This window comes from Janthinobacterium sp. 35 (assembly GCF_002754575.1).
GTDB lineage: Bacteria > Pseudomonadota > Gammaproteobacteria > Burkholderiales > Burkholderiaceae_D > Janthinobacterium > Janthinobacterium tructae.
Window position 1 is genome coordinate 571451 of sequence record NZ_PEFN01000001.1, and the last position, 56901, is coordinate 628351.

The window sequence follows — 56901 nt, forward strand, 5'->3', positions numbered from 1 at the left end:
GTCCTACCTGGGCTTTCCCCTGTTCTACAGCAATGGCGCCATGACGGATCTGCCGCGCTCCTTCAGCCCGGCGGCCAAGTCGAATCGCTTCGACACCAAATCGACCGACCTCTTTGCCACCCTGGAACACGCACTGGCGAACGACTGGAAGCTGAAAATCTCGGCCAACCGCGTGCAGTCGTCGCAAGAAGAGCGCTCCATCTACCTGGACGTGAGTGGCGGCTTTCCCGACCAGGCCACGGGCGACGGCCTGCTGCTCAATGCCGACTACCGCGATTACCAGCTCCAGGTCAACAGCGTGGACGTCAATGTGCGTGGCCCGTTCAGCGCGTTCGGCCGCCAGCACGAACTTGTGCTGGGCATGGACTACAGCGAATTCCAAAGCACGACGGATGGCCGCTTCGGCGGCGGCGTCGCAAGCACGCCCGCCAACCTGTACCGCTGGAACCGTACGGCAACACCGGCGTTTGGCAATGCCGTCGTCACTTACGACAGCACGCGCCGCCAGGCCAGCGCGTATGCCGCCACGCGCCTCAACCTATCCGAGCGCCTGAAATTGATCGCCGGCGCAAAAGTGCTGCGCTACAGCGAGAATTACATCTCGGACGCACCTTCCGTGAATTTTTACAGCGCGTCGCCAGCCTCGGAAAGCCGGGTCTTCACGCCGTATGGCGGCCTGGTGTTCGACATCGACGGCACGCACAGCGCCTACGCCAGCTACTCCACCATCTACCAGCCGCAGGCATCGCAAGACCGCTACGGCAAGCTGCTGGCGCCGCGCGAAGGCAAGACCTTTGAAGCGGGCATCAAGAGCGGCTGGCTCGATGGCCGCCTGAACACGGCTGCCGCGCTGTACCAGATCCGCCAGAGCAACCTGGCCGAATCGGATCCGGGCTACACCGTACCCGGCACGAACACTCCCGCCAACCGCACCATCAAGGGCGCCAAGACCCAGGGCGTGGACCTGGAAGCGACGGGCGCCATCACCCCAAGCTGGAACATCTCGGCATCGTGGTCTTACAGCCAGACGGAAAACAATACCGGCAAGGCGATCCTGACCACCTTCCCACGCCACCTGGTGAAACTGTGGACCACCTGGCGCCTGCCCGGCGAGCTGCATCGCCTGACGCTGGGCGGCGGCGTGAACTGGCAAAGCCGCGTGTATTCCGACATCGACGCGTGGCAGATCAACAGTACCCTGCACTGGGAACAGAAGGCGTACTCGGTGGCCAGCCTGATGGCGCGCTACGACGTCAGCGACAAGCTCTCTGCCACCGTCAACGTGGCCAACCTGTTCGACAAGAAGTACACGGCTTCTGTATCGGACTGGTGGTACTCGGGCATGCATGGCCCGGCGCGCAAGGTGGCGTTGACCGTGCGGTATCAGTTCTGATGCACTGAACGGGGCGGGCCGAATATTTCACATTGCCGCAGGGCCGGTGATACAATTTTCCGCTTCACGGGCACAAACACTGCCCGTGCCACAGAAACACCCAAGGAGAATGTGTGAAGGACCTCGCCCCCGCCCTGCCAGCCGATCCGGCCGACCAACCCGCCAATCCCTCGCGCCGGCGCATTTTCCAGGCCGCTTCCGCAGTCGGCCTGGCCGCCAGCCTGCCGGCGCTGGCCGACGCCGCGCCAGCCAAAAAGAGCATCGCCAAAGGTTCGCTCGACGCGAAACTCAAGGCGCACGTCAAGAACGTGGTCGTGATCTACCTGGAAAACCGCAGCTTCAACAACCTGTTCGCCAACTTCCCCGGCACCAGCGCGCCCCTGTCCGCCGTCACGGCAGAACAGGCGCAGCAGCTGGACCGCGACGGCAAGCCGCTGGCCACCCTGCCGAAGATCTGGGGCGGCCTGGTGCCGAACCAGCAAAATATCGGCGGCACCGATTACCTGATCAAGGAAGAGCAGATTTCCGGCCTGCCGAACGCGCCCTACAAACTGAGCGACGCGGCCGGCAAGCCCCTGCCCGAGAGCATCATCACGCGCGACCTGGTACACCGCTTCTATAACAACCAGATGCAGATCAATGGCGGCAAGAACGACGGCTTTGCCGCCTGGGCCGACAGCGGCGGCCTGGTGATGGGCCATTACGGCGAAACGTCGAAAAACCTGAACCTGTGGCAGATCGCCGAGCAGTACACGCTGTGCGACAACTTCTTCATGGCGGCCTTCGGCGGCTCCTACATGAACCACCAGTTCCTCGTCACGGGGCGCGCCAACGAGTATTTCAATGCATCCGAAACGGCAGCGAAGAAAAAGATCGCCGTGCTGTCGGACGGTCCGCAAGGCGTGCGCCTGGCGATCTCTCCCGAGTGCCCCGCCTCCGCGCTCGATGGCAAACCGAAGTACGTCAACGACGGTGCCCTCACACCGGACGGCTATGCCGTCAACACCATGGCGCCGCCATATCAACCGAGTTACGTCCGCCCCGCCTTCGATGGCGACCCGCTGCATGCCGACCCGGCCGATGCGAACACCCTGCCACCGCAAACCTATGACACCATCGGCGACCTGCTGTCGCGCAAGGGCGTCAGCTGGGCCTGGTATGGCGGCGGCTGGCAAGCGGCGCTCGACCAGAAGGGCGGCGGCAGCAAGCCCAACTTCCAGTTCCACCACCAGCCGCTGAACTACTTCAAGCAGTTCGCGCCTGGCACGGCGGCGCGCGCCGAACACCTGCGCGACGGCGGCACGGGCGACAGCCCGATCTCGAACAAATTCCTCGCCGCCGCCGTGGCGGGCAAGCTGCCGGCCGTGACCTTCTACAAGCCGCAGGGCAATCTGAACCTGCATGCCGGCTACTCGGATATCGAGTCGGGCGACCAGCACGTGGCCAACATCATCCAGCATCTGAAGGAATCGCCGCAGTGGAAAGACATGATCGTGGTGATCACGTTCGATGAAAACGGCGGCTGGTGGGATCACGTGGCGCCGCCAAAAGGCGACCGCTGGGGTCCGGGCACGCGCATTCCCGCCATCGTCGTCTCGCCGTACGCGAAAAAAGGCGCCGTCGACCACAGTTTTTATGACACCACGTCGATCCTGCGCCTGATCACGCGCCTGCACGACTTGCCACTGCTCGAAGGCCTGAAAGTGCGCAACGACGCATTCGCGGCGCGCGGCGCGCTGCCGCCGGGTGACTTGACTGGCGCCTTGAGCTTCCGCTAAGCCCCACACAGTGCGGCACGCCTGTGATACACTGCGTGCCGCACTTTGAACCTGTCCCGGCAGATGAATACATCAGCAGCAGACAGCCCCTCGGAAGCGGGTACTGCGTTGTTCGTCGTAGCCTGGCTCGCCAGGCGTCCTCCTCACGCCTTGTCCGCGCTCCCGATGAGCAATCTGCTGCAGACGCTCCCTACCGGGACAGGTTCTTAAATCCGCAGGTCAGGTATTCCTGACGGATGTTCCAACAATGAGCCCGACTCCAGTAGCCGGGCTTTTGTTTTGTGGATGAAGTTAAAGCGTATAGACATAGGCGGGCAGCACCTTGCCCGCCCCCTGGCTTTCGCAGGCCAGGGACAGAGGTTAGTAAATGAGAGATAAAAAAGACAACGCCACCATCGACTTGCCCGGCTTCGGCCAGCTGCCTGCGCACGAGGCGCCAGAGCCGGCGCCGGAACCGCAGCGCCGCACGCGCGCGCGCAAGGTGGCTTTGAAGCAGGTGCAGCTCGAATTGCTGGAGCCGACGGACGCCACGGGCCTGCCCGTGTGGACGCGCGACGCCGGCCTTGATCTCACCGGCTTGCCCATCTGGGCGCCTGACAACTGATACCCCAACGCTGGCGGCCGTTTGCCGCCGGCTTCCACACCACCGCACAAGGGCGTAAGCCTGTAGACTGTGCCCATCCACCCGCTTTTTACCGGCTCCGCCCTTTATGACCACCACATCCGCTACCACTTCTTTTTCCAGCCTGCCGCTGACGCCCGCCTTTCTGGCCAATCTGGACTCGCTCGGCTACCACGAGATGACCACCATCCAGGCGCAAAGCCTGCCGGCGGTGCTCGATGGCCGCGACCTGATCGCCCAGGCGAAAACGGGCAGCGGCAAGACGGCCGCCTTCGGCATCGGCATCCTGCACAAGCTCAATCCGGCCTGGTTTGCCGTGCAAGGCCTGGTGCTGTGCCCCACGCGCGAACTGGCCGACCAGGTGGCCAATGAGCTGCGCCGCCTGGCCCGCGCAGCCGGCAACATCAAGATCCTGACCCTGACGGGCGGCGCGCCGATGCGCCCGCAAATCGCCTCGCTGGAACACGGCGCCCACATCGTCGTCGGCACGCCGGGCCGCATGCGCGACCACCTGGGCCGCGGCACCATCAACCTGAGCCACGTGCAAACGCTGGTACTCGATGAAGCGGACCGCATGACGGACATGGGCTTTTACGAGGAAATCGCCGGCATCGTCAGCGCCTGCCCCGCACGCCGCCAGACCTTGCTGTTCTCGGCCACGTATCCGGAAGACATCCGCCGCGCCACGGCATCGTTCCTCGTCAATCCGCTGGAAGTGACGGTCGAGGCGCAGCACGACAACGACAAGATCGAGCAGCGCTTCTATGAAATCGGCTTCGACGAGCGCAATGGCGCCGTCGGCAAGCTGCTCAAGCACTTCAAGCCGGAATCGACGCTGGCTTTCTGCAACACCAAGGTGCATTGCCGCGAACTGGCCGAAGAACTGCGCCAGCAAGGCTTTTCCGCGCTGGCCCTGTATGGCGAGCTGGAACAGCGCGAGCGCGATGAAATCCTGGTGCTGTTCGCCAACCGCAGCTGCTCCGTGCTGGTCGCCACCGACGTGGCCGCGCGCGGCCTCGATATCTCCGACCTGGGCGCCGTGATCAACGTCGACGTCTCGAAGGACACGGAAGTGCACATCCACCGCATCGGCCGCACGGGCCGCGGCAGCAAGAAGGGCCTGGCCCTGTCGCTGTGTGCGCCGAACGAGAAGAAATGGGTCAAGCTGATCGAGCAGTACCAGAACAGCGCCGCCGAATGGCACGACCTGAAGGAACTGGCGGAAGATGACGGCATGGAGGCGCTGCCGGCGCCGATGGTCACCCTGTGCATCATGGGCGGCAAGAAGGACAAGCTGCGCCCGGGCGACTTGCTGGGTGCGCTGACGGGCGACGCGGGCCTGACCAAGGAGCAAGTGGGCAAGATCAACGTGTTCGAGTTCATGACCTACGTGGCGCTCGACCGCAAGGTGGCAGAAGCGGCCTTCAAGCGCCTCAACGCCGGCAATACCTTGGGCCGCGACTTCGGCAACATCAAGGGCCGCAGCTTCAAGATGCGCTTTATCGAGGCGTAAGCTGCTGCAATGCACGCAGGGCCGCCATGGTCCTGCGTGCCGGGTAATCGTCCCACACGGGATATTGCCCGCGGTAGTAGCAGCTCCAGTAACTGATGCTGCGCCGCTCCAGAGTGGCCACATACGCGGGGTTTTCCCGCAGATAGCGCGCCAGTGCATCGGCATTCCAGGCCGGCAGCGCCGCGCCAATTATCTCAATAATCTCCAGCACGTATTCGCCGCACAGGTGCACGACGAACGGCACCGTCCACGCCCGCTCTTGCAGCAACAGCTGTCTTGCACACGCTTCGCGCAGATGGCCGTCATGGTGGCGTGTGCCCAGGCACAGGGCGACCACGCCCGCGTCGCCGGGCAGCAGGGTACAAGCGAGCAGCTGCTCGCGGTCATAGTACGTGCGCGTCGGGATCAGCAAGGCCTCGCCATTCTGGTACACGGCAAATGGCGGGTGTGCCCGGCTGCTCCCCAGCACGGGCAGCAGCTGCGCCACAGTGCCGGCCAAGGCGGCCGGAAAAGCGTCCGCTTCAGCCATCGCGCCCTTCCCTGCAAACCTTGCGCACACCCAGCGCAGGCTTGTCCATCTTTTCAAAGATCACATTCGAATACCATGCGGCGGGATCGCCTTCGGTGGGCTTGCCCAGCGAAATATAGTAGCCGCCCTGCGTGAACAGGGCCGTGGTTTCCTTGCCCGGCGTGATCCCCTGCAGGAAGGCCGGCCATGCCGCCTTGTCGACCTGGCTAAAACGCGCGGCCAGCAGCGCCAGCAAGCGCGCGTGCGAGGCGGGCGCATACGGGAACAGATACAGGTATTCGACCAGCTCACCGCCATCGGCCAGGCGCGTGACGGCGGATGTCGCCGCATCGACTTCACTGCCAAAACGACAGAGCACCCCGCCGCTGTAGGCGAAATCGATGATGGTCGCCGGCACGCACGCCTGCCGTTCGCGGTCGATGCCGACGGGCGGCAGCGCGCGCACTTGCGCCAGCAGCGCCTCGCCTGATGTGGCCAGCGCGGGAAAGCCCGGACACTCGCTGGCCGCCTGCACGGCAGAAAAGGCCAGGCAACAACTCAATAGCAGCACACGACGCTTCACGGCCTCTCCATTTTCATCAGGCGGCCATTATGCAGGACATCTTCACAAAGGCCGCGCCTGTTGCCCTTGCGGCGTATCGTCGATGTCATAGCCGGCCGCGCGCGCCAGTGCGCGCAAGCGGTCCGCCTCGCCCCACTGCCGCTGCGCACGGGCGATGGCCCGTTCCGCCATCCATGCCTGCACGGGCTGCGGCACTTCCACCTGCGCCGGCTGCCAGGCCAGCAGATCGAGTCCCAGTGCCGTATCGAAACGGGCCATGGTGGCCTTTTTCACGGCGTCGGGCAGGTCGCCTTTCAGCAGTTCCCAGGCCACGGCCAGCGCGCGCGGAAAGTTCAGGTCATCGTTGAGCTGTTCCGTGAAGCGGTCCAGCCACGCGGGATCGGCCTCGCCGTCCGCATCCCCAAGACCATGCACGGCCACGCGCAGGCGCGCCAGACCGCTGGCGGCGGCGCGCAAGGCGTCGTCCGTGAAATTGAGGCTGCTGCGGTAATGGGCGCCCAGGCACAGGTAGCGGTAAGCGAGCGGATCGACGCCCTGCTCCACCAGGCTTTGCAGGCGCAAAAAATCACCCGAGGATTTCGACATCTTCGCATCCTGCGTCTTGAGGAAAGCGCCGTGCAGCCAGAAGTTGGCCAGGCGCGTGCCGTGGCGTGCCTGCGTTTGCGCGATCTCGTTGCTGTGGTGGACGGCCACGTGGTCTTCGCCGCCGCAATGGATGTCGAAATACGTGCCCAGGTGCTTTTCCGCCATGGCCGAGCATTCGATGTGCCAGCCGGGAAAACCCAGGCCCCAGGGGCTGTCCCACTCCATCTGCCGCTGGCCCGGCACGCCGCTGAACTTCCACAGCGCGAAGTCGCAGATGTCGCGCTTCTCGCCCAGCTCCACCCGCTTGCCCGCTTGCAGGCCGTCGCGCTTCAGGCGCGCCAGCTTGCCATAATCGTCCTGGCGCGTGGTGTCGAAATAGATGCCGTCGTCGGTGCGGTAGGTATAACCCTTCGCTTCCAGGTCGAGGATGAAGGCGATCTGTTCCGCGATGTGGTCCGTGGCGCGGCACCAGACGGTGGGCGGCAGGATATTCAACTGGCGCAGATCGTCTTCAAACGCGCGGGTAAATTCAGCGGCGATGTCCCAGGCCGACTTGCCGCTGCGGGCGCTGCGCACTTCGATCTTGTCGTCGCCGCTGTCCGCGTCCGACGTCAAATGGCCCACGTCAGTGATGTTCATCACGTGGCGCACCTGCAAACCGTTGAACGCGAGCGCGCGGCGCAAGCCGTCGACGAACAGATAGGTGCGAAGGTTGCCGATGTGCGCATAATCGTAGACGGTGGGCCCGCAGGCATACAGGCCAGCCTGGCCCGCGGCGATGGGTTCAAACGGCCGCAGGCTGCGGCTATACGTATCGTACAAATGGAGTGTCATGCGGGACTTTCATTAGCGCTGCGGAAAAAGAAAATGGCCACAGGTTTTTCAACACTGTGGCCATCGAATGAGGAGTAAAACGTTTAACGGCGCCGGGCCGCATCCTCACGAAGCCAGGTACACGGACACAGCGCAGCGGCGGCGCCGGATGCAAAGCCGGATACAAAAACTGGAGGGAGGATGAAAGTGCTCATGGAACAAATATCGCATGTACGCGGGCGGGCCGTCAAGCCCTCCCGCGTCGCCCGCTTATTTTTTCGCCTGCTCGATATGCGGCAGCAGCACCGTCAGGATGCCCAGCAGCGGCAGGTAGGAACAGATTTTATACACATAGGCGATGCCCGCCACGTCGGCCAGATGGCCCATGGCGGCGGCGGCGATGCCGGAGACGCCGAACATCAGGCCAAAGAAGATGCCCGCGATCATGCCCACCTTGCCCGGCACCAATTCCTGCGCAAAGACGACGATGGCGGAAAAGGCGGAAGAAATGACGAAACCGATGATCACGGTCAAGACGGCCGTCCAGAACAGGTCGACGTACGGCAGCAGCAGCGTAAATGGCGCAGCGCCCAGGATGGAAATCCAGATCACGCGCTTGCGGCCGATGCGGTCGCCGATGGGGCCGCCCATGAAGGTGCCGGCCGCCACGGCGGCAAGGAACAGGAACAGGTACAGCTGGGCATCGCCGAGCGACAGGTGGAATTTGTCGATCAGGTAAAACGTGTAATAGCTCGACAGGCTGGCCATGTAGATGTACTTCGAAAACACCAGCAGGGCCAGCACGCCCAGCGCTTGCAACACCTTGTTGCGCGACAAGTTAGGCCCTTGGCCGCCCGCCTTCGGCTTGAAGCTGGCCAGGTGGCCGCCATACCAGTGGCTGACCTTGTACAGCACGCCGATGGCCAGCACGGCCAGCAGGCTGAACCAGGCGACATTGCCGTGGCCGCGGTTCACGATGACGGCCGCCGCCAGCAGCGGCCCCAGGGCGGAGCCGACATTGCCACCCACCTGGAACAGCGATTGTGCAAAGCCATAGCGCCCGCCCGACGCCATGCGCGCCACGCGCGACGCTTCCGGGTGGAAGGTCGAGGAACCGACGCCGATCAGGCCCGATGCGATCAACAGGGTCGGGAAGGTCGAGACGATGGACAGCATCAGCACGCCGGCCAGGGTAAAACACATGCCGATGGGCAGCAGGAATGGCAGCGGACGGCGGTCCGTGTACAAGCCGATCCAGGGCTGCAGCAACGATGCCGTGCACTGGAACGTCAGGGTGATGAGGCCGACCTGGGTAAAACTGAGTGAAAACTCGGCTTTCAGCATCGGGTAAATCGACGGCAATAATGCCTGGATCAGGTCATTGAGCAAATGCACGAAGGCGACGGCGCCCAGGATGTGCATGGCCAGACCGGATGGTTGTTCGGAACGATGAAGCGAGGGAGCCGCCGGCACGGACTTGGCCAATGCCGGGGCAGGTGTGGTTGTGTGCATGTATCTTCCGCAATAATCGGGCACGGCGGGCGGCCCGGCAAAGAAGCCAGTATAGTATGGTCGCTGAACTGACAACTTCCAATAATCGTCGCCCAAGTGACAACCAAGAGACAAGCCAACGCCCCACATGTACAGCCCTCCAACCGCCCAGACCCACCCCGATGGCGTGCCGTTCAGCCGCAGCACCAGCTCACACGATTACCAGCACGTGCCGCGCCCCGTGACGGCCATGTCCCGGCAATATGCGCTGGGCGACTATACGGCGCCGCACAGCCATGTGCGGGCGCAACTGCTGTATGCGACGGAAGGCGTGATGCGCGTCTCCACCGGGCACGGCGTGTGGATATTGCCGCCCCGGCGCGCCCTGCTGATCCCCGTGGGCGTCGTGCATGAAGTCCACATCTTGAGCGAACTGAGCATGCGCACCGTGTACATCGATGCGCAGGTGGCGGCACGGTATGGCCCCGATTGCAAGGTGCTGGAAGTGAGCCGGCTGCTGCGCGAGCTGATCCTGGCCTTGCTGGCCGAACCGATCGAGTATGCGCTGGCGGGGCGCGGCGACTGGCTGGCGCACCTGATCCTGTCGGAACTGGCGGCGGCCGATACGGTGCCCCTCGCCATCCCCTGGCCGCGCGACCGCCGCCTGGTGGCCGTCTGCTCGGCCATCATGAGCGCACCGGGCAGCCGGCGCAGCATCGAGGACTGGGCGCAGGATGCGGGCGCCAGCGCGCGCACCCTGATCCGTCTATTTCCCAAGGAAACAGGCTTGCACTACCGCCAGTGGCTGCAACAAGTCCACCTGGCCGAGGCATTCTGCCGCCTGGACCGGGGCGAAGGCGTGGCGGCCATCGCCTATGCGCTGGGCTACGCCAGCCCCAGCGCCTTCAGCGCCATGTTCCGCCGCATCCTGGGCCGCACGCCGCAGCATTACCTGAGCGAGTGGCGCGCTGCCGATTAAACGAAAAAAGCAAGCCGTGGGCTGCTTTCGTCAAGTGGTTTGTCGGCAATTGTCGGCTTACGCCCTGCGGGCTAAGCAGACCTACTCTTTTTCGCCAGCAATCAAGCGGTAGCCTCGTAGGTCGGCTTAGCGTGGCGTAGCCGCGCGTAAGCCGACAAGCTACGCTGTTCGCATCGTCGGCCTACGCCCTGCGGGCTAAGCCGACCTACTCTTTTTCACCAGCAATCAAGCGGTAGCCTCGTAGGTCGGCTTAGCGTGGCGCAGCCGCGCGTAAGCCGACAAGCTACGCTATCGGCATTGTCGGCTTACGCCCTGCGGGCCAAGCCGACCTACTCTTTTTCACCAGCAATCAAGCGGTAGCCTCGTAGGTCGGCTTAACGTGGCAAGGCCGCGCGTAAGCCGACAAGCTACGCTATCGGCATTGTCGGCTTACGCCCTGCGGGCCAAGCCGACCTACTCTTTTTCGCCAGCAATCAAGCGGTAGGCCAGCGCGCCTAGCAAGGCGCCGATGATAGGTGCCAACCAGAACAGCCACAACTGGCTGGTGGCCCAGTCGCCCACGTACAAGGCCACGCCCGTGCTGCGGGCCGGGTTGACGGAGGTATTGGTGACGGGAATGCTGATCAGGTGGATCAGGGTCAGCGCCAGGCCGATCGGCAGTGGGGCAAAACCTGCCGGCGCGCGCTTGTCGGTGGCGCCCAGGATGACGATCAGGAAGAACATCGTCAGCACGATTTCAATCACCAGCGCCGACAGCATCGAATAGCCGCCTGGCGAATGGGCGCCATAGCCGTTCGAGGCAAAGCCCTTGCTGACATCGAAACCGGCCTGCCCGCTGGCGATCACATACAGCACGCCGCCGGCCACGATGGCGCCCAGCACTTGCGCGATGATGTACGGCAACAGTTGTTTGGCGGGAAAGCGGCCACCGGCCCACAGGCCGATCGAGACGGCGGGATTCAAATGGCAACCCGAGATGTGGCCGATGGCGTAAGCCATGGTCAGCACCGTCAGGCCAAACGCCAGCGCCACGCCGGCAAAACCGATGCCAAAGCCGGGAAAGGCAGCCGCCAGCACGGCGCTGCCGCAACCGCCCAGCACCAGCCAGAACGTGCCGAGGAACTCGGCTCCATATTGTTTCATGATGTATTCCTTTAAAGAGACGAGAAAACGTGCCAGGGATGACCAATCGGACCGCTCACCACCTTTGCCCGCGCCCAGGGGGCGACGACAAAGCACAGCACCAGCAACACCGCACGCTGCAGAGCACGAATAATGACATGATGTCATTATCAATGCAACATTATTTCATATAATAATGCTAATGGTTATCTTGCCACTTAAAGGTTTTTTTGATAATTATTAAGGCGCCGGGCGGCGCATGTATTTTTGCGGTGCCTCCAGCGGCGCAAAACCAAAGCCCGCATACAGGCCATGCGCGTCATCGGTTCCCAGCATCCAGGCAACATCGCGCAAGCGTGCATCACCGAGCACGGCGGCCACCATCTGCTTGCCATATCCGCGTCCCTGGTATTGCGGCAGCACAAAGACATCGCGCAGGTAGGCAAAATCCGTGTAATCGGTGATGACTCTGGCGAACGCCACTTGCTGGCCATCGACATAGCCGCCAAAACACAGCGCGTTGGCGATGCCCTTGCGCACGGTTTCAATCGCCACGCCGCGCTTCCAGTACGACTGCTCGCTCAGGTAGCGGTGGATCATGGGCACGTCCAGTTCGTCGCGCTCGCTGGAAATGCGCAGTGGCGCGTGCATCAGTTCTTGAACAGCAGGTCGGCTTCGGCAATGCTGGGTTCGCCGAAATACACGGTGCGCAAGCCGCCCTTGGCATCGCTGCCCATGTACACGCCCGTCATGCTGCGCTCGGCCGGGTCGTACAGGATGGTGTAGTGGTGGCCGCAATTGTGCGGTTCGCAAACGCTGCTGAGCAGTCGCGCCTTGCCGTCGATCTCGACCGGTTTGAGCGGACTGGCCACGCCATCGGGCACCCAGCGCTGCCGCTTCAGGCCGGCTTTTTTCAAGCCCACATTGAAGGCCTTGCGAAACGCGTAGTCCGCCTTGTAGACGTCGGGAAAGTACGGGCAGGTATGGCCACCGTCGCAGCTTTGCGCTTGCTCAATGAGCGACAGCCTGGGCGTGCGCGCTTGCGCCGGCATGGCGGCCAGCGCCACGCCGGCGGCCAGGAACAGGGGGGACAGCAAACGTGCGGACATGACTTCTCCTAAAGGCATCGGATAATGCGGGCAGCATAGCAGAATGCCATGCTGGCACACCCGCATCAGGGAGAGCAGCGGATGCCGACGACCCCGTTGACCTTGCCTTCCGGCCAACCCGTTTCGCGCCAGCGGTACACGCCGGGCGCGACGATAATCAGCTGCCACTCCACCAGCTTGCCAGCGGCATTGAGGCGGGTTTCATTGTCATAGCGCAAAGTCAGGCTGTGCTCCGTTTCCGCCACCACGGTTGCGGCAAAGCGGTTGGTTTCACCGAGCTTGCTTTTCCAGGTGCGGTCGCTGAAGATCGCCAGCCGCTGATGATCATCAGACAGCTGCATGCGCGTAAAGTGCCGCGCTTCTTCGCAAACACTGCTCGTATTCGCGCTGTCGGACCAGCTGCCAGACAGTTGCGCGGCATCAAAAGGAGTCGGGGTGGCGGCGACGGCCGCACTGAGCAGCAAGGTTGCGAGCATAGTTTATCGAAAGAAAGCGGAAAGAATCATCATCATGGTCAACGCAGCGCCTGCGTGATGCTGGAAGGTAATGCCGGCGTACGCCGGTGCAACGTCGCCTGCTCATAAGCATAGGCCATCGCGATGAGCGGCAGGTCGCCGTGGGCAGATCCGATGAAGGACAAACCGACGGGCAAGCCCTCCACCACGCCGGCAGGCACCGTAATCTGCGGCAAGGCGCACTGCGGCTGCGATACGCCATGACACGTGGGCCCCACCAGCGCATCGAGTTCATGCGAGCACAGCAACGCTGCGATGCCGCCAGGCCCGGGCGCAGGCGGCGTCTCGATCAGTTCCGCGCCCTGTTCGCGCAGCACCAGCAGTGCCTGCTCGATCACGGCATCGGTGCCGGCGCACTGGCCGAACAGGTGGCGCGCCACGCCGATGCGGCGCCCATGCAAGCCGGCGGCGTCAAGCACCATGCCATCGGCCAGGCGCTCGCCCGTCAGGGCAGCGAGCAGCCAGGCCGCCTCGCGCACGCTGGGCGCCATCGGTCCCGCCGTGGCTGGCTCGCCGCCCTGCCCGGCGGCTGCCCTGCCCGTGGGTTTGATGGCGACCAGGCCGCAGTTTGAAGCAGGCGCGACGATGGAGCCGTCCGCCGCGCTGTCCACGGCCAGGATGGTCAGGCCGGCCCAGCTGGCACTGGCATGCGGCACGCTGACGGCGGCCCAATGGCGCAAATTGCTTTTGCCGATGATGACGGCGCCGGCCGCGCGCAAGCGCGCCGCGACAAAGGAATCGCAGCTGGCCTGCGTGGCCAGCGGCGCCTGCGTGCGCGTCTTCATGCGGTCGCCGGTGGCGATATTGTCGCGCAAGACGATGGGGATGCCATGCAAGGGACCGCGCACCTTGTGCCCCTGCCGCTCGCGGTCCATTTCCAGGGCAATTTTCAGCGCATCGGGATTGATTTCAATGCCGGCATAGGCACGCGCGCCGATGCTGCACAGGGAGCGGATGCGCGCCAGGTACTGCGACGTCAGCGCATGCGAACTGAGCTTGCCTGCCTGCATCATCTGCTGTTGCGGCAAGACGCCCGCATCGAGCAGGTGGGCCATGGGGCTGGCGGGCACCGTGGCACGGGCCAATACGGGACGCGACGCGCCACCGCGTAACATCTGACTGCGCTGCATGGTATCTCCAGGAAACTTCAATGTTTCTGCCGCAATAATGTTCTAGCTATAGCATAGCAGTCCCTGCAACACAATTGTTGTCAAAGGCAATTATTTTTTAAGCAAAAAAAACGCTGCCCGAAGGCAGCGTTTCTTGATGATTTGGCACTGGGGCAAATCAGTTGCGTACGACACGCTTGTATTCGTTGGTACGGGTGTCGATTTCGATGACATCGTCCTGTGCCACGAACAGCGGCACTTGCACGATGTGGCGATGCGCTTCGATGGCGTTTTCGATCTTGGCTTCTTTCAGGACGTTGCCCGAAGTGTTACCCTTGACTGCAGGCTCCGAGTACACCACTTGACGGGCGATGGTCGTAGGCAGTTCAACGGAGATAGCCTTGCCGTCGTAGAAAATGGCTTCGCATTCCATGCCATCCTTCAGGTAATGCAGTGCATCGCCCAGGTTTTCTTCTTCGATTTCATACTGGTTGTACTCGGTGTCCATGAAGACGAACAGCGGGTCGGCGAAGTACGAATACGTCACTGGCTTTTTATCCAGAACAACAACGTCAAACTTGTCGTCGCCGCGGAACACGTTTTCCATCGGGGTGTTCGTCAGAAGATTTTTCATCTTCCATTTGTAGGTGAAGCCCGTGCGGCTCGAACCGTTGACATCAGAACGCAACACGATCATTGGCTTGCTGTCGACCATGATGATATTGCCAACACGAATTTCTTTTGCGGGTTTCATAGGAATGTACGTAAAAAGTGGGTTGCATGAAGACCATTTGCCGCTTGTGCGCCATCAGCGCCGCAAGCTTGCGTTTGATCGGTTAAAAATACGTTAGAAATAACCGGGCATTTTACCTTAATTTTTGGCAAGCGCCTATCTCGTCGCGCCGGCGAACGCCAGCAAGTTACTTGCCAGATCGCCATTGGACTGCATCTGCCGCTGCCAGGCCTGCGCGCGCGCCCTGATGCGCGGCAGGTCGGCCTGCAAGGCGGGCCACAGCAGCGTCCACGGCAAGGCGTCCGCGCTGGCGCCATTCCAGGCCAGCGCCGCCTGCGCCAGACTGTCGATGACACCATCGGCATCGGCCGCATAGCGCTGCAGGAAGGCGCGCAATTTCACGTGATGCAAGTTTTCATCCTGCAAATAGATATGCCAGAGAAACGGCTGGCCAGCCCATTGCGCGCGCACGAAGGAATCCTCGCCGCGCACGAGATTGACGTCGCAAGCCCACAGCAAGCGGTCGTAATCGTCTTGCGGCACGAAAGGCAGCACGCGCACAGTGAGCGCGCCACGCGTGCGCGCCGCACCAGCCGTCGCCGCATCGTCGCCGATAAACGCCTGAACGGCATCGAACGCGACGCCTTCCGGCACCAGGCACGTCACGGGCTCGCTGCCCGCCTGCCACACGCCAAACAGCTCGGCGACGGGCGCGGACGGGTAGCAGAACAGCGACACTTTCAAAGCAGACATTTCCGCCGGACGCACGCCGAATTGCCCGAGGAATGCCGCCATCGCGCCGGCATCGGCCTGGAATGCCAGCCTTTTTTCATCGAGCGCCGCTTCGCGCAGCAAGCCGCCCGTTTTATTGGTAAAACCGGGGAAGAAGAAATGCTTGATCATGCCGTGGCGCGGCGACGTCAGCGCATGGCAGCCCTCGACCCACTCTTCCGCCGTCAAACCTTCCAGGTTCAGCCACACCGGCTGCGGCGCGCACTGCGCCATGGCGGCGATGTAGCCGGGCGGAATGTCGCAGGCAAAAAACTCGATGACGATATCGGCGATATCGGCCGGCGCAAACACGCCCTCCTGATCGCGCCAGTGGCGCACCGTGACACCGCCTGCCTGCTGCACTGGCGCAGTCACGTCGATTTCCGGGCAGATACGCCGGAAACTGGATAAATCGTCGACCCACAGAGTGACGGCGACACCGTGTTCGCCGCTCAACTGCCGCGCCAGGCGCCAGCAAATGCCGATATCGCCGTAGTTGTCGACGACTTTGCAGAAGATGGCCAGGGATGGCACGCGATCGCTAGGTAATGGCATGAGCAGGCAAGAGTGAAGGAAAAACGTTGGCATGCCGGCAAACAACAAAAAAGCCGCGCTGTTACCAGGCGGCTTTGTTGTTGGCTGATTCAGCCGGTCTGGCGTCCCCAAGGGGATTCGAACCCCTGTACTCACCGTGAAAGGGTGATGTCCTAGGCCTCTAGACGATGGGGACAGAAAATCTGTCCTGAATGCGCTGCTTTGCATCCCGACCTGTTACTTTACGTGCTTACTACTTGCGAATCTGGCGTCCCCAAGGGGATTCGAACCCCTGTACTCACCGTGAAAGGGTGATGTCCTAGGCCTCTAGACGATGGGGACAGAAATCTGTCCTGAATGCATTATTTCGCATCCTGACCCGGTACTGCAGCAATATGACAGAAACAAAAAAAGCCTGACTTGTCAGGCCCGTTCAGCACTGCACTCACTTTACAACTAAATCCTGGCGTCCCCAAGGGGATTCGAACCCCTGTACTCACCGTGAAAGGGTGATGTCCTAGGCCTCTAGACGATGGGGACCTGTGCTGGCTTACCTCTCAGCGGACTCTTCTTTGAAGGCTTTGCTTAGCCCCTCAAAAAAGCGTGCGCGAAGTTTAACACGAAGCGATTCACGAAATCAACTGCTGGGGGTTTTATTTTCCATCTTATTTGCAGAGATCCCCCTATGGGACAGAAGATGCTCGTGCGATATGGAAATACTGCGCTATTGCAATTTCAGCAGGCGTAAAAAAAGCCGCATAAGCGACTTGGCATGAATATCGATGTTGATTTAGGTCGACGGCGTTGTCGGATTACGCTGCGCCTCGGCGGCCCCGCTAATCCGACCTACGCCACATTCCCCCGAGGGGCATGGCGGAAATAAAAAAAGCCGCTCTAGGCGACTTTGATTAACATCTGATTTCTGCGCTGCTGGTGGAGGTCAGCAGGAGCTAACCCTGACCTCTTGCATGCCATGCAAGCGCACTAGCAGCTTAACCATATTCCCCCAAGCGAAGAAATCTCCGACGCAAATAAAAAAAGCCGCTCTAGGCGACTTTGATTATCATGTGATTTCTGCGCTGCTGGTGGAGGTCAGCGGGAGCTAACCCTGACCTCTTGCATGCCATGCAAGCACACTAACAGCTTAGCCATATTCCCCCAAGCGAAGAAATCGCTGACGCAAATAAAAAAAGCCGCTCAAGGCGACTTTGATTAACATCTGATTTCTGCGCTGCTGGTGGAGGTCAGCAGGAGCTAACCCTGACCTCTTGCATGCCATGCAAGCGCACTAACAGCTTAGCCATATTCCCCCGAGCGAAGAAATCGCTGACGCAAATAAAAAAAGCCGCTCGAGGCGACTTTGATTTATTCACTACCTGTTTCTGCGCTGTTGGTGGAGGTCAGCGGGAGCTAGCCCTGACCTCTTGCATGCCATGCAAGCGCGCTGACAGCTTAGCCATATTCCCCCGAGGGGTATGGCGGGAAGTGTCGCGGAAATAAAAAAAGCCGCTCGAGGCGACTTTGATTTATTTACTGCTTTACCTACCCGTTTCTGCGCTGTTGGTGGAGGTAAGCGGGATCGAACCGCTGACCTCTTGCATGCCATGCAAGCGCTCTCCCAGCTGAGCTATACCCCCCGGGCGCAGAAACACTGCTACTTCTTCACTACCACAACACCAGACTGAACTGGCGTCCCCAAGGGGATTCGAACCCCTGTACTCACCGTGAAAGGGTGATGTCCTAGGCCTCTAGACGATGGGGACCACGGAACTACAGTTTGCTGCTTTACCTCTGCGCTGTTGGTGGAGGTAAGCGGGATCGAACCGCTGACCTCTTGCATGCCATGCAAGCGCTCTCCCAGCTGAGCTATACCCCCCGGGCGCAGAAATAATAAAAGCCGCACTTGGCGACTTTGTTCCACTACTTGCTTTCCATCCAAAACCTGTTTTTTACGGGCCTGAACTTACAACAATCAGTACAAACAACTGCCACTACTATACCACAACTACCTGGCGTCCCCAAGGGGATTCGAACCCCTGTACTCACCGTGAAAGGGTGATGTCCTAGGCCTCTAGACGATGGGGACCGCGGAACTTCCAAACAACATCTGCACCACTTCAACAAGCAACATCATTGCTGCTGGTGGAGGTAAGCGGGATCGAACCGCTGACCTCTTGCATGCCATGCAAGCGCTCTCCCAGCTGAGCTATACCCCCGTTGGTGCAGAAACAAGAGTATAGCAAAGAAGTTTCACTCTGCAAATACCCTTTTTCGTCTATGAGCAACTTTTCATAGGGGCGGTTTCCGCACGCTGTTTCTACACATATTTTTACGCGTATTTAATCGCGATGCTTACAGCCACTTTGCCAGGCGTGCCAGCACGGTCTCGCGGCCAAACATCACCACCACCTGATCGATGGCCGGCGTCTGCAGCTGGCCCGTCAAAATCAGGCGCAAAGGCATGGCCAGCAGCGGCATCTTGATGGTGTTGGCGGCCAGCACTTCCTTGATCATGGCGGCCACGGCTTCCTTGCTCCACTCCACCGTGGCGATGCGCTCGGCAAACTGCGCCAGCACGGGCTTGATGGCATCCGTGATGTGCTGCGTTACCAACTCTGCTTCCGGTTGCGGCGCGCGGAAGAACAGCATCGAGGCGACCGCCAGTTCATTGACCGTGTTGGCGCGCTCTTTCATCATGCCCAGCACTTGTGCCAGGTCCGGCGCACCTTCGAAGACGGCACCGGCGGCGACCATTTGCGGACGCGCCAGGTCGGCCAGACGGGTGTTGTCGGCCTGCTTGATATAGTGATTGTTCAGCCAGGCCAGTTTTTCATTGTTGAACTGGGCCGCCGATTTCGACAGGTGGTTCAGGTTGAACCACTCGCAGAACTGCTCGGTCGAAAACACTTCATCGTCGCCATGGCTCCAGCCCAGGCGCGCCAGGTAGTTCAGCATCGCTTCCGGCAGGAAGCCCTGCGCCGGATAATCCATCACGCTGACGGCGCCGTGGCGCTTCGACAGCTTCTCGCCGTCCGCACCCAAAATCATCGGCAGATGGCCATACAGCGGCAGCGGTGCGCCGATGGCGCGCAGGATGTTGATCTGGCGCGGGGTATTGTTGACATGGTCGTCGCCGCGGATCACGTGCGTGATCTGCATGTCCCAGTCATCGACGGCGACGCAAAAGTTATACGTCGGCGTGCCGTCCGGACGGGCGATCACCAGGTCGTCCAGCTCACGGTTGGAAATCGTGATCGTGCCCTTGACGACGTCGTCCCAGGTCACTTCGCCATCGAGCGGATTTTTGAAACGCACGACCGGCTTGCGGTCGGCAGGGATGGCCGGCAGGGTCTTGCCCGGCTCCGGACGCCAGGTGCCGTCGTAGCGCGGCTTTTCGCCGGCGGCGCGCATGCGCTCGCGCATCGCTTCGACTTCTTCCGGCGAGGAATAGCAATGGTAAGCCGTGCCCTCTGCCAGCATCTGCGCCACCACTTCGCGGTAGCGGTCCATGCGTTGCATCTGGTAGAACGGACCTTCGTCGTGGTCCAGGCCCAGCCACTTCATGCCTTCGATGATGGCTTGCACGGCTTCCGGCGTGGAACGCTCCACGTCCGTGTCTTCGATGCGCAGCACGAAGGTGCCACCGAAGTGGCGGGCATACGCCCAGCTGTATAAAGCGGTGCGGGCGCCGCCCAGATGCAGATAGCCGGTCGGGCTGGGAGCGAAACGGGTACGGACGGGAGTAGCGGTTGTGGTCATCGAGGTAATCAGGCTTGAATAAGTAAAACGCCATTTTACTCTGTTGACCGCCGCCGCTCCACAAGCGCCGTCACAGCTGCAGCAAGCGCCTTTTCACCTCGTCCGCCTGGGCATGCAGCGCCTGCTCGAACAGGGCGACCAGTTGCGACAAGGGCCGGTGCAAAGGCTTCACGAGATTCACCGTGAACGGCAAGGATACGGCGAAGCGGCGGATCTGCAAGCCCTGCCCCGCGTAGTCCAGCGCCGTGAGCGGATTGACGATGGCCAGCCCCACGCCTTCGCGCACCATGGCGCAGACGGAAGCGGCGCTGTGCGTGTCAAGCGCCATGCGCCGCTCCACGCCGGCCTGCGCGAAGATGGCGTCGATCTGCTGGCGGTAGGGGTCGACGGCGGCCAGGCTGATGAAAGGCTGGCCCGCGAAGTCCGCCGGCTGCAGCACGGGCTTGCTGGCGAGCGCATGACCATCGGGCAGCACGCACACTTCATCGACGGACATCAATGTCGCGAGTGCGGTGCCCGGCGGCGCATTGCCCACTTCCGTCAGGCCGATGTCGTGGCGCTGCGCCGACAGCCACTCTTCCAGCAGCGGCGACTCCTGCGGCGTGATGCTGATGCTCACCTTCGGAAAGTCGGCCACGAAGCGCTTGCACGCCTGCGGCAGCAGCGACTGGGAAAACACGGGCAGGCAGGCGATCGACAACTGCCCCTGGTCGAACTGGCGCAAGGCCGCCGCCGTGCTGACGATGCGCTCCAGGCCAAAATACGCGCGCTGCACTTCCTCGAACAGCTGCAGCGCCTGCGCCGTCGGGCGCAGCCGCCCCCGCTCGCGCTCGAACAGGGTCAAACCCGTCAAGTGTTCGAGGCGCGCCAGTTCGCGGCTGACGGTGGGCTGCGACGTATGCAGCATGGCGGCGGCCGCCGTCACGCTACCCGTCGTCATGATGGCGCGAAAGACTTCGATATGGCGCAGAGAGATAGTCATGGTCATATCATAAATGAATAAGGTAGGCCTAAATAGATATTTTATGTTTACAAAGAAAACCCGCATCATGCTCGGCACGTAGGTCGGATTAGCGCAAAGCGCGTAATCCGACACCACATCCGACGCCACCCATAACATGACAAAGACAACCACCATGAAACCAGTGCCAGACGCCACCCTCGCCCAACTCGCCCAGCAACACGGCACGCCCCTGTGGGTGTATGACGCGGCCACCATCCGCGCGCGCGTGGCGCAACTGGCGCAGTTCGACACCGTGCGCTTCGCGCAGAAAGCCAATTCGAACATCCATCTGCTCACCCTGATGCGCGAGGCGGGCGTGCACGTGGACGCCGTCTCGCTGGGCGAGATCGAACGCGCGCTGCAGGCAGGCTTTACGCCGGCGCAAACGCATGGCGCCGCCGGGGTGGTATTCACCTGCGACCTGTTCGACCGCGCCACCCTGGCGCGCGTGGCGGCGGCCAAGATCGAAGTCAATTGCGGCTCCGTCGACATGCTGCGCCAGCTGGGCCCCGTGTCGCCCGGCCACCGCGTCTGGCTGCGCATCAATCCCGGCTATGGCCATGGCCACAGCAACAAGACCAATACGGGCGGCGAAAACAGCAAGCATGGTATCTGGCACGAAGAACTGCCGGAGGCGCTGGCCGTCATCCGCGCACATGGCCTGCACCTGGTGGGCCTGCACATGCACATCGGCTCGGGCGTCGACTACAGCCACCTGGAAACCGTCTGCGGCACCATGGTCGACCTGGTGAAAAACATGGGTCATGACCTGGAAGCCATTTCCACGGGCGGCGGCCTGTCCGTGCCCTACCGCGAAGGCGAGCAGCCGGTCGACACAGACCACTACTTCCAGCTGTGGGATGCGGCGCGCAAGCAGATCGAGGCGCACCTGGGCCACGCCGTGCACCTGGAAATCGAACCGGGCCGCTTCCTCGTGGCCGACGCGGGCCTGCTGGTGGCCGAAGTGCGCGCCACCAAGCAAATGGGCGGCAACCATTTCACCCTGCTCGACACGGGCTTCAATGAACTGATGCGCCCCGCCATGTACGGCAGCTACCATGAAATGTCGGTCATCGCGCACGACGGCCGGGCACTGGACACGCAACACGCCACCGTGGTCGGCGGTCCCCTGTGCGAATCGGGCGACGTGTTTACCCAGCGCGATGGCGGCGTGGTCGAAACCCGCTTGCTGCCCGCAGCGCAGGTGGGCGACTACGTGGTGTTCGAAGGTGCCGGCGCGTATGGCGCGTCGATGTCGTCGAACTACAACAGCCGCCCGCATGCGGCCGAATACCTGGTCGATGGGGCGCAATCCCGTTTGATCCGCCGCCGCCAGACGGTGGCCGAGCTGATCGCGCTGGAACAACTGTAAAACCGCGCCCGCGTGCGGGCATGCGCATCTGCTAACATCGGGGCAATTCGATGAAAGCCTGCCATGCCCGCCACCACCCTTGCCCGCCGCAGCGGCGTTTTTCTACTGCCTCTGCTGCCCCTGCTGCTGTCCGCCGTCCTCGCCGGCTGCGCCTCACTGCCTTCGCTGGAAGGCCGCAGCACGTCGACCGTCATGGCCGACACACAGCACACCCAACTGGCAACGGCCATCGCGCCGCTGGTGGCGCAGCATCCGGGCGTATCCGGCATTTACCCGCTGGTCGACGGGCGCGACGCCTTTGCCGCGCGCGCGCTGCTGGCCGCCGCCGCCCAGCGCAGCCTGGATGTGCAGTACTACATCTGGCACAAGGACATCACGGGCACGCTGCTGTTCGACGCCCTGCGCCAGGCGGCCGAACGGGGCGTGCGCGTGCGCCTGCTGCTCGACGATAACAACACGGCGGGTCTGGACCAGACCCTGACCATGCTGGGCAAGCAGCAGCATCTGGAAATCCGCCTGTTCAATCCCTTCGTGCCACGCGCGCCGCGCGCGCTGGCCTTTGTCACGGATTTTTCGCGCCTCAACCGGCGCATGCACAATAAATCGTTCACGGCCGACAACCAGGCCACCATCGTCGGCGGGCGCAATGTGGGCGATGAATATTTTGGCGCGGCCGGCGATGTGCTGTTTGCCGACCTTGACGTGCTGGCCGTCGGCCCCGTCGTCGACGAGGTCTCGCAGGATTTCGACCGCTACTGGAACAGCGCCTCGGCCTACCCGGCCAGCCTGCTTCTGACCAGCCCCGTCGAGGGCGACGCGGCCACCATCGCCGCCGAGGCGGACCGCATCGACGACACCAGGGCGGCCGAGGAATACGTGCAGGCGCTGCGCACCTCGCCCTTCGTCAGGCAGATGATGGAACGCACCCTGCCCTTCGAATGGGCGCGCACGCGCATGGTCAGCGATGATCCGGCCAAGGTGCTGGACAAGGCCAGGCCAGGCACGGGCGTGGCGGAAAACCTGCAAAACCTGCTCGGCGTGCCAGAAAAGGAAGTGGACCTGGTGTCGCCGTATTTCGTGCCCGGCAAATCGGGCACGCAAGCCTTTGCGGACCTGGCGAAAAAAGGCGTGGGCGTGCGCATCCTGACGAATGCGCTGGAAGCGACCGACGTGGCGGCCGTGCATGCGGGCTATGCGAAGTGGAGAAAGCCTCTACTGGAAGCGGGCGTGCTGCTGTATGAATCGCGCCGCTCGTGGGAACGCGGCGATGCGCGCGCACAGCCTGGCCACCTGGGCAGCTCCGCATCGAGCCTGCATGCGAAGACCTTTGCCGTCGATAACCGGCGCATCTTTGTCGGCTCATTCAACTTCGACCCGCGCTCGATCGAGTTGAACACGGAAATGGGCCTCGTCATCGACAGCCCCGCGCTGGCCAGCCAGTTGGGCCTGGCCATGCGCACCACCATCCCGCAACGCGCCTACCAGGTGCTGCTGGGCGACGACGGCGCGCTGTACTGGATCGCCCGCGACGCCAGCGGCGCCACCACGCGCTACGACACGGAACCGGGCACCAGCGTGTGGAAGCGCATGGGGGTGGCGATTCTGTCGCTGCTGCCGATTGATTGGCTGCTGTAAGCTGTTTTGCCAACACTGTTGTCGGATTACGCGGGGCTTTGCCCCGCTAATCCGACCTACGCTCTTCGCAAGGTCATCGTAGGTCGGCTTAGCGCACAGCGCGTAAGCCGACAACACCATAGTCCAAGATCGTTACCGCACCACCTCCGTCAACACCCGCCCTTCCGACGCCGACGGCTGGCGTATGCGCAGCAGATGGGCCAGCGTAGGCGCAATATCGACCACTTCCGCATACTGGCCATAGGCGCCCGGCTTGATCCAGCGGGGGCCGAAGACCATCAGCGGCACGTTGGTGTCATACGTGTACGGCGTGCCGTGCGAGGTGCCGCCAGCGCCCTTGCCAAAGTACCAGGCCGGCTTTGTGACGACCATCAGGTCACCCGACAGCTGGCGGTTCCAGGCACGGCGCATCAGCGTGTCCATGCGCGTGGCGACGGCCCCCGTCTCCATCTGCGTGCGCGTGTAGACCTGCGCCAGACCGTCCTGCTGCAGCAGGAAGCGGGCCGCTGCGTCTTCCAGGGCGGCGCGATGGATGCCGCTCTTTTCCCCCAGCGCGTAATCGAGGTAGATATTCGGCAGCGACGACGTCGTCACCAGTTTATCGATGCCCAGAGTCGTTGCCAGGTGCTGGTTCAAGCCATCGACCAGTTTGGCACCATCGATGCGCTTGGCGGAGAAGCCCCGGGTTTCAGCAAATTCCGGCACGTTGGCAAAGCCATGGTCGGCCGTCAGCACCACCAGCACGTTATCCATGCCGACTTTTTTATCGAGGTCGGCAAAGAAACCGGCCAGCATGCGGTCCAGGCGCTGCAGGTGGTCGTGCGACATCCTGCTTTCCGGGCCGTAGGCATGGTTCACATAGTCGTGCGCGGACAGGCTCACACCGAGGATATCGGGCACGCCGGCCGGGTTGCGGCCCAGGTTTTCGCCATCGACGGCGGCGCGCGCGAATTCCAGGGTCAGTTCATCGAGGAAGGGACCGGACTTCAAGCGGCTGTAGTACTCGCCATCGAGCTTGCCGCTGTCGCTGTAGTAGGCGAACGGAAAGGTGTTGCGCGTGCCCGGCTTGGCCGGCACGATGTCTTCGCGCGCGTCATTGGCGTAGGCGCTGTCGGCCAGCAAAGGCGTCCAGCTCTTGCCATAGTAGCGATCCTGCGGCTTGGCCGCCTGGTAGCGCTGCACCCATTGCGGATGCTGCTGCATGTAATAGGTGCTGCTGGCGAAATTGCCCGTCTTTTCCATGTACATATAGGCGGTGCCCGTTTTCCCCGCCAGCAGGATGGCGCCGCGGTCCTTGCCCGACACGGTGACGACCTTGGCCTTGTCGCCCGTGGCATAGCGCAGTTCGTCGCCCAGGGTGCTGACGCGCAGCCTGGTCGGCGCCGTGCCGTCGTCGGGCTGTGTTGCTTCGCCGATGTAATGGAAATTGCCATCCTCGGTGCAGTACACGGATTTTTTCGTGACGGGATCGATCCAGTTGTTGCCGATCACGCCATGCTGGTACGGGTAAGCGCCCGACAGCACGGCCGAGTGGCCGATGGCGGTGACCGTGATGCCATGCGCCTGGTGCGCATCGCTGAACCACGCACCCTGCTCCAGCAGACGGCGGAAGCCGCCCTGGCCGAACTGGTCTCGGTAGCGCGTCACCTGTTCCTGCGGCAAGCCATCGACCACCAGCACGACCACCAGCTTCGGCTGTGTCGCAGCATTGGGAACAGCCTTGGCCGCATGCGCCTGGCACACCGCCACGCTGGCCACCAGCAGCAAGGCCTGCGCCAGTTGCCGGGAAAGGGGGAAATTCTTGCTCATATGCACTCATCCAAAGTTAGGCCATCGGGCAGCATACGCCGACTATATGACGCAATGATGACAAAAAGCAATAACAAGAAAAAGGCCGGGCTCCATCGCTGGAACCCGGCCTGATGCCGACATGAATCAATATGCGCGATTACTTGACCGTCACCTTGATGCTTTTGCTCAACTCCGGCCCATACGACTGGTGCGCGCCATTGGCGAACTGCATGGTCAGGGTGTACTGGCCCGGCGGCAAGGTGACGTCCGTTTCCGTCTGTCCTTTGCCGAAATGCAAATGTTTATCATCCATGGGTATCATCTCGCCCGCCTTCATCGGCCCCATATTGATGAGCAAATGATGGTGGCCCGTCTTGGCCGTCATGTCGCCGGCCGGCTTGACGTCCATGCCACTGACGGCAAATTTCACCTTGAACGGGCTCTTCACCGTCGCGCCATCAACGGGCTCGACGAACGAGACGGATTGCGCAAACGCGCTGGCGGCCAGCAGGCTGCCAGCAACCAGGGCTGCGGCTTGACGCAGGAATACAGTGTTCAGGTGCATGATGTCTCCTCTTGTTTAGTAACAACACGGACTGCATGAAACCATATTACTGACGACCATGGCGCAGGATTGTTAACCCATGAAGGGCCGGGGCCGAACCCTGAGGGTTCGACCCCAGTCTCTGCCTTGGGCTTAAGCAGGCTATCGATCAGTCGTTTTTAATAACGATGCTCGGGAACTTGCTCGTCATATCCTTCGCCTTTTCCGCCACCTTGATGGCGATGGTGCGGGCGATCTGCTTGTAGATCGCGGCAACGGGGCCATCGGGCTCGGCCACGACGGTGGGCGTGCCCGAATCCGTTTGCTGGCGGATGGCCATGGTCAGCGGCAAGGCGCCGAGGAATTCCACGCCGAAGTCGGCACACATCTTCGCGCCGCCGCCGGCGCCGAAGATTTCTTCCGCATGGCCGCAGTTCGAGCAGATGTGCGTGCTCATGTTTTCCACCACACCGAGGATCGGGATGCCGACTTTCTCGAACATTTTGAGACCCTTGCGCGCATCCAGCAACGCGATGTCCTGCGGCGTCGTGACGATGACGGCGCCCGTGACGGGCACTTTCTGCGACAGGGTCAATTGAATGTCGCCCGTGCCTGGCGGCATGTCGACGATCAAATAATCAAGGTCGCGCCAGTTGGTCTGGTCCAGCAGTTGCTGCAAGGCTTGCGTGACCATCGGGCCGCGCCACACCATCGGTTCGTCCGGATCGATCATGAAGCCGATCGACGACACTTGCAGGCCGTGGTTTTCCATCGGTTCCATGCTTTTGCCGTCCAGCGTCTTCGGCTGGCCTTTGACACCCAGCATCATCGGTTGCGACGGGCCATAGATATCGGCGTCCAGCATGCCGACGCTGGCGCCTTCGGCTGCCAGGGCCAGGGCCAGGTTGACGGCCGTGGTCGATTTACCAACACCACCCTTGCCGGAAGCGACGGCAATGATGTTTTTCACATTGCTCATCGGCTTCAAGCCGCGCTGCACCGTGTGCGAAATGATTTTCGACGACACGCCCACGCTGACGTTGCCCACGCCCGGCAGCACGCGCAGGGCGGCCAGAACGGACTTGCGGATCAGGTCGATCTGGCTTTTGGCGGGGTAGCCCAGTTCGATGTCGAGGGAAATATCATTGCCATCGACCTTCAGATTCTTGACGGTTTTACTGGAAACGAAATCTTTATGTGTATTTGGATCAATAACCTGGGCCAGAGCGGCCTTGACGTCTTCTACTGTGATGCTCATGTAAATCTCCGTGTGTACTACATATGTGCAATACGCGCAGTCTAGCGCAAATTTGCGTGGCGCGATGGCGGCAAAAGCATCACTTGCCAGCGCTGCATCTGCTCATATTGCCTTTCCGCTGTTAAAATGCCCTATTATCCATCCCAAAAGTGCATCAATCATGACTCGCAAGCTGTTCGTCACCACTGCCCTGCCTTACGCAAACGCCGCTTTTCACATTGGCCACATCATGGAATACATCCAGGCTGATATCTGGGTCCGGTTCCAGCGAATGCAACGCGATGGCGCAGCCGGCCGTGAAGTGCACTTTGTGGGCGCCGACGATACGCATGGCACGCCCATCATGATCGCCGCCGAAAAGGAAGGCATCACGCCGCAGCAATTCGTCGCCAACATCGCCGCCGGCCGCGCCCAGTACCTCGATGGCTTCCATATCGCCTTCGACAACTGGTATTCGACCGATTCGCCGGAAAACGTCGACCTGTCGCAATCGATCTACCGCAAGCTGCGCGATACGGGCCTGATCGTCACGAAAACCGTCGACCGCTTCTTCGACCCGGTCAAAGGCATGTTCCTGGCCGACCGCAACATCAAGGGCGAATGCCCGAAATGCGGCGCCAAGAACCAGTACGGCGACAATTGCGAAGTGTGCGGCGCGGCCTACCAGCCGACCGACCTGGTCAACCCGTTCTCCGTGTTTACCAATGCGACGCCCGTGATGAAGCCGTCGGAACAGTATTTCTTCAAGCTGTCCGACCCGCGCTGCTTCGAATTCCTGAAAAGCTGGCTCAATACACCAGGCCGCTTGCAGCCGGAAATGGTCAACAAGGTCAGCGAATGGCTGGGCGAAGCCGGTGAAAAGCTGGCTGACTGGGATATCTCGCGCGACGCGCCCTACTTCGGCATCCCGATTCCCGATGCGCCGGGCAAGTTCTTCTATGTGTGGATGGACGCGCCCGTCGGCTACCTGGCCAGCCTGAAAAACTATTGCGACAAGAAAGGCATCGATTTTGACGCCTTCCTGAATGACCCATCGACGGAACAGATCCACTTCATCGGCAAGGATATCGTCTCCTTCCATTTGCTGTTCTGGCCCGCCATGCTGAAGTTCGCCAATCACCCGGTGATCGACAAACTGAAAGTCAACGTCCATGGCTTCCTGACGGTCAACAACGAAAAGATGTCGAAGTCGCGCGGCACGGGCATCTCGCCGCTGCGCTACCTCGACCTGGGCATGAACCCGGAATGGCTGCGCTACTACATCGCCTTCAAGCTGAACTCGAAAGTGGAAGACCTGGACTTCAACGGCGAAGATTTTGTTGCCCGCGTGAACAGCGACCTGATCGGCAAGTACGTGAACATCGCCAGCCGCTGCGCCGGCTTCATCGCCAAGCGCTTCGACGGCAAGCTGGCATCAACGCTGTCGGAAGGCGCGCAAAGCTGGATCAACCGCGCGCTGACGGTGGACGTGAACGGCGTCATCGTCGAGCGCCAGGCCAGCATCGCTGCGCACTTCGAGAACCGCGAATTCGGCAAGGCCTTGCGCGAAATCATGGAAATCGCCGACATCACCAACCAGTATGTCGATGAAAACAAGCCGTGGATTTTGGCCAAGGATGCGGAAAAAACAGCCGAGTTGCACGACGTGTGCACCACGGCCCTGATCCTGTTCCGCCAGTTGACGATTCTGCTGTCGCCGGTGCTGCCGGGCGTAGCCAAGAACGTGGCCTCGTTCCTCAACGACGAGCAATTTACCTGGGCGGATACGCAAGTGTTCGGCGACGCCGTCGCGAACAGCATGCTGGGCCGCACCATCGGCGCTTACAGCCACTTGATGACGCGCATGGATGCAAAGATGATCGAAGCGCTGTTTGACGCGCCGCAAGCGGCCGCCGCCATCGCGGCACCGGCTGGCGACGCCGCGAATGACGCCGCCGCCCCTGCCGTTGCCGCTGCCGCCATCGAGGAACTGGCGCCCGAAATCAAGATCGACGACTTCCTCAAGGTCGACCTGCGCATCGCCAAAATCGTCAACTGCGAACTGGTGGACGGCTCCGACAAGCTGCTGCGCCTGACGCTGGACGCGGGCGAAGGCCGCTTGCGCAATGTATTCTCGGGCATCCGTTCGGCCTACCAGCCGGAAGAACTGGTCGGCAAGCTGACCGTGCTGGTGGCCAACCTGGCGCCGCGCAAGATGAAGTTCGGCATTTCGGAAGGCATGGTCATGGCAGCGTCCGCCGCCGACGAGAAGACCAATCCGGGCATCTACATCCTGAACCCGTGGCCGGGCGCCGAACCTGGCATGCGCATCCGCTAAGCCCCCACAAGGACCGATGATGAATATCGTGGTGCGCGAAGCAACAAATGCCGATGCACAACTGATGGCCGAGCTGACCCGCGCCGCGTGGGCCGGCAAGGTGGCGGCCTCGTCCAGTGGGCACCACGAGACGGCGCAGCAGGTGGAAGCGCAATTGCGCCACGGCGGCGGTTTTCTGTTGCTGATCGACGACATTCCAGCCGGTTCGCTGCGCTGGATGCCGCTCGACAGCGACCCCGCCATCTGGAAGATTTCACGCATGGGCGTGCTGCCCGCCTACCGGGGTAGCCACGTCTCGCAGCACTTGCTGGAAGCCATCATTCATCACGGCCTGTCGTGCCAGGCCGAGGAATTGCGCCTGGCAGTGCGGCGCGACCAGCGCAAACTGATCGATTTTTATGCGGCCTTTGAATTCGACCTGGCCGAAGAACTGGAATATTCGCACGCCAACCCCGCCGAACCGGCGCCGATGGTGATGCGGCGTTTGTTGCGTTATTGATTTTTAGCAATTTCGCCCCCGGACTTGCCGATACAACAACCCGCCAAGCGGCACGGCGCGGTAAAATACGGCCGGCTGACCTTACTTATAAGACACTCAGAAGAGAATATGAAACTGCCTGCAAAACACAACAACTACGTATCCGACCACACCTTGTTCATCGCCGAACTGAAGGCCAAGAATCCTGGCATGGAAGCGGGCCAGCAAGCGGGCCGCGCCCTGCTGTGGGACAAGCCTGCCGTCAGCATCGATGAGCAGGAACGCCAGCTGGCATCGGCCGTCAAGCAACAGGCTTACGTTTACCAGAACAAGAACTAAGATCTGGAACCGGCACGATGCTGCCTGAAGAGTCTGTAGTCACGCCGGAGGCCGATGCTTCCGGTGCCGGCGCAGTCATCGAGTCGCCCGAACCCGCCACTGGCGGCGACGGCAGCGGCGACCCTGCAGCATCTGCAAGCACGGACGCGGCGCCCGCCGCCGACCCGCCAGGCATCGTCCGCCTGTATGGCGAACCGATGCTGCGCATGCCGACGGATTTGTACATCCCGCCGGACGCGCTGGAAATCTTCCTCGAAGCCTTCGAAGGCCCGCTCGACTTGCTGCTCTACCTGATCCGCAAGCAAAACTTCAACATTCTCGATATTCCGATGGCGCAGGTGACCCTGCAATATCTGAAATATGTCGACCAGATCCGCGTGAGCAACCTGGAACTGGCCGCCGAGTACCTGCTGATGGCGGCCATGTTGATCGAGATCAAGTCGCGCATGCTCTTGCCTTCGCGCAAGAGCGACGTCGAGGAAGACGGCGGCGATCCCCGTGCCGAACTGGTGCGCCGCCTGCTCGAGTACGAGCAGATCAAGCTGGCCGCCTACGACCTGAACACCATTCCCCAGTTCGAGCGCGATTTCGTGCGCACGCAGATTTTCATCGAGCAAAGCCTGACGCCCACCTGGCCCGACGTGGAACCGGTGGACTTGCAGCAGGCCTGGCTCGACGTGCTGAAACGCGCCAAGCTGACCCAGCACCACCGCATCAGCCGCCAGGAACTGTCCGTGCGCGAGCACATGTCGAGCATCCTGCGCCATTTGCAGTCGTCGCGCTTCGTCGAGTTCAGCGAGCTGTTCGACATTGCCGGCGGCGTGCCCGTGGTGGTGGTCAACTTCGTGGCCCTGCTGGAACTGGCCAAGGAAACCCTGATCGAAATCACGCAGGCAGAACCGTTTGCCCCCATCTACGTCCGGCTGGCCTATTCGCCCGCCTGATCCCTTCCCTTTGTCACTGACCACCGTACAACGGGGTTTTAGCGAAAGCAATCCATGAAAATTATTTCCGACATCGAAGAATTGCGCGACCAGCTCAGCGGACAGCTGCGCACGGCGTTCGTCCCCACCATGGGCAACCTGCACGAAGGCCATCTGTCGCTGATGCGCCTGGCGCGCAAGCATGGCGACCCTGTCGTCGCCTCGATCTTCGTGAACCGCCTGCAATTCGGCCCGAACGAAGACTTCGAAAAATATCCGCGCACCATGGCGGACGATATCGCCAAGCTGGAAAAGGAAGGCGTGTACGTGCTGTTCGCGCCGACGGAAAAGGAACTGTACCCGGAACCGCAGGAATACCGCGTGCGCCCGCCCGATGACCTGGGCAATACCCTGGAAGGGGAATTCCGTCCCGGCTTCTTCGAAGGCGTATGCACGGTCGTCACCAAGCTGTTCTCGTGCGTGGGTCCGCGAGTGGCCGTGTTCGGCAAGAAGGATTACCAGCAACTGATGATCATCCGCAACATGGCACGCCAGTTCGCGCTGCCAACGGAAATCATCGCCGCCGAAACGTATCGGGCCGACGATGGCCTGGCCTTATCGTCGCGCAATATGTACCTGTCGGAAAGCGAACGCGCGGAAGCGCCGGAGCTGTACAAGGGACTTAATTTCGTCGCCGAGGAAGTGCGCAAGGGTAACCTGGCCGTGGATGAACTGGAACAGGCTGCGATGCAACTGCTCGACGGCCGCGGCTGGAAATCGGACTACATCGCCGTGCGCAAGCGCGCCAACCTGCAAGCGCCAAGCGCCGCCGAACTGGCCGCCGGCGAACCGCTGGTGGTGCTGGCTGCGGCCAAGCTGGGGCAGACCAGATTGATCGACAACCTGGAAATCTAAGCGCAATCACAACGGGGCCATTCGGCCCCGTTTCTTTTTTCTTTACTTCTCCATCCCAACCAGCTTGAGCTCGGCAAACAGCAGTTTGTGATGGCCGCGTACCGCCTGCAACATGTCATAGCTGGCAGCATCGAGCACGATTTCCTCGCCCGCCCACAGCTTGCGCTGGTTCGCAGGCAGCCTCAGGCTGCGCAGGATGGCCCGTGCCTGGGCCGGATCGGCTGCCAGCAGCCGGATCGCGCGCGCACCGCGCTGCGCCCCCGTGAGTATCGGCAAGCCGTCCTGTGGGCCATGCTGGCTCAGGCTGACATAGTCATGGCCACCCACGCGGTGCAGATAAGCATGCCGGCCATCGCCGTCGGCTGGCAACTGCACGGCCGGCTCCGGCGCCTCGACGACGGCAGGCGCGACAGGGGCAACGCTGGCTTGCTCAAGGCTCACGCCGCAAGCTGCCAGCAAGGCCGTGCTCAGGGCAAAGAATAATACGGGTGCTCGGCGCATGTGGCGCTCCTTCTTGTCGGGGTCGGGGACAGAGGTGGAATAGTGCAGCGATCATGAGCCACTTTAGTTGACGTGTAAAGTTAACTTTGAGAAATATTTCATTCCGTGTTGCAACTTGTTGCATGGCAGCTTTTACCCGACGGCTGGTGCCGTGCCTTCTGCAGGATTGTTGATCTGAATTGCACACTAAAACCATCAAACCAGTCTTTATCCACGCAACAATAAAGATCACAATCGCCATACCGGCTCGCAGACATACCGCGCGGGCCACCCACACGACAGGAGAAGCAGCATGCATACCATACTCACCCCAGCCAGGGTCGCCATCGTCACGGGCGCCTCGCGCGGCATCGGCGCGGCCATCGCCCGCCGCCTGGCGCGCGACGGCATGCAGGTGGTCGTCAATTACGCCAGCGGCAGGGAGGCGGCCGACGCGCTGGTGGCAAGCATTCTTGCCGACGGTGGCGCCGCCATCGCCGTCAAGGCCAACGTGGCCGATGCGGGCGACGTGCAAGCGCTGTTCGCTGCGGCCGAAGCGGCCTTCGGCGGCGTCGACGTGCTGGTCAACAACGCCGGCATCATGCCGCCCGCGCTGCCGGCCCTGGCCGACACGGACGACGCCACCTTCGACAGCCTGTTCGCCGTCAACGTCAAGGGCAGCTTCAACACCATGCGCCAGGCGGCGACGCGCTTGCGCCACGGCGGCAGCGTGGTCAACTTCTCGAGCAGCGTGATTGGCCTGGCCCTGCCCGGCTACAGCATCTATGGCGCCAGCAAGGCGGCCATCGAGACGATGACGACTATCTTCGCCAAGGAATTGCGCGGCAAGAACATCACCGTCAATGCCGTCGCCCCCGGCCCCACGGCCACGGCCCTGTTCTTGAACGGCAAGACGGCGGAAATGATAGAACGCATGAGCAAGATGGCGCCCCTGGAACGCCTGGGCACGCCGGACGACATCGCCGCCGCCGTGGCCTTCTTGGCGGGCCCCGACGGCCGCTGGGTGAATGGACAAACGTTACGCGCGAATGGCGGCCTGGTGTAAACAAGGTACGAGCCGACGAAAAAAAACGCTGCCAGTTCGCACTGGCAGCGTTTTTTTTGAAGCAGTTCAAACCGTGATCAGGCGCCGGCTTTTTCCAGCTTCTCGAAAATCTTGTTCAGCTTTTCATCGAGGGTCGCGGCCGTGAACGGCTTGACAACATAACCGCTGGCGCCAGCTTGCGCGGCGGCGATGATGTTTTCTTTTTTCGCTTCGGCCGTCACCATCAGCACGGGCAGCTTGGCCAGTGCGGGATCGGCGCGGATATGCTGCAGCATCGTCAGGCCATCCATATTAGGCATGTTCCAGTCCGAGACGACGAAATCGTAGGATTCCGCACGCAGCTTGGCCAGGCCCATCACGCCGTCTTCCGCCTCATCGACGTTGGCATAACCCAGTTCCTTCAACAGATTCCGGACAATGCGGCGCATCGTCGAAAAATCGTCAACGACTAAAAATTTCATCTTTGGATCAGCCATGAATAACTCCGTTGTTTCTGTAGCGGTTTGTTAATAATATCGACATGAATGCCGACATTATGGTCGACACTACGGCAGCAAGTTGTAGGATAGCATTTTCGTTGCTTTTAGGCGAACAAACTTGCCCCAGATCATACAAAACGTGGCTTACACGCGCAAAGCACGCATACCATGCGCAGCCAGGTGTCCCAGCACCATGCCGGGCAGCGCCGTCAAAGCGCCGACCTCATGCGTGGCGCCGATGGCGATCGCCTCGCGCGGCATGCCGAACACCACGCAACTGGCTTCATCCTGCGCAAAATTATACGCTCCTGCGGCCTTCATCTCCAACATGCCTTGTGCGCCATCCTTGCCCATGCCGGTCAGGATCACGCCGACGGCATTTTTACCCGCCGATTGCGCGGCCGAACGGAACAGCACATCGACCGACGGGCGGTGGCGGTTGACCGGTTCGCCCTGGTCGATCTTGGTCATGTAGTTGGCGCCGCTGCGCGTCAAGGTCAGGTGCGAATGGCCGGGCGCGATGTAGGCGTGGCCGGGCAGCACCCTTTCGCCGCCTGCCGCTTCCTGCACCGAGATCTTGCACAGCGAATCGAGGCGGCGCGCAAACGAACGCGTAAATCCTTCCGGCATGTGCTGCGTGATCAGGATGCCGGGGCAATCGGACGGCATCTGCATCAAAAATTCGCGGATCGCTTCCGTGCCGCCCGTGGAGGCACCCACGATGATCAGCTTTTCGCTCGACGTCAAGGGGCTGCGCAGCGCAGGCAACGGTGCGGCTACCCTGTCGCCCGCCGACGGCAGCGTACGCGCGCGGATGCGCGCCTTCGAGGCGGCGCGGATCTTGTCGGCGATCATGTCCGTATACTCGCGCATGCCGCTCTGGATGGAAATCTTTGGCTTGGTGACGAAATCGACGGCGCCCAGCTCCAGCGCGCGCATGGTGATTTCCGAACCGCGCTCGGTCAGCGACGACACCATCAGCACCGGCATCGGACGCAAGCGCATCAGTTTTTCCAGGAAGTCGAGGCCATCCATCTTCGGCATCTCGACATCGAGGGTCAGCACGTCGGGGTTGGTCTGCTTGATCATCTCGCGCGCCACCAGCGGATCGGGCGCCGCCCCCACCACTTCCATGTCGGGCTGGCTGTTCACGATTTCCGTCATGACGCTGCGGATCAGCGCCGAATCATCCACGATCAATACTTTGATCTTCATAAAATATCCTTCCAGGCCTTGCGGCCCTTATTCTTAATCGGTAAAAACGCCAGACAAAACCGTAGCGAGCGGCAGTGATTTGTGGCTAAGAAGCGCAACCGTGCTGAAGCACGGTGAGCATCGCAGGCCGCAAAGCACGACGCGCAGTAGGTTTGGTCTGGTGTTACTAGAACAGCTCGATCTCGCCGCCCACCGGTGCCACTTTCAAGCGGCTGGCGTAATCGAGTTCGCGGCGCACCAGCGTATCGTTGTGCGTCTGCATCAGCTTTTTCACCAGCACCTTGCCGCTACGGGGGAAAAAATACACCTTGCGCGGGTGAATGTCATTCAAGTCCTCGGCCACCACGCGCATCTTTTCCGCCTTCAGGTAATTGATGACGAAAGCCGCATTGCGTTCACCGACGTTGATCGCCGTGAAGCCACGCAGCACGGCGCCGCCGCCAAACACCTTCGCTTCCATGTTCTCGCGCCGCGCGCCGGCCTTCAGCAGATCATTGATCAATATCTCCATGGCGTAAGTGCCATAGCGCATCGACGCTGAAATCGGGCTATTCGGATCGCTGCCGCCGTCGGGCAGCATGAAATGGTTCATGCCGCCCAGGCCCGTGACACGGTCGCGGATGCAGGCCGAGACGCAGGAGCCGAGCACGGTGACGATCAGCATGTCCTTGTTGGTAAAGTAATACTCACCAGGCAAGATCTTGGCGGCGTCACAATTGAACGTCCTGTCGTAATAGACGTTAGTGGCAAATTGCTCTTTGGATTCCAGGCTCATATTTCACTCTCATGTACGATGCGACGATGCCTTGGGCGCGGCGCCCCGCGGCTGATCGAGCTCATAGACTGTTTTACCGCGCAGCTTCAATGAATCCGACACGTACAGAAAATTCTCCGAATGGCCCGCAAACAGCAGGGCATCCGGCTTCATCAACGGCACAAAGCGCGACAGGATCTTGCGCTGCGTCGCCTTGTCAAAATAAATCATCACGTTACGGCAGAAGATGACGTCGAACTGTCCCGTCAGGGGCCAGCCGTCGGCCAGCAGGTTGAGCGGCTTGAAGGTGATCATCTGGCGCAGTTCCGGGCGTACCCGCACCTGCCCCTCGCGATCGCCCTTGCCGCGCAAGAAAAAGCGCCGCGCACGGTCGGCCGGCATCTTCTCGAGCCGGTCCAGGTTGTAGACGCCATTGGCGGCCGTGGCCAGCACATTCGTGTCGATATCCGTAGCGATGATGGTGACGGGCGGCGTGAGCGTATTGAACGCCTCGCACACCGTCATGGCGATCGAGTACGGCTCCTCGCCGGTGGAACTGGCCGAACACCAGATGGTGATCGGACCGCTCAGTTTTTTCACATGCTCGGCCAGCAGCGGGAAGTGATGCGCCTCGCGGAAGAACGACGTCAGGTTGGTCGTCAGCGCATTCGTGAACGCTTCCCACTCGTCACCCATGCGACCCGCTTCCAGATCGTCCAGATAGCGAACGAACGAGGAAATGCCAGTCGCGCGCAGGCGCCTTGCCAGGCGGCTGTAGACCATCTCCTGCTTGCTGTCGGCCAGCGCGATGCCGGCCCGCTTGTAAATCATGGCGCGGACCCGTTCGAAGTCCTTGCCAGTGAAATCAAATTCCTTGACCGAATCCGTTTTAGTTTGCGGCATTTTGTTTTTACCTCTCTATGACTACTCTGACCAATGCCTTTGCAAGTATAACTAGCGGGACCGGGTTGGCGTCAGAACTCTTCCCAATCGTCGCCGCCGGCCGCCGCCAGCTTTTTCGCGGGCGGTGGCGTACCGGCCTGCGCCGTCTTTGCCAACCGCCGTGTCGTTGCCGCCACTGCGGGCGCAGGCCGTGCCGCCGCTTTCACCGGCGCGGGTGCTTGCACCGCCGCCTGCGCCGCGCTCTCGCCGTCCAGCTTGAAGATGCTGACGGCATCGGCCAGTTTCTGCGCCTGATCCTGCATGCTTTCGGCGGCCGCCGCCGCTTCCTCGACCAGCGCCGCATTTTGCTGCGTCATCTGGTCCATCTGCGCGATGGCCTGATTCACTTCCTCGATGCCATGGCTCTGTTCCTGCGTTGCCGCCGTGATCTCGCCCATGATGTCGGCCACCTGCCGGATCGACGTGACGATCAGGCCCATGGTCTGCCCTGCCTCGTCCACCAGGCGGCTGCCCGCATCGACCTTGTCGACCGAGTCGCCGATCAGGCCCTTGATCTCTTTCGCCGCGCCAGCGGAGCGTTGCGCCAGATTGCGCACTTCCGACGCCACCACCGCAAAACCGCGTCCCTGCTCGCCTGCGCGCGCCGCTTCGACGGCCGCATTCAGCGCCAGGATATTCGTCTGGAACGCGATGCCGTCGATGACGCCGATAATATCGACGATCTTGCGCGAGCTGTCCTTGATGGAACCCATGGTATCGACCACTTGCGCCACCACCTTGCCGCCCTGCTCCGCCACCGACGATGCCGACACGGCCAGCTGGTTGGCCTGGCGCGCGTTGTCCGCATTCTGCTTCACGGTCGACGTCAGCTCTTCCATCGACGACGCCGTCTCTTCGAGCGAACTGGCCTGCGTTTCCGTGCGCGCCGACAGGTCCGCATTGCCGCTGGCGATCTCGCGCGACGCCACGGTAATCGTGTCCGTCCCATTGCGCACGTCGCTGACCGTCTGCACCAGGCTCTCGTTCATGTCCTTGAGCGCCTGCTGCAACGCGCTCGTTTCATCCTTGCCCTCGACCACCACGCGCGATGTCAGCTCGCCCGCTGCCACCTTCTGCGCCACCGCCAGTGCACCAGACAGCGGCACCGTGATCGAACGCGTGATGAAGATGGCGCACCAGGCGCCGATCAACACCGCCGCGCCGCCCAGGATGAACAGTACCGTCATCAGGCGCGCATCGGCCGCCAGCGAGTCGTCCATGAAGCTTTGCTGCGCCACATGCTGCAAGTCGAGCAGCTTGTTGATATCGGCCAGGGTCGTCTTGTTCAAGGGGTCGATGCGGGTGGCAATCACCTTCGCCGCGCCCTCGCTGTTAAACGCCAGCACCTGCCCCATCGCCTCCTTGAAGGCGGCATCGACTTCGCCGTCGACCCTGGCGATATTGGCCAGCAGCGTCTTCTCGCCATCGGACAGACCCAGGCTCGACAGCTTGCCGCGCGCGCCGTCGTACAGCTTGCGCTGCTCGCGCACCTTGCCCTCTTCCACCTGCATCAGGCCCACATCGCCCTGCAGGCCGATATTGCGCATGGCGATACCGGTTTCCAGCATCGCGCTTTTCATCAGCGACGCCTGCGTATTTTTTTCGCTGGCCAGTGCCAGGCCCGTGAGCAACTGGGCCTTGTTACGATAATTCAGTGCATTCGCCGAAACGATCACCACCACCAGGATGGCAAGGATGCTGCCGAAACCTATCCCCAGCCGGGTGCCTATCTTGAAATCGCGCAAACTCATTACAGTCTCCAATATTTATGTGAACGGCGCCCGTTCAACCGGACGGCGCCGTGTTGTGGCCTGGTCTCTGTCGGACCTTGCAGCCTGCCGGCGCGCCTCTAGATGCTGCTCGCGTCGGTACATGCATATCTGTAGTGATACTTGCGGTAAAACTGCGGCGCCAATGGCGCCGCTGCTGCCGCTTACGCCGCCAGCTTGTCGATCAGGCCCATCTCGCTGCTCGACATCAGCTTGTCGATATCGACCAGGATCAGCATGCGCTCGTCGATGGTGCCCAGGCCGATCATGTAGTCGGTCGAGAAGGCAGTGCCCATCTCCGGTGCCGGCTTGACCTGGTCAGGCGTCAGGGTGGTGACGTCGGAAACGCTGTCGACCACCATGCCGACGATGCGGCCGCCGATGTTCAGGATGATCACCACCGTGAACTGGTCATACACGGGCGTGCCCAGGTTGAACTTGATGCGCATGTCGACCACGGGAATGATGATGCCGCGCAGGTTGATCACGCCCTTGATGAATTCAGGCGCGTTGGCGATGCGGGTGACCGCTTCGTAACCACGGATTTCCTGGACCTTCAGGATATCGATGCCGTACTCTTCCGAGCCCAGGGTGAAGGCCAGGAATTCACGTCCGGCGATGTCCTTGCCGTCGCCCGTATTGCTTCCGGATGTTTGTTGAGTATCTGACATGGTGCGTTTTCCTATCTTTTATCTATCGGTATTACGAAAAAATGGACTCGTCGGCCAGCTGGCGAGAGGAACGGATCAGGGCGGCGACATCGAGAATCAGCGACACACCGCCATCGCCCAGGATGGTGGCGCCAGAAATACCCACTACCTTGCGGTAATTCGATTCGAGGTTTTTCACCACGACCTGCTGTTGCCCCACCAGGTCGTCGACAAACAGAGCCGCCTTGCGCCCTTCCGTCTCGAGAATCACGCAGATACCTTCCGAGGGGCTGGTAAAGCGCGGCGTGATGTCGAACATCTGGTACAGCGGAATCAGCGGCAGGTACTCGCCGCGCACTTTCACCACTTGCCCCTTGCCACTGATGTCCTTAATATCCTCAACGGCTGGCTGCAGCGATTCGATGACAAAGCCCAGCGGTAAAATATATACTTCGTCGCCGACTCGGATCGACATGCCATCGAGGATGGCCAGGGTCAGCGGCAGCGAGATCGAAATCGTCGTGCCGAAGCCCTTCGCCGAACGGATGTCGACGACCCCGCCCATGGCGCTGATATTGCGCTTGACGACATCCATGCCCACGCCGCGGCCCGACACGTCGGTGACCGCCTCGGCGGTGGAAAAGCCGGGCGCGAAGATCAGCTGCCACACGTCGGCGTCGCTCATCGTCTCGGACACGTCGAGTCCCTGCTGCTGCGCCTTGGCCAGGATGCGCTCGCGGTTCAATCCCGCGCCATCATCGGATACTTCGATGATGATGTTGCCACCCTGGTGGCTGGCCGAGAGGAACAAACGGCCGGCCTCGGTCTTGCCGGCGGCCACGCGGGCAGCCGGCATTTCCACGCCGTGGTCGATACTGTTGCGCACCAGGTGCGTCAGCGGATCGACGATGCGCTCGATGAGGCCCTTGTCCAGTTCCGTGGCGGCGCCATTGGTGATGAAGTCGACCTTCTTGCCCAACTTGGTCGCCAGGTCGCGCACCATGCGCGGGAAGCGCGAAAAGACGAAATCCATCGGCATCATGCGGATCGACATCACCGCTTCCTGCAAGTCGCGCGTATTGCGCGTCAGGTGGCTGACGCTGTCGAGCAGTTTCTCGTGCAGCATCGGGTCGAGCGCGCCGGCGCGCTGCTCGATCATCGCCTGCGTGATCACCAGCTCACCCACGAGGTTGATCAGCTGATCGACTTTTTCAATCGAGACGCGGATCGACGACGACTCGGTGCCGGCCTTCTCGCCCTCTTTCTTGGCCGGTTTCTTCTCCTGCTCCACCTCGGTCGCGGCGCTCGCCACGACCGGCACGGCGACAGCGCCGGCGTTACCCGCCTTGGCCGCGTCGGCGCGAATCTGTTCGAGCGGCTGGAAGAAGCCGTAACCCTGTTCGGCGTCGCTCTGCACGCCGGCGGCGGCGCGGATGTCCTCGAGCGGCTGGAAGAAGCCATAGCCGGGATCCGCCGCGCCCTGCGTGCCGGGCGTGCCTGGCAGCGGGTCGAAGAAACCATAACCCTGGGATTTTTCCTGTGCCGCGCGGGCCGCTGCAGCTTCGCCTGGCGCCAGTGGCGGCGCCTGCGTGATGACCATGTCGTCGGGATTGAGCACGAACGAGCAGATGGCCAGGATATCGTCCAGGCTTTCATGCGTCGTCACTTCCAGCACCTTGCGCGCGTCGGCCAGGGTGGACACGGCGACGTCGCCCAGCAAGCCCAGTTCGGCCGCCAGCGCCTCGACTTCGCGCTCTTCCATTTTCGGTAACTGCAGGCGGTAGCGCTGGCCGCCGGCGTGGCTGACGGCTGCTTTTTCCGCCGTATGGAACGCTGGCGCGACGGGCGTAAGCGCGGCCACGGGCACGTCCTGCGAAAACGACTGCAGCATCATGCGCACATTGGCCACGGCATCCTGGTCGACGGCGCTGCCCAGACGATGACCGTCGAGCTGCATCTTGAGGATATCCTTGGCGGCCAAAAAGGCGTCGACGTGTTCCGCCGTCAGGGCCATCTGGCCCTGGCGGATGCGGTCGAGCAGTGACTCGAGGATGTGCGTCACCTCGCTCATGTCGGAGAGGCCGAACGTCGATGCGCCGCCCTTGATCGAATGGGCGGTGCGGAAAATGGCATTCAGGTCTTCGGCGTCGGGCGCCGCAATATCGACGGCCAGCAGCAGCCGTTCTTTTTCAGCCAGCAGTTCTTCGGCCTCATCGAAAAAGACCTGGAAAAACTGGCTAATATCGATGGTCATAGGGTGACTCCGTCATTTGCATCGTTGCACTGCGCGGCTGGCATCAGCCGATCACCTTCTTGACCACTTCAATCAGGCGTTGCGGATCGAAGGGCTTGACCAGCCAGCCATTGGCGCCGGCGGCACGTCCCTTCGACTTCATTTCATCTGACGACTCCGTCGTCAGCATCAGAATCGGCACCTTCTGGTAAGTCGGCAGTTCGCGCAGCAGCTTGATCAGCTCCAGGCCATCCATGCGCGGCATGTTCTGGTCCGTCAGTACCAGGTCCACGGTTTGCAGCTTGGCTTTTTCCAGTCCATCCTGACCGTCGACGGCCTCCACCACCTGGTAACCGGCGGCTTTCAGGCTGAACGCCACCATCTGGCGCAATGAGCTCGAATCGTCCACTGCAAGTATCGTTTTGGCCATCTTTGCTCCCACTTATTCCGGGCATCCTGCCCGAGTATTTGATTAATCAATCCATGCAACCGCAAGCGTTCCACACTGGCATGCTAGAACAACTCGATGTCGCCGCTTTCCAAATGCTGTTGACTGACAGCCTTGCGCAGCACGCTGCGCAACTCCAGGCTTTGAATCGCCAGCGCCATGCTGACCCGCCCCAGCAAGGCGACAATTTCTTCATTGTCGCTCTCCGGCAACATTTCCGCGCCATGCGAACCCAAGGTACCGAGGAACTCGCGCAAGCCCGTCACGCGCTTCAGGGTGCGCTCGATCAGCTGACTGGTCATGTCCTGGAACTGCAGGCTGGTGATGGCGGCATTCACGTAGCCCCCCACTTCGTCCTGCAATGCCAGCAGTTTTTCCCGCTGCTGCTCGGCCGGAATACCGCCTGCGAGCAGCAGGGCGATGGTATCTTGCTGCGCAGCGACGGCTGCGTGTATCGCCATGAAATTGAAGGACAGCTTCTCGATCGCCTCTTCCAGCAAGATGCCGGTCTGCACCAGGTCGGTTTCCACCTCCGTCAAGTGCTTGCGGCCATGGTCCGACACGCCAGATAGCAGGCGTTTTACATGCGAGCCAAGTATTTTCTTTCTTGTCATAAAGGTCTCATTGTTTCAATACACTACGCGTTGACAGCCTTGCGTGTTATTTTTTCGCCGCTGCCGGGCCGGGAGCTGGCGCCGCCGCAGGCGGCGCACCGGCCACCAGCCCCGAGGCGACAGCGGCGGAAGCGGCATCGGTCACCGGTAACTCTATCGCCGACCCATCGCGCAAGACATTTTCTTCTGTGCGTTTGTTCATGACGATGATGCTGATGCGCCGGTTGATCGGATTGAAGGGATCGAGCTTGTCCAGGTGGGCGGCCGAGCCCAGTCCCACCACGCGCAATACTTTTTCTTCCTTCATGCCACCAATCACCAGTTCGCGCCGCGACGCATTCGCGCGGTCAGCCGACAATTCCCAGTTGCTGTAGCCGGCATCGCTCATGTAGGGCGTCGAATCCGTGTGCCCGGACAGGCCGATGCGGTTCGGCACTTCATTGAGCACGAAGCCGATGGCGTGCAGGATTTCCTTGGTATAGGGTTGCAGATTCGCATTGGCGAGTGCAAACATCGGACGATTCTGCTCGTCGACGATCTGGATGCGCAAGCCCTCGCTGGTGAGATCGAGCAGCAATTGGTTCTTGTATTTCTTCAGCAAGGGATCGGCGTCGATGGTCGCTTCGATGCGCGCCTTGAGCGCCTGCAGTCGCTTGCCTTCCTCGCGTTCAAGCGCGGCCTTGGCGGAATTGAGGTCGAACGACTTGCGCTGCGGCTCTTCCTGCGCCTTGCGCACTTGTCCATCCTGGCGCGACAGGTCCTGGCCGCCGCCCTGGATCACGGAATTGCTCTCGCCGCTGCCGGAACCGCCCGCCATCGCCACTTTCAGCGGTGTCTTGAAGAATTCGGAAATGCCGTTCAAGTCGCCCTTCGAGGTGGAGCCCAACAGCCACATCAGCAGGAAGAAGGCCATCATGGCCGTGACAAAGTCGGCGTAGGCGATTTTCCACGCCCCGCCATGGTGGCCGCCAGCCGTCTTCTTGATACGCTTGACGATAATCGGGCGCATGCCTTCATCGGCCATGGCGTCCCCCTTCCGTGTGCTGCAAATGAATCATGGTGTCCAGGCGTGTGTTCACTGCTTACTTCGTTTTCGATTTCTTGATGTGGTCTTCCAGCTCGTTGAACGTCGGACGCTCGGTCGAGAACAGGACCTTGCGGCCGAACTCCACGGCCAGCGCCGGCGCATACCCGTTCAGGCTGGCCAGCAAGGTGACTTTCACGCACTGGAACATCTTGCTCGACTCATCGAGCTTTTGCTCCAGCAGGCTGGCCAGCGGGCCGACGAAACCATACGCCAGCAAGATGCCGAGGAAGGTGCCGACCAGCGCGTGCGCGATCAGCATGCCCAGCTCGGCTGGGGGGATGCCCACCGATTCCATCGTGTGCACCACGCCCATCACGGCGGCGACGATACCGAATGCGGGCAAGCCGTCGCCCACCTTGGCGATCACGTGGGCCGGCACGGCGCCTTCGTGATGGTGCGTCTCGATTTCGTTGTCCATCAGGTTTTCGATCTGGAACGCATCCATATTGCCCGACACCATCAGGCGCAGGTAATCGGTCATGAATTCGATGATGTGGTGATCGGCCAGCACGGCCGGATACTTGGAAAACAGAGGGCTTTCTTCAGGCTTGTCGATATCGCCTTCGATCGACATCAAACCTTCCTTGCGCACCTTGCTGAGCACTTCGAACAGCAGCGACATCAGTTCCATGTACAGATCTTTGGTATAGCGCGACCCCTTGAACAGGCTGGGCAAGGCGGCGATCGTCGCCTTGATCGCCTTGTTATTGTTACCAACAAGGAAGGCGCCCAGGGCGGCGCCGCCGATCATCAGCAACTCCAGCGGCTGGAACAGCGCCGCCAGATGGCCGCCGGCCATTGCGAAGCCGCCAAAGACCGAGGCGCAGACGATGATGTATCCGATTATGACTAACAAGTGCCCTGACTCCCAATAATGGCCGAGGCTGTATGCCCGGCATGTTCAAACCTGTTCCTGCCTTCTGGCGGCTGCGCCGCCGACGAAGAGACAGCGACAAAAAAGCAACCGGAAGTTAATTCAGATGCGCTGCTTTTCAAGACAATTCCGAGAAAATGCCGTGTGGAACTACAATAACGTGAGATTGCCCTACGGGCAAGCAAATAACGCAGACAATTGCTTAAAAGCACCATATGTAAAGTAAAGGGCCACCCTCTGTGGCGGCGATGGTCTTATCGGGTTCGCGTGCCGCGATCTGGAATTCGTAACTAAGAAGCATACTACCGGGCAACATTTCCTTTTCCGCCTTGCGCCACAGGGCCGCCATCGCCGCTGGCGACAGGTAAGCAAAGACCGCATCGTAACGGCTGAAATCGAGCGCTTCGTAGTCGCCGCGCAGAAAGCGCGCGCGACTGCCCGCCAACCGCGCGCGCAGCTCGCTTGCCAGCCACGGCAGCGGTGCCAGTTCGATGCCGGAAAACTGCCCATCGGGACGCCGCCGCGCCAGGTCCAGCACCAGGCCGCCCAGGCCGCTGCCGATATCGATCAGGCGCACGCCGGGACGGTCCGCGATCAGCTCGGCCACCGCCCGCCACACCTTCGGCCCGGACGGGTAAAACGGCACTTGCGTGCGAAACGTGGACCAATACAGGCTCAACAGGAAAACAAAGGCCACCAGGAACACGACCGGCGGCCAGTGCAGCAGGCTGGCCGCCAGCAGCGCGGGCGCAAACAGCAGGCCGATGGCGCACCACCAGCGCGCCAGGCCAGCGCGCCAGGTAATGAGCGCCGCCAGCACACCCTGCAGCAAGGCCACGACCGGCAACGACATGGCCACGCCTGCGCGCGCCAGGCCATACACCAGCAGCAACATCAAGGGAAAGGCCAGCACCTGGATCAGGATGGCCTTGAGCGCGGGCGCGCGCAGGATTTGTTGCAGCATGGGCTAGTCAAAGGAGGAAAACGCCAGTGTAAGCGAAAGCACCATGAAAAAACCGGAGTCCGGTCTGGCGACCGGCTCCGGCTTGAACGATGCGGGGGCAGTATCAGGCGGTCACACGCGGCGACGCGACCGCGGCCGCTTCATCGCGCGCCTTCTTGGTCTTGCCGGCACGCGAAGGCATATGGCACAGGCCGCAGACATAATCGGCATTCAGGTCGAGGCAATTGACGACAAACTTGCCGCCGCACTTGCCGCAGGGCGCCATATTGAGCATCTTGCTACTGAAAAAGCGCACCAGGGTCCAGGCCCGCGTCAGCGACAGCAGCGGCTCTTCACCCGCTTCGGGCGGCATCTGCTCCAGATACAGTTTATACGCCTTCATCACGGCTTCGATGCCGGTGGCGCCGGCGTGGTCGACGAGGAATTTGTGGATATTGATGAATAGCGAGGAATGGATATTCGGCTGCCAGGTGAGGAACCAGTCGGTGGAAAAGGGCAACATGCCCTTGGGCGGCGAGACGCCCTTCAATTCCTTGTACAGATTGAGCAGGCGTTCGCGCGACAGCGAGACTTCCGTCTCCAGCAGTTGCAGGCGCGCGCCCAGCTGTATCAATTCGATGGCCAGCTGGATTTCTTGCGCTTCCGATACGACACTTTTCTTGGCCATGCTGTGTACTCCGCGACTGACTGATACTGACTACCGATACTGACTGATACTGCCTAACAAGGTTGCCAGCAAAATGTTCAGGGCAAGGCGCGTTGCCGAAGACAGTACGAATGTACGGCGAGGCAATGCAACGCCGCCATGGACGTTTTGATGGGAACCTTAAGCGATTTCTTCGACGCCTTGGCCGGCCATGAGGATGGCCGTATGCGACTGGGCCAGCGAGCGGTCTTTATTGTAGTTCGTCAACATGCCCAGGATGGCGCTGTCGTCGAAGCGGAAGCGGGCCAGCATCATGTTGCCGCCAGCGAGCTTCAGGATCTGCGCATTGCTCATGCCTTCGATCAATTCGGCGATTTCAGCGGCGATGCCCAAACGGAAGATGGCCGTTACCTTGTCCGCACGAATCATTTGCTGGGCCAGCATCAGGTAGCTCAGGTTAGCGTCGCGAATCTCAGCCATCATGTCGTTAGCAGTCATTTCCATCTCCTCAATCCGTTGAATTCAGCTGGCGTTGTCTGTTGCCAGTGAGATACATTCTGCAGGAGCAACATCAAACGCAACAGAGGCGAAGGACTGTATTTTTGGTCGGGAAATGGCGGGCAGGACCGTAGGTGTTTGTCTGACAAACACTACTCGATCATGGTCGCACGCCAGTAACGGCGCGGATGCGGGAGGTGGGCATTGAAGGGGATTTACCCGGCTTCATGCCTGTAAAAAATATCACTTCTTTACAACAACTTGACCAAGATCAAGTCTGCTTACCTAGATAACGGCTGCCTTGACAGGAACTTTAGGGCTTTTTCGAAAATATTTAAAAGACCTGCGTTCTTTTTGGCGGCGTGACGCCGTTCATGTAATCGTTGACGGCGGTGAATCGCAGAACTTTAGGGCGATTTGAAAATATTTTAAAAAAATCGTGATTTTTTTCGTTGACGCCCCACAGGGCGGCACTTTCCACCCCTCATCCCAGGCGGAAATACCGCTTTTTGGCGCGGATTTGCTACACTGCCTGCTTCCGCACGATACTTTAGACCTCAAGCAATATCGTGCCATTAATGCAAATCTCAACATGAAAGCCTCCATGATTTCTCGACATGACTGCAGCACGCGCGATCTCGACGACCCCCTGGCACCCCTGCGCCAGCAATTCGACTTGCCGCAAGGCGTGATTTACCTCGACGGCAATTCCCTGGGCGCCCGGCCGAAAGCGGCCCTGGCCCGTGCCCAGCACGTCATCACGGCCGAATGGGGCACCGACCTGATCCGCAGCTGGAATACGGCCGGCTGGTTCGACCTGCCCAAGCGCCTGGGCGACCGCCTGGCGCCGCTGCTCGGCGCGCAGACTGGCGAAGTGGTGATCACCGACACCACCTCCGTCAACCTGTTCAAGGCCCTGGCCGCCGCCCTGCAGATGCAGGCCAGCGATCCCGCGCAGGCAGCCCGGCGCATCATCGTCAGCGAACGCAGCAACTTCCCCACCGACCTGTACATGGCACAAGGCCTGGCCGCCTGGCTCGACCGCGGCTACCAGTTGCGCCTGGTCGACAGCCCCGAGGAACTGGCGCAAGCCATCGATGCCGATTGCGCCGTCGCCATGCTCACGCACGTCAACTACCGTACCGGCTACCAGCACGACATGGCCGCCCTCAGCAGCCATTGCCACGCACAAGGCGCGCTGGCACTGTGGGACCTGGCCCATTCGGCCGGCGCCGTGCCGCTGGACCTGAACGGCGCCGGCGCCGACCTGGCCGTCGGCTGCACCTATAAATACCTGAACGGCGGCCCCGGCTCGCCCGCCTTCATCTGGGTGCCGGAAAAACACCAGGCGCGCTTCCGCCAGCCTTTGTGCGGCTGGTGGGGTCACGCCACACCGTTCGCCATGGACCCGGGCTTTGCGCCGGCCGACGGCATCGCCCGCGCCCTGTGCGGCACGCAGCCGATTGTCTCGCTGGCCCTGGTCGAATGCGGCCTGGAGATCTTTGCGCAAACGAGCATGGAAGCGATCCGCCGCAAGTCGCTGGCCCTGACCGATCTGTTCATTGCGCTGGTGGAGCAGCGCTGCGCCAGCCATCCGCTGGGCCTCGTCACACCGCGCGAGCATGCGCGGCGCGGCAGCCAGGTCAGCTTCACGCACCCGCACGGCTATGCCGTGATGCAGGCGCTGATCGCGCGCGGCGTGATCGGCGACTACCGCGAGCCGGCCATCATGCGCTTCGGCTTCACGCCCCTGTACACGAGCTTTGCCGACGTCTGGGATGCCGTGGAGATCCTGCGCGACATCCTCGACACACTCGCCTACGACATCGCCGCCAAGCGCGATGCCGTCACCTGAACCTGGACCAGGAAAACACCATGAGCAAAGAAAACAGCAGCGGCTGCCCCATGCATGCGGGCGCCCAGCAAGGTGCCGAATGGCATGGCGCGCAAATGGATTTCAGTGAATCGATGAGCTACGGCAACTACCTGGCGCTGGACCGCATCCTGACGGCGCAGCATCCGCTGTCGCCGAACCACAACGAAATGCTGTTCATCGTGCAGCACCAGACCAGCGAATTGTGGATGAAGCTGATGCTGCACGAAATGCACGCCGTGCGCGCCAACCTGCAAAGCGGCGACCTGGCACCCGCCTTTAAAATGCTGGCCCGCGTGGCACGCATCATGGACCAGCTGGTGCATGCCTGGGACGTGCTGGCCACCATGACGCCGCCCGAATACACGGCCATCCGGCCCTACCTGGGTGCCTCGTCCGGCTTCCAGTCGTTCCAGTACCGCGAGATCGAATTCATCCTGGGGAACAAGAACGCCGCCCTGCTCAACGTGCACACGACGGCTCCCGACACCTTCCAGGTGCTCGACGCGGCCCTGCGCGCACCGTCCGTCTACGATGAAGCCGTCAAGCTGCTGGCGCGCAGCGGCTTGCCCATCGCGCCCGAGCGCCTGGACGCCGACTGGACCCTGCCGACCGCATCCGACGCCTCAGTCAAGGCGGCGTGGCTGGAAGTCTACCGCGACCCGTCGAAACACTGGGCCCTGTACGAGCTGGCGGAAAAGCTGGTCGACCTGGAAACGGCCTTCCGCTTCTGGCGCTTCCGCCATGTGACGACGGTCGAGCGCATCATCGGCTTCAAGACGGGCACGGGCGGCACGGCGGGCGTGAGCTATTTGCGCAAGATGCTCGACGTGGTATTGTTCCCCGAGTTATTCGCCCTGCGCACTGAGTTATAACTTAAGGAGCATCGATGTCGCCTCTGGTCCTGACCCTGGCCGGCCTGTGGAATTCCGGGCCGCAGCACTGGCAAACCCATTGGGAAGCACGCCACCCGCAATGGTCGCGCGTGCCGCACCGGGAATGGCAGACGCCGGACAAGGACGAATGGGTGGCGGAGCTCGACCGCGCCATCGCCGCCTGCGAGCGAGCGCCCGTGCTGGCGGCGCACAGCCTGGCCTGCGCGCTGGTGGCCCATTGGGCGGCCAGCGGTTCACCGCACAAGATCGCCGGCGCCTTCCTGGTCGCCCCCAGCGATGTGGAAGCGCCCTCCTACCCCGCCGGCACCACGGGTTTCTCGCCCATGCCGCTGCACGCCTTGCCGTTTCCCAGTCTGGTGGTGGCCAGCGGCGATGATCCCTACGTCAGCTTCGCGCGGGCACGCGCGTTTGCCAGCGCCTGGGGCAGCGATTTCACCATGATCGGCGACGCCGGCCATATCAACGGCGACGCCGGCTACGGCCCCTGGCCGGACGGCGAACAGCTGCTGCTCGATTTTTGCGCCGCGCAGCAGGCCTGAACGGGGCGCGCACGATAGGTCCGCATTTGCCCACAACTAAGAACACAGGCAGAATCGTGGCCTTTCCATAGCGGCGCCCCGGCGCCTGCCCCACGATGAAACGTCCGCTCTTGCCAGTTCTTCTGTCCTTGCTGCTTTGCTCCGCCCTCGCCCACGGTGCGCCCTTCTACGAAGGCAAGAGCCTCGCCCATCCCGCCATCACGGCCTCGCAGGATAGCGGCTTCGACATCGCCTTTCTCAAGGAAAAAGAAGGCATCAACGGCTATTACTGCGAGTGCAAAAGCAGCAATTCAAAGCCCATTTTGCTCGACCAGTTCGGCAACGCCGTCATCCGCTCCGTCTTCTACGCCTCGCTGGACAAGGAAACGGACGACAGCGTGCAAACCATGCTGGTGCTGTTCCGCCAGGGTGACAAGAACGGCTTGCGCGCCTACCGCTACCACCGCAGCTCCGGCAAGTACCGGCGCCTGGACGGCTTGCAGCCGGCCCTGAACCGCATCGTGGCGCAAAGCGCCGCCCCCAATGCGGGCCAGGTCAAGGCGGCGCTGGCGAAACTGGCACCGATGGATTACAGCGTCGCGCGCGGCAAGAGCGGCAATGCGGAGGTCGACGCCATCAACCATACGCAAGGCACCATCGTCGGCTACTACAGCGATGACGGCAAACCCGTGGCAGCCGGCGGCAAGGACGCCATCACCTACAAGAAAACCTTCCAGAAAAAAGGCGAGCGTTTTCTCACCGCCAGCTACACCCTGTACAGCGATGCGGGCGCCGGCATCCTGCCCAATTACCGCCTGTGGCAAGTGACGTGGGAAACGGCGCCGCAGCAATTCACGGGCAGCGAAGACGGCCCGTCCGTCATCTACAGCCTGGCCTGGGACGACGGCTCGGTCGTCGAGCGGGGCCAGTACGTGAAAGGCAAGCGCCAGGGACTGTGGGTACGCGAAGGCATGCATGAAGGCAGCGAAAAAGGCCATTTCGTCAACGGCCTGCAGGAAGGCCTGTGGTCCTTCAACTATCCCAGGCAGAGCGAGAGCGGCATGTACCGGGCCGGCAAGCGCGAAGGCCGCTGGACGGTCGAGAACTATGCCGATGCAGAGGAAGTGACGGGTTTCGACACCTACGCGGGCGGCCAGCTGAACGGCCCGCACGAACGCAGCATGGGCGGCAAGCTGCAAACGCGCGGCAACTACGTCAACGGCACGCGCCATGGCGCATGGATCACGCAAGACGGTGACGGCAGCTTCATCGACGGCTTGCGCGACGGGCCGTGGAAGCTCAAGCTCAAGGACAAGGTCACGCAAAGCGTCACTTTCGTGCAAGGCAAAAAACAGGGCGAAGCCCTCGACACGGACGCCAGTGGCGCGCTGCGCCAGCGCGACCACTACCAGGCGGGCGTGCTCGATGGCACGCGCACGCGCTATCTGGGCCCGGCCGGCAAGGAATACGCGGTCTACACGGCCGCCTACCGCGACGGCCAGCTCGATGGGCGCGAACAGGCGTTCGACGACAGCGGCAAGATCCTGCGCCTCGACACGCTATGGGACAAGGGCAAGAAGCAGGGCCTGGACGCGCGCTACTACCCGAGCGGCAAGCCGGAACGCCTGGCCGTCATCGACCAGGGCCGCCTGCTCACGCACCTGCGCGAATACTATGCAGACGGCCAGCTGATGAACGACATCCACCGCTGCACCTTCAAGGAGTACGGCAGCACGCGCGACGACGTGTGCGAATACCACCACATGTACTACCCGGACGGCAAGCCGCAGTATTACTACGCCTTCCAGTACGGCCAGCGCCAGGAAGGCTATTCGAACTACCCGGACGGCAAGCGCAAGGACGAATTGCTGGTCGACCGCGCCGCCGACACCTCCGTCTTCAACGCGTATTATCCAGGCGGCCAGCTCAAATGCACGGAGCCGCGCAGCGGCCACAGCACGCGCACGGTCAACGGCGAGTCGATGATCAGTTACGCCTCGGCCGACCGCGATGGCGACAATATCTGCTACCACCCGAACGGCAAGGTGGCCAGCATCTACACCTTCCGCAAACGCGTGCTCGTCGAGTGCGGCAAGCGCTACGACGACACGGGCAAGCAGACGTTCCCGGGGCCGGAAGGCTGCCCTCCACCCAGGAAAGTCGACTATCCGATAGGACTGTGAGCATGACGCAAACAAGACAGCCGCAGCGCATCCAGAACCCCGAGCGCATCGACGCCGGGGCGATCCGCGCCGCCATCGCCAGCGGCCAGCAGGTGCTGGTGCAGTTCAATACCCTGGGCGAGCCGGGGCCGCTGCTGGCCGACCTCGACGCCCTGGCCGCCAGCTGCGGCTCGGCGCTGACCATCCGCATCTACGGTTACGATCCGAAGGTGTTCGATGCCCGCATCCTGCGCGCGCTGCCGCATGTGGCCAGCCTGTCCATCGACTGCCACCGGCAAGCCATCCATCTGGAAGCGTTGGGCGAGCTGCGCCACCTGAAGCGCCTGAGCCTGGGCGTGTACGAGCTGGCGCAAGCCGACATCCTGCAGCTGGACAATTTGCGCGGCCTCGAATACCTGAACCTGGGCGAATCGGCCAGGAACAATATCGACCTGGCTCCCCTGCGCCACTACGCGCACCTGGCCAGCCTGGCCATCGAGGGCCACAGCCAGCATATCGACACCCTGGCCAGCCTGCCGGCGCTGCACGAGCTGTCGCTGTACCGCATCAAGAACAAGGTAGCGCTGGATTTTATCTCGGAGATGGCCCGCCTGGACAGGCTGCTGTTGCAGCTGGGTGGCCGCGAATCGATCGCCCACATCGAGGCGCCGCTGTTGAGAAAACTGGAAGTGATACGCGTGCGCGGCCTGGAAACGCTGGGCGATATTGGCCGCTTCCCCCTGCTGCAGGCACTATGGGTGGAGGACCAGATCAAGCTGCGGCACATCGCGCTGGGTCCCAATCCCGTGCTCGAACGCCTGAACCTGCACACCTGCAAGACGCTCGACAGCCTGCCCGGCCTTGCCACCTTGCCGGCCCTGCGCCAGCTGTCGGCATCCGAGACCATGCTCGACATCGACGCGTTGCTGGCGCACGGCTTGCCCGCGTCCCTGACGCATGCGCGCCTGCGCACCGGCAGGAAAACACGCGACGACGCCATCGCCGCGCAGCTGGTGCAACTGGGCTACGAAGAGGCGCGCCCTGGCTAAAATCAGCGGCCGGCCACCAGCTTGCGCTGCCATAGCGCCACGTCGATCATCACGCCATCGGCGCCCGTGTTGCGGATGTAGACGCGGTAGCTGCCCTGCCCCATGTTGCCATCGAGGTAGGCCGTGCGCTCATTGCGCTGCAGCCTGGCGCCCTTGGCCAGCTGGCGGTAGCGCTCGACCACCGCATCGAAGCTGGCATAGCTGCGCAGCGCCACTTCCAGGTCGCGCGGCGGGCGGCCTTCGGCGTGGTCCAGCACATTGTTCTGTTTCTTGCCCTTCAAGGTGAGCGGATAGGCAAACACGCCGGCGCCGGCCGACGTCAGCACCGTGGATTTATCTAGCAGCAGCGGCAACAGCGCCGGCGGATAGGTGGGTGGCAGCTGGGCGCGGTTCCAGCCCGGCAAGGCAGGCTGCGCCAGCACATACTCGACCGTGGCGATCTTCTGCCCATCGGCGCCCGCTTCCTTGTCGCCCGCGATCAGCGCCAGCATGGGCGGCAATTGCCGGGCCCAGGCCAGCAAGGGCGCCGCGTCGCCGACCAGCATGCCCTTGCGGTGGAATACCGTCAGCACCGCATTCGGATCGGGATTGCAGACTTTCGCCAGCGGCTGGCCCTCCAGGCGGCAATGTCCGTTGACCAGGCCAAAGGCGAGGATGACGCCGCGCTTGTCGAGCAGCATGGCGCCCCGTTCGCGGCCCTGCTTGCGGTCATTCATCGACGCCAGCAACTGGCGGCCATCGGCCAGCGCGGTGCGCGTGGCGTCGCGCTTTTCGCTGATCGCTTCGAGCGCCTGCGCCAGCAGCAATTCATCGTCTTCCGTGTAACTGCCGCGCGCATAACCGAAGAAATCGAACAGCGCGGCGCGCACTTGCGGGTCTTCGCTCAGGCGCGGCAAAGGGCCGCCGGCCAGCAGCGAGGACAGGCTTTTCCCGGCCGGCGCCGAGGGTGCCGCCTTGGCGCCGGCAGGCTGAGAAAGGACGCAGGCCGCTGCCAGCAAGACGCCGCCCAGGGTGCGGTAATTCGAAAAAATGATATGCATGATTCTGTCTGTCGGGGATTTGACCGCGATTACGGCCACGCATGGCGCGCCGGCGATTCTAGCATGGCACCAGCCCCCATGCCCTGCGGCTGGCGGACGGCGTGTGCGCCGAGGCCGCTGTTATGATGGCCGCAATGACGATCTCTTCCCCCGCCCCAACACTGCTTGTCCTCCTGCCCGGCATGGATGGCACGGCCCGGCTATTCCAGCGTTTTGACGCCGCCTTGCGCGCACAGACCGCCATCGAGACCCAGGCCATCGCCTATCCGGCCGCACCACTCGACTATGCGGCGCTGGAAGCGTTCGTGCGCGAACGCTTGCCGCAGGACCGCCCTTTCGTCGTACTGGCCGAATCGTTTTCGGGACCGCTGGGGGCAGCTTTGCGCGCCGATCCGCCGCCCGGCATGCGCGCGCTGATACTGTGCTGTGCATTCGTGCGCAATCCGCGCCCGCTGTTGGCACCGCTGCGCCACCTGCTGGACTTGATCCCCTTTGGCGCCCTGCCCGGCTTCGCCCTGCGCCAGGCATTGCTGACGCCCTACGCCACGCCGCCACTGCAGGCGGAACTGGCAGCGGCGCTGGCGCAAGTGCCGCCCAGCGTGCTGCGCCAGCGCCTGCGCGCCGTGCTGGAAATACGGGAAAAGGACGCCTCGCCCAGCTTCGCGCGCGGCAGCCTGCCCGTGCTGTATCTGCGCGCCCGCCACGACCGCCTGGTGCCGCCGGCAAACGCCCAGCAAATACTGCGGCAGGCGCCCGGCACGCAACTGGTCGACATCGCCGCGCCACACATGCTGCTGCAGGCGGCGCCGGCAGCGGCCGCCGAGGCCGTCGCCGCTTTTCTCGCGGGCCTGTCAGCCGCGCAGGAACCGGATTAAGCGCGCGCTGGCCAGCACGGCCAGCCAGCTCAAGCCACCCGACAGCACGCTGAAGTAGATGGCCCGCAACGGATGCTGCGGCAGCAGATACACCAGCACCGCCGCGCCCAGCAAGCCGCACAGCGCAGGCTTCCACCAGCCGGGCGGCAGCAGCGCCAGCAGCAGATTCGTGCCCGCATGCACATAAAACACCAGCAGCAGGGCCAGGCCACCGGCCACGCCGCGCGAGCCGAGGCTGCCGAACAGCTGCGTGTACAGGAAAAAACCCAGCCAGCTCAACACAATAAACAGCAGGCAGCCCAGCGCATGCACGCCCAGGCCCGCCATCCAGCGGATTTTCATGCTGCTCCTTAAAGAAAAAGCCGGCCCTTTCACGAGGAAAGGGCCGGCTTGATTACGTCGACAGCAAGACGATTACTTCGCCGTATTGAGCAGCAACTCGTTGAGACGCTTCACAAAACTGGCCGGGTCGGCCAGCGAACCGCCTTCGGCCAGCATGGCCTGGTCGAACAGGATGTTGGCCCAGTCGCCGAATTTGCCGCCTTGCGCATCTTCGTATTTCAGGCGCGTCACCAGCGGGTGGTTCGGATTGATTTCCAGAATCGGCTTCGATTCCGGCGCGCTCTGGCCCGCAGCTTTGAGCATGCGCAGCAGGTTGCCCGACAATTCATTTTCATCGGCCACCAGGCAGGCGGGCGAATCGGTCAGGCGGAACGTCACGCGCACGTCCTTGGCCTTGTCGGCCAGCACGGCCTTCATCTTGCCCACCAGGTCGGCGTACGAAGTTTCCGTTTCTTCGTGCTCTTTCTTTTCCGCCTCGTCTTCCAGCGCGCCCAGGTCCAGGCCACCCTTGGCGACGGAAACCAGTTCATTGCCTTCGAAGTCCTGGATAAACGACAGCATCCATTCATCGACACGGTCCGTCAGCAGCAGCACTTCGACGCCCTTCTTGCGGAAGATTTCCAGGTGCGGGCTGTTCTTGGCGGCAGCGTAATTGTCGGCCGTGACGTAATAGATCTTGTCCTGGCCTTCCTTCATGCGCGCCACGTAATCGGCGAACGAGGTGATTTGCGCGTCGCTGTCGTTGGCGGTCGAGGCAAAGCGCAGCAGCTTGGCCAGGCGTTCCTTGTTGGCCGCATCTTCGCCGATGCCTTCTTTCAGCACCTGGCCGAATTCCTTCCAGAAGACGGCGTACTTGTCCTTCTTGTCCTGCTCGTCCGCATTCGCCAGTTCTTCCAGCATGCCCAGCACGCGCTTGGTCGAGCCTTCGCGAATCA

53 protein-coding genes and 8 tRNA genes (2 of these 61 only partly in view) are annotated in these 56901 nt (G+C 62.0%); 19 read left to right on the plus strand and 42 right to left on the minus strand.

Going from position 1 to position 56901, the window contains the following annotated elements:
* From CLU93_RS02555 to dbpA, 4 genes are all read left to right on the plus strand, one after another.
* Positions 1-1393, plus strand: the 3' portion of a protein-coding gene (locus CLU93_RS02555; protein WP_180287791.1) for a TonB-dependent siderophore receptor. It extends 1115 nt beyond the left edge of the window; 1393 of the gene's 2508 nt are visible here — the last part of the coding sequence; its start codon lies off the left edge, out of view; its stop codon occupies positions 1391-1393.
* A 113-nt stretch (positions 1394-1506) separates the two neighbouring features.
* Positions 1507-3171, plus strand: coding sequence for an acid phosphatase (locus tag CLU93_RS02560; protein WP_099759869.1), 1665 nt, complete (start codon positions 1507-1509; stop codon positions 3169-3171).
* A gap of 367 nt (positions 3172-3538) precedes the next feature.
* The gene (locus CLU93_RS02565) at positions 3539-3775 is read left to right on the plus strand and encodes a hypothetical protein (protein ID WP_099759870.1); all 237 of its coding nucleotides are present in this window, start codon (positions 3539-3541) and stop codon (positions 3773-3775) included.
* A 106-nt stretch (positions 3776-3881) separates the two neighbouring features.
* Positions 3882-5306, plus strand: coding sequence for an ATP-dependent RNA helicase DbpA (dbpA, locus tag CLU93_RS02570; protein ID WP_099759871.1), 1425 nt, complete (start codon positions 3882-3884; stop codon positions 5304-5306).
* On the opposite strand, the gene CLU93_RS02575 is transcribed toward dbpA, so the two are convergent.
* From CLU93_RS02575 to CLU93_RS02590, 4 genes are all read right to left on the minus strand, one after another.
* On the minus strand, positions 5293-5835 hold the full coding sequence (locus CLU93_RS02575) for a hypothetical protein (protein WP_099759872.1): 543 nt from the start codon (positions 5833-5835) through the stop codon (positions 5293-5295). The two genes, dbpA and CLU93_RS02575, sit on opposite strands and share 14 nt — an antisense overlap.
* Positions 5828-6397 (minus strand): hypothetical protein, encoded by a 570-nt coding sequence (locus tag CLU93_RS02580; protein ID WP_133250732.1) that lies wholly within the window; start codon positions 6395-6397, stop codon positions 5828-5830. Before CLU93_RS02580 ends, CLU93_RS02575 begins: the two co-directional genes overlap by 8 nt.
* Positions 6398-6439: 42 nt before the next feature.
* Positions 6440-7816 (minus strand): cysteine--tRNA ligase, encoded by a 1377-nt coding sequence (gene cysS / locus CLU93_RS02585; protein WP_099759874.1) that lies wholly within the window; start codon positions 7814-7816, stop codon positions 6440-6442.
* A gap of 249 nt (positions 7817-8065) precedes the next feature.
* Positions 8066-9307, minus strand: a complete 1242-nt coding sequence (locus tag CLU93_RS02590) for an MFS transporter (RefSeq protein WP_099759875.1) — start codon at positions 9305-9307, stop codon at positions 8066-8068.
* Positions 9308-9434: 127 nt separating this feature from the next.
* On the opposite strand from CLU93_RS02590, the gene CLU93_RS02595 reads away from it, so the two are divergent.
* Positions 9435-10265, plus strand: a complete 831-nt coding sequence (locus tag CLU93_RS02595) for an AraC family transcriptional regulator (protein WP_099759876.1) — start codon at positions 9435-9437, stop codon at positions 10263-10265.
* A 453-nt stretch (positions 10266-10718) separates the two neighbouring features.
* On the opposite strand, the gene aqpZ is transcribed toward CLU93_RS02595, so the two are convergent.
* The 17 genes from aqpZ to CLU93_RS02680 all read right to left on the minus strand — a co-directional run bounded on the left by aqpZ (position 10719) and on the right by CLU93_RS02680 (position 20899).
* Positions 10719-11408, minus strand: coding sequence for an aquaporin Z (gene aqpZ / locus CLU93_RS02600; RefSeq protein ID WP_099759877.1), 690 nt, complete (start codon positions 11406-11408; stop codon positions 10719-10721).
* Positions 11409-11627: 219 nt separating this feature from the next.
* Positions 11628-12038 carry a GNAT family N-acetyltransferase gene (locus tag CLU93_RS02605; protein WP_099759878.1) on the minus strand — a complete coding sequence of 137 codons (411 nt, stop codon included), beginning with the start codon at positions 12036-12038 and terminating at the stop codon, positions 11628-11630.
* On the minus strand, positions 12038-12496 hold the full coding sequence (locus CLU93_RS02610) for an Ivy family c-type lysozyme inhibitor (RefSeq protein ID WP_180287792.1): 459 nt from the start codon (positions 12494-12496) through the stop codon (positions 12038-12040). The genes CLU93_RS02605 and CLU93_RS02610 overlap by 1 nt, the downstream gene beginning before the upstream one ends.
* A gap of 65 nt (positions 12497-12561) precedes the next feature.
* The gene (locus CLU93_RS02615) at positions 12562-12972 is read right to left on the minus strand and encodes a hypothetical protein (protein WP_099759880.1); all 411 of its coding nucleotides are present in this window, start codon (positions 12970-12972) and stop codon (positions 12562-12564) included.
* A gap of 38 nt (positions 12973-13010) precedes the next feature.
* Positions 13011-14141 (minus strand): amidase family protein, encoded by a 1131-nt coding sequence (locus CLU93_RS02620; protein WP_099759881.1) that lies wholly within the window; start codon positions 14139-14141, stop codon positions 13011-13013.
* Positions 14142-14298: 157 nt separating this feature from the next.
* Positions 14299-14874: an elongation factor P gene (locus CLU93_RS02625; protein ID WP_071078242.1), complete on the minus strand. Its 576-nt coding sequence runs from the start codon at positions 14872-14874 to the stop codon at positions 14299-14301.
* Between the two features lie 135 nt (positions 14875-15009).
* Positions 15010-16179, minus strand: a complete 1170-nt coding sequence (earP, locus tag CLU93_RS02630) for an elongation factor P maturation arginine rhamnosyltransferase EarP (RefSeq protein WP_099759882.1) — start codon at positions 16177-16179, stop codon at positions 15010-15012.
* 99 nt (positions 16180-16278) lie between these two features.
* Positions 16279-16354: transfer RNA gene (locus tag CLU93_RS02635), tRNA-Glu, on the minus strand.
* 70 nt (positions 16355-16424) lie between these two features.
* A tRNA-Glu gene (locus CLU93_RS02640) sits at positions 16425-16500 on the minus strand.
* 122 nt (positions 16501-16622) lie between these two features.
* Positions 16623-16698, minus strand: a tRNA-Glu gene (locus tag CLU93_RS02645).
* Between the two features lie 1021 nt (positions 16699-17719).
* Positions 17720-17795 (minus strand) — tRNA-Ala (locus tag CLU93_RS02650).
* 50 nt (positions 17796-17845) lie between these two features.
* A tRNA-Glu gene (locus CLU93_RS02655) sits at positions 17846-17921 on the minus strand.
* Positions 17922-17958: 37 nt separating this feature from the next.
* A tRNA-Ala gene (locus tag CLU93_RS02660) sits at positions 17959-18034 on the minus strand.
* Between the two features lie 134 nt (positions 18035-18168).
* A tRNA-Glu gene (locus CLU93_RS02665) sits at positions 18169-18244 on the minus strand.
* Between the two features lie 54 nt (positions 18245-18298).
* Positions 18299-18374, minus strand: a tRNA-Ala gene (locus tag CLU93_RS02670).
* A gap of 136 nt (positions 18375-18510) precedes the next feature.
* A complete protein-coding gene (gene gltX / locus CLU93_RS02675) occupies positions 18511-19917 on the minus strand; it encodes a glutamate--tRNA ligase (protein ID WP_099759883.1) in 1407 nt (468 codons plus the stop codon).
* A 70-nt stretch (positions 19918-19987) separates the two neighbouring features.
* Positions 19988-20899 carry a LysR family transcriptional regulator gene (locus tag CLU93_RS02680; protein ID WP_099759884.1) on the minus strand — a complete coding sequence of 304 codons (912 nt, stop codon included), beginning with the start codon at positions 20897-20899 and terminating at the stop codon, positions 19988-19990.
* A 154-nt stretch (positions 20900-21053) separates the two neighbouring features.
* Between CLU93_RS02680 and lysA the strand changes: the two genes are divergently transcribed.
* Both lysA and CLU93_RS02690 read left to right on the plus strand, forming a co-directional pair.
* Positions 21054-22292, plus strand: a complete 1239-nt coding sequence (gene lysA, locus CLU93_RS02685) for a diaminopimelate decarboxylase (protein WP_099759885.1) — start codon at positions 21054-21056, stop codon at positions 22290-22292.
* Between the two features lie 63 nt (positions 22293-22355).
* On the plus strand, positions 22356-23927 hold the full coding sequence (locus tag CLU93_RS02690) for a phospholipase D family protein (RefSeq protein WP_099759886.1): 1572 nt from the start codon (positions 22356-22358) through the stop codon (positions 23925-23927).
* A 132-nt stretch (positions 23928-24059) separates the two neighbouring features.
* On the opposite strand, the gene CLU93_RS02695 is transcribed toward CLU93_RS02690, so the two are convergent.
* From CLU93_RS02695 to apbC, 3 genes are all read right to left on the minus strand, one after another.
* Positions 24060-25736, minus strand: coding sequence for an alkaline phosphatase family protein (locus CLU93_RS02695; protein WP_099759887.1), 1677 nt, complete (start codon positions 25734-25736; stop codon positions 24060-24062).
* A 139-nt stretch (positions 25737-25875) separates the two neighbouring features.
* Positions 25876-26283, minus strand: a complete 408-nt coding sequence (locus CLU93_RS02700) for a DUF4399 domain-containing protein (protein WP_099759888.1) — start codon at positions 26281-26283, stop codon at positions 25876-25878.
* A 148-nt stretch (positions 26284-26431) separates the two neighbouring features.
* Positions 26432-27520 carry an iron-sulfur cluster carrier protein ApbC gene (gene apbC, locus CLU93_RS02705; RefSeq protein WP_099759889.1) on the minus strand — a complete coding sequence of 363 codons (1089 nt, stop codon included), beginning with the start codon at positions 27518-27520 and terminating at the stop codon, positions 26432-26434.
* Between the two features lie 160 nt (positions 27521-27680).
* On the opposite strand from apbC, the gene metG reads away from it, so the two are divergent.
* The 5 genes from metG (at position 27681) to panC (ending at position 32492) form a co-directional block, all read left to right on the plus strand.
* Positions 27681-29837 carry a methionine--tRNA ligase gene (gene metG / locus CLU93_RS02710; RefSeq protein ID WP_099759890.1) on the plus strand — a complete coding sequence of 719 codons (2157 nt, stop codon included), beginning with the start codon at positions 27681-27683 and terminating at the stop codon, positions 29835-29837.
* A 19-nt stretch (positions 29838-29856) separates the two neighbouring features.
* Positions 29857-30336, plus strand: coding sequence for a GNAT family N-acetyltransferase (locus CLU93_RS02715; protein WP_096238395.1), 480 nt, complete (start codon positions 29857-29859; stop codon positions 30334-30336).
* Positions 30337-30444: 108 nt separating this feature from the next.
* Positions 30445-30654, plus strand: coding sequence for a DUF3460 family protein (locus CLU93_RS02720; RefSeq protein ID WP_034778041.1), 210 nt, complete (start codon positions 30445-30447; stop codon positions 30652-30654).
* A gap of 17 nt (positions 30655-30671) precedes the next feature.
* Positions 30672-31598: a segregation and condensation protein A gene (locus tag CLU93_RS02725; RefSeq protein ID WP_099759891.1), complete on the plus strand. Its 927-nt coding sequence runs from the start codon at positions 30672-30674 to the stop codon at positions 31596-31598.
* A 54-nt stretch (positions 31599-31652) separates the two neighbouring features.
* Entirely contained in the window at positions 31653-32492 is an 840-nt protein-coding gene (gene panC, locus CLU93_RS02730; protein ID WP_099759892.1) for a pantoate--beta-alanine ligase, read from the plus strand.
* Positions 32493-32534: 42 nt separating this feature from the next.
* Here the strand turns inward: panC and CLU93_RS02735 are convergent, their stop codons facing one another.
* Positions 32535-32993 carry a hypothetical protein gene (locus CLU93_RS02735; protein WP_099759893.1) on the minus strand — a complete coding sequence of 153 codons (459 nt, stop codon included), beginning with the start codon at positions 32991-32993 and terminating at the stop codon, positions 32535-32537.
* Positions 32994-33285: 292 nt separating this feature from the next.
* On the opposite strand from CLU93_RS02735, the gene CLU93_RS02740 reads away from it, so the two are divergent.
* A complete protein-coding gene (locus CLU93_RS02740) occupies positions 33286-34038 on the plus strand; it encodes an SDR family oxidoreductase (RefSeq protein WP_099759894.1) in 753 nt (250 codons plus the stop codon).
* Between the two features lie 77 nt (positions 34039-34115).
* Here the strand turns inward: CLU93_RS02740 and cheY are convergent, their stop codons facing one another.
* The 14 genes from cheY to flhD all read right to left on the minus strand — a co-directional run bounded on the left by cheY (position 34116) and on the right by flhD (position 47211).
* Positions 34116-34514, minus strand: coding sequence for a chemotaxis response regulator CheY (gene cheY / locus CLU93_RS02745; RefSeq protein ID WP_010396677.1), 399 nt, complete (start codon positions 34512-34514; stop codon positions 34116-34118).
* Positions 34515-34661: 147 nt separating this feature from the next.
* The gene (locus CLU93_RS02750; protein ID WP_071078256.1) at positions 34662-35732 is read right to left on the minus strand and encodes a protein-glutamate methylesterase/protein-glutamine glutaminase; all 1071 of its coding nucleotides are present in this window, start codon (positions 35730-35732) and stop codon (positions 34662-34664) included.
* A gap of 166 nt (positions 35733-35898) precedes the next feature.
* Entirely contained in the window at positions 35899-36507 is a 609-nt protein-coding gene (gene cheD, locus CLU93_RS02755) for a chemoreceptor glutamine deamidase CheD (protein ID WP_071078257.1), read from the minus strand.
* Positions 36508-36516: 9 nt separating this feature from the next.
* A complete protein-coding gene (locus CLU93_RS02760; RefSeq protein WP_099759895.1) occupies positions 36517-37389 on the minus strand; it encodes a CheR family methyltransferase in 873 nt (290 codons plus the stop codon).
* 71 nt (positions 37390-37460) lie between these two features.
* Positions 37461-39179 carry a methyl-accepting chemotaxis protein gene (locus CLU93_RS02765; protein WP_099759896.1) on the minus strand — a complete coding sequence of 573 codons (1719 nt, stop codon included), beginning with the start codon at positions 39177-39179 and terminating at the stop codon, positions 37461-37463.
* A gap of 182 nt (positions 39180-39361) precedes the next feature.
* Positions 39362-39868: a chemotaxis protein CheW gene (locus CLU93_RS02770; protein ID WP_099759897.1), complete on the minus strand. Its 507-nt coding sequence runs from the start codon at positions 39866-39868 to the stop codon at positions 39362-39364.
* 31 nt (positions 39869-39899) lie between these two features.
* The gene (cheA, locus tag CLU93_RS02775) at positions 39900-42101 is read right to left on the minus strand and encodes a chemotaxis protein CheA (protein WP_099759898.1); all 2202 of its coding nucleotides are present in this window, start codon (positions 42099-42101) and stop codon (positions 39900-39902) included.
* Positions 42102-42144: 43 nt separating this feature from the next.
* The gene (locus tag CLU93_RS02780; RefSeq protein ID WP_034758362.1) at positions 42145-42510 is read right to left on the minus strand and encodes a response regulator; all 366 of its coding nucleotides are present in this window, start codon (positions 42508-42510) and stop codon (positions 42145-42147) included.
* An 83-nt stretch (positions 42511-42593) separates the two neighbouring features.
* A complete protein-coding gene (locus CLU93_RS02785) occupies positions 42594-43142 on the minus strand; it encodes a chemotaxis protein (protein ID WP_099759899.1) in 549 nt (182 codons plus the stop codon).
* Between the two features lie 46 nt (positions 43143-43188).
* On the minus strand, positions 43189-44166 hold the full coding sequence (motB, locus tag CLU93_RS02790; RefSeq protein WP_099759900.1) for a flagellar motor protein MotB: 978 nt from the start codon (positions 44164-44166) through the stop codon (positions 43189-43191).
* Between the two features lie 58 nt (positions 44167-44224).
* Positions 44225-45085 (minus strand): flagellar motor stator protein MotA, encoded by an 861-nt coding sequence (motA, locus tag CLU93_RS02795; RefSeq protein WP_099759901.1) that lies wholly within the window; start codon positions 45083-45085, stop codon positions 44225-44227.
* Between the two features lie 220 nt (positions 45086-45305).
* Positions 45306-46067, minus strand: a complete 762-nt coding sequence (locus tag CLU93_RS02800) for a class I SAM-dependent methyltransferase (RefSeq protein WP_099759902.1) — start codon at positions 46065-46067, stop codon at positions 45306-45308.
* Positions 46068-46170: 103 nt separating this feature from the next.
* On the minus strand, positions 46171-46734 hold the full coding sequence (flhC, locus tag CLU93_RS02805; RefSeq protein WP_071078265.1) for a flagellar transcriptional regulator FlhC: 564 nt from the start codon (positions 46732-46734) through the stop codon (positions 46171-46173).
* A gap of 159 nt (positions 46735-46893) precedes the next feature.
* A complete protein-coding gene (flhD, locus tag CLU93_RS02810; protein ID WP_099759903.1) occupies positions 46894-47211 on the minus strand; it encodes a flagellar transcriptional regulator FlhD in 318 nt (105 codons plus the stop codon).
* A gap of 604 nt (positions 47212-47815) precedes the next feature.
* Between flhD and kynU the strand changes: the two genes are divergently transcribed.
* The 5 genes from kynU (at position 47816) to CLU93_RS02835 (ending at position 53709) form a co-directional block, all read left to right on the plus strand.
* A complete protein-coding gene (gene kynU / locus CLU93_RS02815) occupies positions 47816-49066 on the plus strand; it encodes a kynureninase (protein WP_099759904.1) in 1251 nt (416 codons plus the stop codon).
* A 20-nt stretch (positions 49067-49086) separates the two neighbouring features.
* On the plus strand, positions 49087-49959 hold the full coding sequence (kynA, locus tag CLU93_RS02820; RefSeq protein ID WP_257224850.1) for a tryptophan 2,3-dioxygenase: 873 nt from the start codon (positions 49087-49089) through the stop codon (positions 49957-49959).
* Between the two features lie 14 nt (positions 49960-49973).
* Positions 49974-50519: an RBBP9/YdeN family alpha/beta hydrolase gene (locus CLU93_RS02825; protein ID WP_099759905.1), complete on the plus strand. Its 546-nt coding sequence runs from the start codon at positions 49974-49976 to the stop codon at positions 50517-50519.
* Positions 50520-50614: 95 nt separating this feature from the next.
* The gene (locus tag CLU93_RS02830) at positions 50615-52681 is read left to right on the plus strand and encodes a toxin-antitoxin system YwqK family antitoxin (protein WP_143451688.1); all 2067 of its coding nucleotides are present in this window, start codon (positions 50615-50617) and stop codon (positions 52679-52681) included.
* Positions 52682-52683: 2 nt separating this feature from the next.
* Positions 52684-53709 carry a hypothetical protein gene (locus CLU93_RS02835; protein ID WP_099759907.1) on the plus strand — a complete coding sequence of 342 codons (1026 nt, stop codon included), beginning with the start codon at positions 52684-52686 and terminating at the stop codon, positions 53707-53709.
* A 2-nt stretch (positions 53710-53711) separates the two neighbouring features.
* Here CLU93_RS02835 and CLU93_RS02840 read toward each other — a convergent pair whose 3' ends face one another.
* Complete coding sequence (locus tag CLU93_RS02840; protein WP_099759908.1) at positions 53712-54749, minus strand: hypothetical protein; 1038 nt, start codon at positions 54747-54749, stop codon at positions 53712-53714.
* A gap of 134 nt (positions 54750-54883) precedes the next feature.
* Here CLU93_RS02840 and CLU93_RS02845 point away from each other — a divergent pair, with 134 nt between their 5' ends.
* The gene (locus tag CLU93_RS02845; protein WP_099764202.1) at positions 54884-55624 is read left to right on the plus strand and encodes an alpha/beta fold hydrolase; all 741 of its coding nucleotides are present in this window, start codon (positions 54884-54886) and stop codon (positions 55622-55624) included.
* Here the strand turns inward: CLU93_RS02845 and CLU93_RS02850 are convergent.
* Entirely contained in the window at positions 55601-55966 is a 366-nt protein-coding gene (locus tag CLU93_RS02850; protein WP_099759909.1) for a hypothetical protein, read from the minus strand. The two genes, CLU93_RS02845 and CLU93_RS02850, sit on opposite strands and share 24 nt — an antisense overlap.
* Positions 55967-56038: 72 nt before the next feature.
* Positions 56039-56901 carry the 3' end of a molecular chaperone HtpG gene (htpG, locus tag CLU93_RS02855; RefSeq protein WP_099759910.1) on the minus strand. The gene runs 1057 nt beyond the window's last position, so the window shows 863 of its 1920 coding nt (coding positions 1058-1920); the start codon falls outside the window, past its right edge — the gene reads right to left on this strand; it ends in the stop codon at positions 56039-56041.

Bases quoted from the DNA above. Each gene is read 5' to 3' on its own strand.
- panC (WP_099759892.1), top strand. From the start codon at position 31,653: ATGAAAATTATTTCCGACATCGAAGAATTGCGCGACCAGCTCAGCGGA.
- cheD (WP_071078257.1), bottom strand. From the start codon at position 36,507: ATGAGCCTGGAATCCAAAGAGCAATTTGCCACTAACGTCTATTACGAC.
- CLU93_RS02760 (WP_099759895.1), bottom strand. From the start codon at position 37,389: ATGCCGCAAACTAAAACGGATTCGGTCAAGGAATTTGATTTCACTGGC.
- kynU (WP_099759904.1), top strand. From the start codon at position 47,816: ATGATTTCTCGACATGACTGCAGCACGCGCGATCTCGACGACCCCCTG.
- cheY (WP_010396677.1), bottom strand. From the start codon at position 34,514: ATGGCTGATCCAAAGATGAAATTTTTAGTCGTTGACGATTTTTCGACG.
- dbpA (WP_099759871.1), top strand. From the start codon at position 3,882: ATGACCACCACATCCGCTACCACTTCTTTTTCCAGCCTGCCGCTGACG.
- CLU93_RS02785 (WP_099759899.1), bottom strand. From the start codon at position 43,142: ATGACAAGAAAGAAAATACTTGGCTCGCATGTAAAACGCCTGCTATCT.
- CLU93_RS02835 (WP_099759907.1), top strand. From the start codon at position 52,684: ATGACGCAAACAAGACAGCCGCAGCGCATCCAGAACCCCGAGCGCATC.
- metG (WP_099759890.1), top strand. From the start codon at position 27,681: ATGACTCGCAAGCTGTTCGTCACCACTGCCCTGCCTTACGCAAACGCC.
- CLU93_RS02690 (WP_099759886.1), top strand. From the start codon at position 22,356: ATGCCCGCCACCACCCTTGCCCGCCGCAGCGGCGTTTTTCTACTGCCT.
- CLU93_RS02735 (WP_099759893.1), bottom strand. From the start codon at position 32,993: ATGCGCCGAGCACCCGTATTATTCTTTGCCCTGAGCACGGCCTTGCTG.
- apbC (WP_099759889.1), bottom strand. From the start codon at position 27,520: ATGAGCATCACAGTAGAAGACGTCAAGGCCGCTCTGGCCCAGGTTATT.
- CLU93_RS02780 (WP_034758362.1), bottom strand. From the start codon at position 42,510: ATGGCCAAAACGATACTTGCAGTGGACGATTCGAGCTCATTGCGCCAG.
- CLU93_RS02590 (WP_099759875.1), bottom strand. From the start codon at position 9,307: ATGCACACAACCACACCTGCCCCGGCATTGGCCAAGTCCGTGCCGGCG.
- gltX (WP_099759883.1), bottom strand. From the start codon at position 19,917: ATGACCACAACCGCTACTCCCGTCCGTACCCGTTTCGCTCCCAGCCCG.
- earP (WP_099759882.1), bottom strand. From the start codon at position 16,179: ATGCCATTACCTAGCGATCGCGTGCCATCCCTGGCCATCTTCTGCAAA.
- kynA (WP_257224850.1), top strand. From the start codon at position 49,087: ATGAGCAAAGAAAACAGCAGCGGCTGCCCCATGCATGCGGGCGCCCAG.
- CLU93_RS02575 (WP_099759872.1), bottom strand. From the start codon at position 5,835: ATGGCTGAAGCGGACGCTTTTCCGGCCGCCTTGGCCGGCACTGTGGCG.
- motB (WP_099759900.1), bottom strand. From the start codon at position 44,166: ATGGCCGATGAAGGCATGCGCCCGATTATCGTCAAGCGTATCAAGAAG.
- CLU93_RS02620 (WP_099759881.1), bottom strand. From the start codon at position 14,141: ATGCAGCGCAGTCAGATGTTACGCGGTGGCGCGTCGCGTCCCGTATTG.
- CLU93_RS02825 (WP_099759905.1), top strand. From the start codon at position 49,974: ATGTCGCCTCTGGTCCTGACCCTGGCCGGCCTGTGGAATTCCGGGCCG.
- CLU93_RS02715 (WP_096238395.1), top strand. From the start codon at position 29,857: ATGAATATCGTGGTGCGCGAAGCAACAAATGCCGATGCACAACTGATG.
- CLU93_RS02740 (WP_099759894.1), top strand. From the start codon at position 33,286: ATGCATACCATACTCACCCCAGCCAGGGTCGCCATCGTCACGGGCGCC.
- CLU93_RS02845 (WP_099764202.1), top strand. From the start codon at position 54,884: ATGACGATCTCTTCCCCCGCCCCAACACTGCTTGTCCTCCTGCCCGGC.
- lysA (WP_099759885.1), top strand. From the start codon at position 21,054: ATGAAACCAGTGCCAGACGCCACCCTCGCCCAACTCGCCCAGCAACAC.
- CLU93_RS02595 (WP_099759876.1), top strand. From the start codon at position 9,435: ATGTACAGCCCTCCAACCGCCCAGACCCACCCCGATGGCGTGCCGTTC.
- CLU93_RS02700 (WP_099759888.1), bottom strand. From the start codon at position 26,283: ATGCACCTGAACACTGTATTCCTGCGTCAAGCCGCAGCCCTGGTTGCT.
- flhC (WP_071078265.1), bottom strand. From the start codon at position 46,734: ATGGCCAAGAAAAGTGTCGTATCGGAAGCGCAAGAAATCCAGCTGGCC.
- CLU93_RS02830 (WP_143451688.1), top strand. From the start codon at position 50,615: ATGAAACGTCCGCTCTTGCCAGTTCTTCTGTCCTTGCTGCTTTGCTCC.
- CLU93_RS02765 (WP_099759896.1), bottom strand. From the start codon at position 39,179: ATGAGTTTGCGCGATTTCAAGATAGGCACCCGGCTGGGGATAGGTTTC.
- CLU93_RS02565 (WP_099759870.1), top strand. From the start codon at position 3,539: ATGAGAGATAAAAAAGACAACGCCACCATCGACTTGCCCGGCTTCGGC.
- cysS (WP_099759874.1), bottom strand. From the start codon at position 7,816: ATGACACTCCATTTGTACGATACGTATAGCCGCAGCCTGCGGCCGTTT.
- CLU93_RS02625 (WP_071078242.1), bottom strand. From the start codon at position 14,874: ATGAAACCCGCAAAAGAAATTCGTGTTGGCAATATCATCATGGTCGAC.
- CLU93_RS02770 (WP_099759897.1), bottom strand. From the start codon at position 39,868: ATGTCAGATACTCAACAAACATCCGGAAGCAATACGGGCGACGGCAAG.
- CLU93_RS02695 (WP_099759887.1), bottom strand. From the start codon at position 25,736: ATGAGCAAGAATTTCCCCCTTTCCCGGCAACTGGCGCAGGCCTTGCTG.
- CLU93_RS02800 (WP_099759902.1), bottom strand. From the start codon at position 46,067: ATGCTGCAACAAATCCTGCGCGCGCCCGCGCTCAAGGCCATCCTGATC.
- CLU93_RS02605 (WP_099759878.1), bottom strand. From the start codon at position 12,038: ATGCACGCGCCACTGCGCATTTCCAGCGAGCGCGACGAACTGGACGTG.
- CLU93_RS02840 (WP_099759908.1), bottom strand. From the start codon at position 54,749: ATGCATATCATTTTTTCGAATTACCGCACCCTGGGCGGCGTCTTGCTG.
- CLU93_RS02680 (WP_099759884.1), bottom strand. From the start codon at position 20,899: ATGACTATCTCTCTGCGCCATATCGAAGTCTTTCGCGCCATCATGACG.
- CLU93_RS02610 (WP_180287792.1), bottom strand. From the start codon at position 12,496: ATGTCCGCACGTTTGCTGTCCCCCCTGTTCCTGGCCGCCGGCGTGGCG.
- CLU93_RS02615 (WP_099759880.1), bottom strand. From the start codon at position 12,972: ATGCTCGCAACCTTGCTGCTCAGTGCGGCCGTCGCCGCCACCCCGACT.
- cheA (WP_099759898.1), bottom strand. From the start codon at position 42,101: ATGACCATCGATATTAGCCAGTTTTTCCAGGTCTTTTTCGATGAGGCC.
- CLU93_RS02750 (WP_071078256.1), bottom strand. From the start codon at position 35,732: ATGAAGATCAAAGTATTGATCGTGGATGATTCGGCGCTGATCCGCAGC.
- aqpZ (WP_099759877.1), bottom strand. From the start codon at position 11,408: ATGAAACAATATGGAGCCGAGTTCCTCGGCACGTTCTGGCTGGTGCTG.
- CLU93_RS02850 (WP_099759909.1), bottom strand. From the start codon at position 55,966: ATGAAAATCCGCTGGATGGCGGGCCTGGGCGTGCATGCGCTGGGCTGC.
- CLU93_RS02720 (WP_034778041.1), top strand. From the start codon at position 30,445: ATGAAACTGCCTGCAAAACACAACAACTACGTATCCGACCACACCTTG.
- CLU93_RS02725 (WP_099759891.1), top strand. From the start codon at position 30,672: ATGCTGCCTGAAGAGTCTGTAGTCACGCCGGAGGCCGATGCTTCCGGT.
- flhD (WP_099759903.1), bottom strand. From the start codon at position 47,211: ATGACTGCTAACGACATGATGGCTGAGATTCGCGACGCTAACCTGAGC.